The sequence below is a fragment of the Bradyrhizobium pachyrhizi genome (assembly GCF_001189245.1).
In the GTDB taxonomy this organism is placed as follows: Bacteria; Pseudomonadota; Alphaproteobacteria; order Rhizobiales; family Xanthobacteraceae; genus Bradyrhizobium; species Bradyrhizobium pachyrhizi.
Genome location: NZ_LFIQ01000088.1, coordinates 62286 through 119079, shown reverse-complemented (window position 1 = coordinate 119079; position 56794 = coordinate 62286). Strand labels below are relative to the sequence as shown.

Annotated in this window: 51 protein-coding genes, 1 other RNA gene and 1 pseudogene (1 of these 53 running past the window's edge); 17 read left to right on the top strand and 36 right to left on the bottom strand. The window is 65.3% G+C overall.

Annotation, left to right across the window (positions count from 1 at the left end):
• From AKL29_RS20875 to miaA, 6 genes are all read right to left on the bottom strand, one after another.
• Positions 1 to 733, bottom strand: partial view of an EamA family transporter gene (locus AKL29_RS20875; RefSeq protein ID WP_050385434.1) — the 5' portion only. Its footprint begins 143 nt before the window's first position; the window shows 733 of its 876 coding nt (coding positions 1-733); it begins with the start codon at positions 731 to 733; its stop codon lies beyond the left edge, outside the window.
• Between the two features lie 35 nt (positions 734 to 768).
• Positions 769 to 1464: a class I SAM-dependent methyltransferase gene (locus AKL29_RS20870; protein ID WP_028332477.1), complete on the bottom strand. Its 696-nt coding sequence runs from the start codon at positions 1462 to 1464 to the stop codon at positions 769 to 771.
• 3 nt (positions 1465 to 1467) lie between these two features.
• Complete coding sequence (ilvN, locus tag AKL29_RS20865; protein ID WP_016841057.1) at positions 1468 to 2010, bottom strand: acetolactate synthase small subunit; 543 nt, start codon at positions 2008 to 2010, stop codon at positions 1468 to 1470.
• Between the two features lie 21 nt (positions 2011 to 2031).
• Positions 2032 to 3018 (bottom strand): threonine dehydratase, encoded by a 987-nt coding sequence (locus AKL29_RS20860; RefSeq protein WP_050385498.1) that lies wholly within the window; start codon positions 3016 to 3018, stop codon positions 2032 to 2034.
• 16 nt (positions 3019 to 3034) lie between these two features.
• Positions 3035 to 4810: an acetolactate synthase 3 large subunit gene (locus AKL29_RS20855; RefSeq protein WP_050385433.1), complete on the bottom strand. Its 1776-nt coding sequence runs from the start codon at positions 4808 to 4810 to the stop codon at positions 3035 to 3037.
• 435 nt (positions 4811 to 5245) lie between these two features.
• Positions 5246 to 6175, bottom strand: coding sequence for a tRNA (adenosine(37)-N6)-dimethylallyltransferase MiaA (gene miaA / locus AKL29_RS20850; RefSeq protein WP_028332480.1), 930 nt, complete (start codon positions 6173 to 6175; stop codon positions 5246 to 5248).
• Between miaA and serB the strand changes: the two genes are divergently transcribed.
• On the top strand, positions 6174 to 7076 hold the full coding sequence (serB, locus tag AKL29_RS20845) for a phosphoserine phosphatase SerB (RefSeq protein WP_050385432.1): 903 nt from the start codon (positions 6174 to 6176) through the stop codon (positions 7074 to 7076). The genes miaA and serB overlap by 2 nt on opposite strands.
• A gap of 121 nt (positions 7077 to 7197) precedes the next feature.
• Here the strand turns inward: serB and AKL29_RS20840 are convergent, their stop codons facing one another.
• The 12 genes from AKL29_RS20840 to AKL29_RS20785 form a co-directional block, all read right to left on the bottom strand.
• Complete coding sequence (locus AKL29_RS20840) at positions 7198 to 8694, bottom strand: Do family serine endopeptidase (protein WP_028332482.1); 1497 nt, start codon at positions 8692 to 8694, stop codon at positions 7198 to 7200.
• Between the two features lie 268 nt (positions 8695 to 8962).
• Positions 8963 to 9163: a DUF2065 domain-containing protein gene (locus AKL29_RS20835; protein WP_028332483.1), complete on the bottom strand. Its 201-nt coding sequence runs from the start codon at positions 9161 to 9163 to the stop codon at positions 8963 to 8965.
• Between the two features lie 94 nt (positions 9164 to 9257).
• A complete protein-coding gene (gene hflC / locus AKL29_RS20830) occupies positions 9258 to 10157 on the bottom strand; it encodes a protease modulator HflC (protein ID WP_028332484.1) in 900 nt (299 codons plus the stop codon).
• Positions 10154 to 11293, bottom strand: a complete 1140-nt coding sequence (gene hflK, locus AKL29_RS20825; protein ID WP_028332485.1) for an FtsH protease activity modulator HflK — start codon at positions 11291 to 11293, stop codon at positions 10154 to 10156. Before hflK ends, hflC begins: the two co-directional genes overlap by 4 nt.
• A gap of 144 nt (positions 11294 to 11437) precedes the next feature.
• Complete coding sequence (locus tag AKL29_RS20820; RefSeq protein WP_050385431.1) at positions 11438 to 11950, bottom strand: dihydrofolate reductase; 513 nt, start codon at positions 11948 to 11950, stop codon at positions 11438 to 11440.
• The gene (locus tag AKL29_RS20815; protein WP_050385430.1) at positions 11950 to 12435 is read right to left on the bottom strand and encodes a GNAT family N-acetyltransferase; all 486 of its coding nucleotides are present in this window, start codon (positions 12433 to 12435) and stop codon (positions 11950 to 11952) included. Before AKL29_RS20815 ends, AKL29_RS20820 begins: the two co-directional genes overlap by 1 nt.
• 20 nt (positions 12436 to 12455) lie before the next feature.
• Complete coding sequence (locus AKL29_RS20810; protein WP_028332488.1) at positions 12456 to 13250, bottom strand: thymidylate synthase; 795 nt, start codon at positions 13248 to 13250, stop codon at positions 12456 to 12458.
• Positions 13251 to 13424: 174 nt separating this feature from the next.
• Positions 13425 to 14405: a tripartite tricarboxylate transporter substrate binding protein BugD gene (locus AKL29_RS20805; RefSeq protein ID WP_050385429.1), complete on the bottom strand. Its 981-nt coding sequence runs from the start codon at positions 14403 to 14405 to the stop codon at positions 13425 to 13427.
• Between the two features lie 134 nt (positions 14406 to 14539).
• The gene (locus AKL29_RS20800; RefSeq protein WP_028332490.1) at positions 14540 to 16054 is read right to left on the bottom strand and encodes a tripartite tricarboxylate transporter permease; all 1515 of its coding nucleotides are present in this window, start codon (positions 16052 to 16054) and stop codon (positions 14540 to 14542) included.
• A 7-nt stretch (positions 16055 to 16061) separates the two neighbouring features.
• On the bottom strand, positions 16062 to 16562 hold the full coding sequence (locus AKL29_RS20795; protein ID WP_028332491.1) for a tripartite tricarboxylate transporter TctB family protein: 501 nt from the start codon (positions 16560 to 16562) through the stop codon (positions 16062 to 16064).
• Between the two features lie 93 nt (positions 16563 to 16655).
• Entirely contained in the window at positions 16656 to 17189 is a 534-nt protein-coding gene (locus AKL29_RS20790) for a chromate transporter (RefSeq protein ID WP_050385428.1), read from the bottom strand.
• A complete protein-coding gene (locus AKL29_RS20785; protein WP_050385427.1) occupies positions 17186 to 17797 on the bottom strand; it encodes a chromate transporter in 612 nt (203 codons plus the stop codon). Before AKL29_RS20785 ends, AKL29_RS20790 begins: the two co-directional genes overlap by 4 nt.
• A gap of 88 nt (positions 17798 to 17885) precedes the next feature.
• Here AKL29_RS20785 and ssrA point away from each other — a divergent pair.
• The 6 genes from ssrA (at position 17886) to AKL29_RS20760 (ending at position 21641) form a co-directional block, all read left to right on the top strand.
• Positions 17886 to 18241: a transfer-messenger RNA gene (gene ssrA, locus AKL29_RS39875) on the top strand.
• A gap of 149 nt (positions 18242 to 18390) precedes the next feature.
• Positions 18391 to 18912: an SspB family protein gene (locus AKL29_RS20780; protein WP_050385426.1), complete on the top strand. Its 522-nt coding sequence runs from the start codon at positions 18391 to 18393 to the stop codon at positions 18910 to 18912.
• Between the two features lie 166 nt (positions 18913 to 19078).
• Positions 19079 to 20497, top strand: a complete 1419-nt coding sequence (fumC, locus tag AKL29_RS20775) for a class II fumarate hydratase (protein ID WP_167350411.1) — start codon at positions 19079 to 19081, stop codon at positions 20495 to 20497.
• 274 nt (positions 20498 to 20771) lie between these two features.
• A complete protein-coding gene (locus tag AKL29_RS20770) occupies positions 20772 to 20960 on the top strand; it encodes a DUF4169 family protein (protein ID WP_016841076.1) in 189 nt (62 codons plus the stop codon).
• A complete protein-coding gene (locus tag AKL29_RS20765) occupies positions 20957 to 21232 on the top strand; it encodes a ribbon-helix-helix domain-containing protein (protein WP_024580116.1) in 276 nt (91 codons plus the stop codon). Before AKL29_RS20770 ends, AKL29_RS20765 begins: the two co-directional genes overlap by 4 nt.
• A gap of 55 nt (positions 21233 to 21287) precedes the next feature.
• Complete coding sequence (locus AKL29_RS20760) at positions 21288 to 21641, top strand: VOC family protein (RefSeq protein WP_028332496.1); 354 nt, start codon at positions 21288 to 21290, stop codon at positions 21639 to 21641.
• 64 nt (positions 21642 to 21705) lie between these two features.
• Here AKL29_RS20760 and AKL29_RS20755 read toward each other — a convergent pair whose 3' ends face one another.
• Together AKL29_RS20755 and AKL29_RS20750 are read right to left on the bottom strand one after the other, a co-directional pair.
• Complete coding sequence (locus AKL29_RS20755; protein WP_050385425.1) at positions 21706 to 25428, bottom strand: AsmA family protein; 3723 nt, start codon at positions 25426 to 25428, stop codon at positions 21706 to 21708.
• A gap of 200 nt (positions 25429 to 25628) precedes the next feature.
• Positions 25629 to 26861: a cytochrome P450 gene (locus AKL29_RS20750; RefSeq protein WP_050385424.1), complete on the bottom strand. Its 1233-nt coding sequence runs from the start codon at positions 26859 to 26861 to the stop codon at positions 25629 to 25631.
• A gap of 157 nt (positions 26862 to 27018) precedes the next feature.
• On the opposite strand from AKL29_RS20750, the gene AKL29_RS20745 reads away from it, so the two are divergent.
• On the top strand, positions 27019 to 27630 hold the full coding sequence (locus AKL29_RS20745) for a TetR/AcrR family transcriptional regulator (RefSeq protein WP_050385423.1): 612 nt from the start codon (positions 27019 to 27021) through the stop codon (positions 27628 to 27630).
• Between the two features lie 4 nt (positions 27631 to 27634).
• Here the strand turns inward: AKL29_RS20745 and AKL29_RS20740 are convergent, their stop codons facing one another.
• The 12 genes and pseudogenes from AKL29_RS20740 to AKL29_RS20690 form a co-directional block, all read right to left on the bottom strand.
• On the bottom strand, positions 27635 to 28927 hold the full coding sequence (locus AKL29_RS20740) for an MFS transporter (RefSeq protein WP_050385422.1): 1293 nt from the start codon (positions 28925 to 28927) through the stop codon (positions 27635 to 27637).
• A 170-nt stretch (positions 28928 to 29097) separates the two neighbouring features.
• A complete protein-coding gene (locus AKL29_RS20735; protein WP_028332501.1) occupies positions 29098 to 29736 on the bottom strand; it encodes a hypothetical protein in 639 nt (212 codons plus the stop codon).
• Positions 29696 to 30337, bottom strand: coding sequence for a hypothetical protein (locus AKL29_RS20730; RefSeq protein ID WP_050385421.1), 642 nt, complete (start codon positions 30335 to 30337; stop codon positions 29696 to 29698). The genes AKL29_RS20735 and AKL29_RS20730 overlap by 41 nt, the downstream gene beginning before the upstream one ends.
• A 40-nt stretch (positions 30338 to 30377) precedes the next feature.
• The gene (locus tag AKL29_RS45190; RefSeq protein WP_244482241.1) at positions 30378 to 31559 is read right to left on the bottom strand and encodes a hypothetical protein; all 1182 of its coding nucleotides are present in this window, start codon (positions 31557 to 31559) and stop codon (positions 30378 to 30380) included.
• 774 nt (positions 31560 to 32333) lie between these two features.
• Positions 32334 to 33617 (bottom strand): annotated as a pseudogene (locus tag AKL29_RS45185) (adenylate/guanylate cyclase domain-containing protein); the annotation flags it as partial.
• A gap of 224 nt (positions 33618 to 33841) precedes the next feature.
• A complete protein-coding gene (locus AKL29_RS20720; RefSeq protein WP_152977691.1) occupies positions 33842 to 34588 on the bottom strand; it encodes an ABC transporter ATP-binding protein in 747 nt (248 codons plus the stop codon).
• Positions 34569 to 36368, bottom strand: a complete 1800-nt coding sequence (locus tag AKL29_RS20715) for a branched-chain amino acid ABC transporter ATP-binding protein/permease (protein WP_050385418.1) — start codon at positions 36366 to 36368, stop codon at positions 34569 to 34571. Before AKL29_RS20715 ends, AKL29_RS20720 begins: the two co-directional genes overlap by 20 nt.
• Positions 36368 to 37225, bottom strand: coding sequence for a branched-chain amino acid ABC transporter permease (locus AKL29_RS20710; protein ID WP_050385417.1), 858 nt, complete (start codon positions 37223 to 37225; stop codon positions 36368 to 36370). The genes AKL29_RS20715 and AKL29_RS20710 overlap by 1 nt, the downstream gene beginning before the upstream one ends.
• 19 nt (positions 37226 to 37244) lie before the next feature.
• Positions 37245 to 38441 (bottom strand): ABC transporter substrate-binding protein, encoded by a 1197-nt coding sequence (locus AKL29_RS20705; protein ID WP_225164325.1) that lies wholly within the window; start codon positions 38439 to 38441, stop codon positions 37245 to 37247.
• A gap of 161 nt (positions 38442 to 38602) precedes the next feature.
• Positions 38603 to 39586: an NAD(P)-dependent oxidoreductase gene (locus AKL29_RS20700; protein ID WP_050385416.1), complete on the bottom strand. Its 984-nt coding sequence runs from the start codon at positions 39584 to 39586 to the stop codon at positions 38603 to 38605.
• Between the two features lie 12 nt (positions 39587 to 39598).
• The gene (locus AKL29_RS20695; RefSeq protein WP_050385415.1) at positions 39599 to 41455 is read right to left on the bottom strand and encodes a TRAP transporter large permease; all 1857 of its coding nucleotides are present in this window, start codon (positions 41453 to 41455) and stop codon (positions 39599 to 39601) included.
• Positions 41456 to 41464: 9 nt separating this feature from the next.
• Positions 41465 to 42496, bottom strand: a complete 1032-nt coding sequence (locus AKL29_RS20690) for a TRAP transporter substrate-binding protein (RefSeq protein ID WP_050385414.1) — start codon at positions 42494 to 42496, stop codon at positions 41465 to 41467.
• A 161-nt stretch (positions 42497 to 42657) separates the two neighbouring features.
• Here AKL29_RS20690 and AKL29_RS20685 point away from each other — a divergent pair, with 161 nt between their 5' ends.
• The 3 genes from AKL29_RS20685 to AKL29_RS20675 all read left to right on the top strand — a co-directional run bounded on the left by AKL29_RS20685 (position 42658) and on the right by AKL29_RS20675 (position 46358).
• A complete protein-coding gene (locus AKL29_RS20685) occupies positions 42658 to 43398 on the top strand; it encodes a FadR/GntR family transcriptional regulator (RefSeq protein WP_063779921.1) in 741 nt (246 codons plus the stop codon).
• 448 nt (positions 43399 to 43846) lie between these two features.
• Positions 43847 to 44578: a cytochrome c biogenesis CcdA family protein gene (locus tag AKL29_RS20680; protein WP_152977690.1), complete on the top strand. Its 732-nt coding sequence runs from the start codon at positions 43847 to 43849 to the stop codon at positions 44576 to 44578.
• Between the two features lie 91 nt (positions 44579 to 44669).
• Positions 44670 to 46358, top strand: coding sequence for a SulP family inorganic anion transporter (locus tag AKL29_RS20675; RefSeq protein ID WP_050385412.1), 1689 nt, complete (start codon positions 44670 to 44672; stop codon positions 46356 to 46358).
• A 120-nt stretch (positions 46359 to 46478) separates the two neighbouring features.
• Here AKL29_RS20675 and AKL29_RS20670 read toward each other — a convergent pair whose 3' ends face one another.
• The 3 genes from AKL29_RS20670 to AKL29_RS20660 form a co-directional block, all read right to left on the bottom strand.
• On the bottom strand, positions 46479 to 46871 hold the full coding sequence (locus AKL29_RS20670; protein ID WP_028332513.1) for a hypothetical protein: 393 nt from the start codon (positions 46869 to 46871) through the stop codon (positions 46479 to 46481).
• A 236-nt stretch (positions 46872 to 47107) separates the two neighbouring features.
• Complete coding sequence (locus tag AKL29_RS20665) at positions 47108 to 48487, bottom strand: Spy/CpxP family protein refolding chaperone (RefSeq protein WP_050385411.1); 1380 nt, start codon at positions 48485 to 48487, stop codon at positions 47108 to 47110.
• Between the two features lie 136 nt (positions 48488 to 48623).
• On the bottom strand, positions 48624 to 50048 hold the full coding sequence (locus AKL29_RS20660) for an FAD-binding oxidoreductase (protein WP_050385410.1): 1425 nt from the start codon (positions 50046 to 50048) through the stop codon (positions 48624 to 48626).
• Positions 50049 to 50208: 160 nt separating this feature from the next.
• Between AKL29_RS20660 and AKL29_RS20655 the strand changes: the two genes are divergently transcribed.
• Positions 50209 to 50697 (top strand): thioesterase family protein, encoded by a 489-nt coding sequence (locus AKL29_RS20655; protein WP_152977696.1) that lies wholly within the window; start codon positions 50209 to 50211, stop codon positions 50695 to 50697.
• Between the two features lie 42 nt (positions 50698 to 50739).
• Here the strand turns inward: AKL29_RS20655 and AKL29_RS40860 are convergent, their stop codons facing one another.
• Positions 50740 to 50913 (bottom strand): DUF1328 domain-containing protein, encoded by a 174-nt coding sequence (locus AKL29_RS40860; RefSeq protein ID WP_016846258.1) that lies wholly within the window; start codon positions 50911 to 50913, stop codon positions 50740 to 50742.
• A gap of 293 nt (positions 50914 to 51206) precedes the next feature.
• Between AKL29_RS40860 and AKL29_RS20650 the strand changes: the two genes are divergently transcribed.
• From AKL29_RS20650 to AKL29_RS20630, 5 genes are all read left to right on the top strand, one after another.
• Entirely contained in the window at positions 51207 to 53768 is a 2562-nt protein-coding gene (locus AKL29_RS20650; RefSeq protein ID WP_050385408.1) for an ATP-dependent helicase, read from the top strand.
• Between the two features lie 89 nt (positions 53769 to 53857).
• Entirely contained in the window at positions 53858 to 54271 is a 414-nt protein-coding gene (locus tag AKL29_RS20645; RefSeq protein ID WP_050385407.1) for a hypothetical protein, read from the top strand.
• Positions 54268 to 54960, top strand: a complete 693-nt coding sequence (locus AKL29_RS20640; protein WP_050385406.1) for an OmpA family protein — start codon at positions 54268 to 54270, stop codon at positions 54958 to 54960. Before AKL29_RS20645 ends, AKL29_RS20640 begins: the two co-directional genes overlap by 4 nt.
• Positions 54961 to 55106: 146 nt before the next feature.
• On the top strand, positions 55107 to 56030 hold the full coding sequence (locus AKL29_RS20635) for an ABC transporter ATP-binding protein (RefSeq protein WP_050385405.1): 924 nt from the start codon (positions 55107 to 55109) through the stop codon (positions 56028 to 56030).
• Complete coding sequence (locus tag AKL29_RS20630) at positions 56027 to 56788, top strand: ABC transporter permease (RefSeq protein WP_050385404.1); 762 nt, start codon at positions 56027 to 56029, stop codon at positions 56786 to 56788. Before AKL29_RS20635 ends, AKL29_RS20630 begins: the two co-directional genes overlap by 4 nt.
• The last annotated feature ends 6 nt before the right edge of the window (positions 56789 to 56794 follow it).

The following is a 56794-nucleotide window of genomic DNA, read 5'->3' as shown; positions in this document are numbered from 1 at the left end:
GCACCAGCAGCGCGAACGGCACCACTTGCGCCGCCGGATAATCCCGCAGCAGCCGGCCCCACAGCCAGTAGGCGATGCTGGTCGAGATGCCGCCGAGGCAGAGCATGCAGACGAGCCCGGTCAGCGACATATGGGTCAGCGCATGCCAGGTCGGCTGAGGGCCGTTCGTGATCAAGGTCAGCACCGCAAGCGGCACCGCGGCGGATAGGCACAGCCAGGCGAACAGATCGAGCATCGGCGCGCCGTTCGCCTGCCGCAGCAGAAGATTGCCGATCGCGAAGCTGATCGGGCAGATCATGATGATCGCAAATGCGGCGACGCTGAAGTCGTAGCCGACCGTCCCGCAGATCATCAGCAGGCCGAGCGCGGCGATCGCGATGCCGATCGCCTGGGTCCGCGTCGGGATTTCCCCGAAGGCCACGGCGGCGAAGGCAATGGTGAACAGCGCCTGGCTCTGCACGATCACGCTGGAAAGCCCGACCGGAACGCCATGCGCGATCGCAAAGGCCTGTGCGAGGAACTGGCCGAGGAACAGCGTGGCGCTGATCGCGATCAGAAGCGGCCAGGAAACGCCGGGCTTGCGCAGGAACAGGCACGGCAGCGCGGCGATGGCGAAGCGCAGCGTCGTCATCAGCTCCGGCGAAAACTCATCGAGCGCGATCCGGCTTGCGACGAACGCAAGCCCCCAGATCACCGCGACCATGACGGCGATGCCAACATCGGCCGGCTTCATTGTTGTTCTTCTTTTGCTTCCGTTTCGGTCGGGATCTAGATCTGTTCGTCGGGCTTCGGTTTGCGCAGCAGATAGGTGCCGTGCAGCGGCGCGTGGTAATCAACGGAGACCAGCGTGAAACCGGTCTCGGTCAGCATGCGCTCCATCACCCAGCCGAAGGTCGAGTATTCGTCGCGCATATGGGTGATCACGCTTTCGCGCTCGAAACCGTGATTCTTGATCGAGAAGTCGGCCCAACCTTCGACATCGCGATCGACACCGTCGGGCATGCCGACGAACACCATGTCGCGCAGATAGAAGTTCGCGCCGGGCTTCAACGCGTTGAAGATTCGCGACAGCGCCACTGCCTTCCAGAAGTCCGGCAGATGGTGCAGCGTGAACTCGCTGACGATGAGGTCGTAGGAATTCGGCTGGTAGGCGAACGACAGCAGGCCGGCCGGCTGGGTCCGGATCTTCGCCTTGCGGTCGCGCGCATAGATTTCGGCAAGCCCGATCATCGCCGGCGAGATGTCGATGGCGTCGACCTCGGCCCCCATCAACGCCGCCTCGGTGGCCAGCACGCCGTTGCCACAGCCGATATCGGCGATCCGCCAGCCCGGCTTGACGCCGAGCATGGTCAGCGCCTGGCGGGCACGGACATCGCTGTCCTCGCTGACGTCATAGATCGAGGCCACCGCGGTATCGAGACCGACCTGCCGCCGTTGCGTGTAGTACCAGTCGCGCGCCAACATGACTCACATCCCTTCCGGCCCACGCGTGATCGCGGCCACCCCGGTTCGTGACACCTCGACCAGGCCCAGCGGACGCATCAGGTCGATGAACTGACTGATCTTGGACGAATTGCCCGTGATCTCGAACACGAAGCTCTCGGTCGTGGCGTCGATCACCCGGGCGCGGAACGCGTCCGCCAGCCGCAGCGCCTCGACGCGGTGATCGCCACCGCCCCGCACCTTGACCATCGCAAGCTCGCGCTCGATCGAGCTGCCGGTCAGCGTCATGTCGACGACGCGGTAGACCGGGATCATGCGGTCGAGCTGATGCTTGATCTGCTGGATCACCATCGGCGTTCCGGTGGTGACGATCGTGATCCGCGAGAGATGTTTCTGGCTCTCGGTCTCCGAGACGGTGAGACTCTCGATGTTGTAGCCGCGGCCGGAGAACAGGCCGATCACGCGCGCGAGCACGCCGGGCTCGTTCTGCACGAGCACGGACAAAGTGTGCGTCTCGTTGGGATCGTGACGCTCTTCGAGGAAGTAGGCGGATGCGGGCTGGTTCATGGTCGTCCCCTTACATTCTGTTCACGCCACCGCCCGCTCGGCGGCCGGCGCAGCATCCGTTCCGATCCAGGTCCGGAACAGATCGAAATCGATATTGCCGCCGCTCAGGATCAGGCCGACCCGCTTGCCGGCGAGCCTGTTCTTTTCCTGCAGCGCGGCCGCGAGCGCCGCAGCGCCCGCGCCCTCGGCGAGATTGTGGGTGTCGGTCCAGTAGGCGCGGATCGCCTGCCCGACCTCGTCGTCGCTGACCTGCACGATGCGGGAGGCGCCCTTCTGGATCAGTGCGAACGCATCCGCGTCCGGAATCCGCGTCGCCATGCCGTCGGCAAGGGTGTTGCTGGTCCCGGTGGTGACGATCTTTCCGGCCGCAAACGACAGCGCGTAGGACGGCGCCTCGGTCGACTGTACGCCGACGATCTCGGTCTTCAGCCCAAGCAGGTCGCGCGCCATGATGCAGCCGCAGATGCCGGAGCCCTGCCCGATCGGCACATAGAGAATGTCGAGTTCGGGCGCGGTACGGAACAGCTCGAGCGCGTAGGTCGCGACACCCAGCACGAGGTCCGGGTGGAACGACGGCACCATGTGCAGGCCGGCGAATTGGGCGCGGCGCTCGGCCTCTTCCCGCGCGGCCTGGAAGTCGTCGCCGTGCTCGACGAGCTCGGCCCCGAACGCGTGCATGGCGCGGTTCTTCTCGACCGAGTTGCCGCGCGGCACGTAGATTGTCGCCGGCACACCGTGACGCCCTGCCGCGAACGCCAGGCTCTGGCCGTGATTGCCGCGCGTCGCCGAAATGATGCCGGGCACATCGGCGCGCTCGCGCTTCAGCCGCGCGAGATAGACCAGGCCGCCGCGCACCTTGAAGGCGCCGGTCGGCGTGTGGTTCTCATGCTTGACCACGACCTCGGTGCCGAGCCGCTCGGCCAGCAGCGGCCAGGCGTGCGCCGGCGTCGCCGGCACTGCGGTGCCGACGATCCGGTGCGCGCGCTCGAGCTCGTTGAGGTCAAACATGGAAGCCGCCCTCACCTCACACCAGCGCCTTGCCACCGGAGAAGGCCTTCGCGGTGGCCTCATCGGTCGCCTCTTCCGGCAGCAGCATCTCGTTATGCGCCTTGCCCGACGGGATCATCGGGAAGCAATTCTCCAGCGCGGCGACGCGGCAATCGAACAGCACCGGGCGCTTGATCGAGATCATCTCCTTGATCGCGCCGTCGAGATCAGACGGCTTGGTCGCCTGCAGGCCGACGCAGCCATAGGCGTCGGCGAGCTTGACGAAGTCCGGCAGCGCCTCGGAGTAGGAATGCGACAGGCGGTTGCCGTGCAGCAGCTGCTGCCATTGCCGCACCATGCCCATGTACTGGTTGTTCAGGATGAAGATCTTGATCGGCAGCTCGAACTGGACCGCCGTCGACATCTCCTGGATCGTCATCTGCACCGAGGCGTCGCCGGCGATGTCGATCACCAGGCTGTCCGGATGCGCCACCTGCACGCCGACCGCGGCCGGCAGGCCGTAGCCCATGGTGCCGAGACCGCCCGAGGTCATCCAGCGGTGCGGCTCCTCGAAGCCGAAGAACTGCGCGGCCCACATCTGGTGCTGACCGACCTCGGTCGTGATGTAGGTGTCCTTGCCGCGGGTCAGCTCGAACAGGCGCTGGATCGCGTATTGCGGCAGGATGATATCGTTGTTCTTGCGGTAGGACAGCGAGTTTCGCGCGCGCCATTGCGCGATCTGCTGCCACCACGACTTGATGTCCGGCTTCTTGGCTTCCGCCTTGAACACCTGCAGCAAATCGCCAAGCACGTTGCCGGCGTCGCCGATGATCGGCACGTCGACGCGGATGTTCTTGTTGATCGAGGACGGATCGATGTCGATGTGGATCTTCTTCGAGCCCGGCGAGAACGCGTCGGTACGGCCGGTGATGCGGTCGTCGAAGCGCGCGCCGACGCACAGCATGACGTCGCAATCATGCATCGTCATGTTGGCCTCATAGGTGCCGTGCATGCCCAGCATGCCGAGCCAGTTCGGGCCCGAGGCGGGATAGGCGCCCAGCCCCATCAGGGTCGAGGTGATCGGAAAGCCGGTCGCCTCCACCAGCTGGCGCAGCAGTCTCGAGGCCTCGGGACCCGAATTGATCACGCCGCCGCCGGAATAGATCACTGGACGCTTTGCGTTGGCGAGCAGCGCCACCGCCTTGCGGATCTGGGTCGCGTCGCCCTTGACGCGCGGCGTGTAGAAGATGTGCACGTCCGACTTGCGCGGCGGATGGTAGGTGCCGGTCGCGAACTGCACGTCCTTCGGCACGTCGACCACGACCGGGCCGGGCCGCCCGGTGGTGGCGACATAGAAGGCCTCGTGCAGCACCCTGGCGAGGTCGTTGACGTCGCGGACCAGCCAATTGTGCTTGGTGGCGGGCCGCGTGATGCCGACCGTGTCGCACTCCTGGAAGGCGTCGTTGCCGATCAGGTGGGTCGGCACCTGGCCGGTGATGCAGACCAGCGGGATCGAATCCATCAGCGCGTCGGTCAGCGGCGTCACCATGTTGGTGGCGCCGGGGCCTGACGTCACCAGCACGACGCCGGGCTTGCCGGTCGAGCGCGCATAGCCTTCTGCGGCATGGCCGGCGCCCTGCTCGTGACGGACCAGAATGTGCTCGACCTCGCTCTGCTGGAAGATCTCATCGTAGATCGGAAGCACCGCACCGCCGGGATAGCCGAAGACATGCTGCACGCCGTGATCGATGAGCGCGCGCACGATCATCGCGGCGCCGGTCATCTGATTGGGATCGTGGCTCTTGTCGGTCATGGTTCGCTCCGGATGCGCTTGTTTTTGCGCGGCTTTTGTCAGTTCTCGTCAGTTCGGCTTCGGGCAATAAAAAGGGGCCCCAGAGGCCCCATGCACACCGCCCGAATTTGGATGGCCGCTAGCCATCCCCGGCGGTGTGCCTGGGTACGACGGCGATAAGCAGTTTGGTAATAATGTTGCGCACGAGACGACCCAGTCTTCCCAAAGGTTGCGCGAACATAGCGGCCAAAGCCTGAATGTCAAGGCAAGGCAAGCATTTTCGCGATTTCCGTACTCTACCGGGGTTCCGCTCGTTCGGCGAGCGTTTTTGCGTGACGAAACGCGCATGGCAGACGGGCGTGCGGCCGGTAAGCCGTAGCCCGGATGGAGCGAAGCGAAATCCGGGGCCGATGCCCCCCGGGGAAAGGCCCCGGATTTCGCTGCGCTCCATCCGGGCTACGGGATCCGCTCCTGTAGCCACGCCTTCGCCGCGTCCGGCGCCACCCATTCGAATTCCGGGAGCTGATGGCGAAACCAGGTGAACTGGCGCTTCGCATAATGGCGGGTGTCGGCCCGGCCGATCTCAGCCGCCTGCTCGCGGCGGATCTCTCCCCTCAGGTGCCGGATCAGCGCCGGCACCCCATGGGCCTTCATCGCCGGCAGCAGCGGATCGAGCCCACGCGCCGCCAGCGCCGCGACCTCGTCGAGCGCGCCGGTATCGAGCATGACACCGAACCGGGCGTCGATCCGTGCATAGAGCGTCTCGCGCGCCGGCGCGAGAAACAGCGCATGAAAATCGCCCGGCGGCAGCAGTGGCGGCAGGCCCTCGCGATGCCAGTCCGGCAGCGGGCGGCCGGTGGCCTCGACCACCTCGAGCGCGCGCGCGATGCGGGTGCGGTCGCGCGGCTTCAGCCGCTCGGCCGACACCGGGTCGCGCGCTGCAAGCTCGGCATGCAGTGCCTCGACGCCGTGCTGCTCGAGCCGTGCGCGCACACCATCGCGCACATCAGCCGGGATCGGCGGCACCGCCGACAAGCCGCGCGTCAACGCCTTGAAATAGAGGCCCGAGCCGCCGATGAAGATCGGCAGCCGTCCCTGCTCACGCGCCTCACTAAGTCCCTTCGCCGCATCGGCCACCCAAGCGCCAGCGGAGAAATTCACGCCGGCGTCGACATGGCCATAGAGCCGGTGCGGAACCAGCGCCTCTTCGCCTGCGGTCGGCCGCGCGGTGATGATCCGGAGGTCACGATAGACCTGCATGGAGTCGGTGTTGATCACGACCCCGCCGGTCCGCTGCGCGAGTTCGAGCGCCAGCGCCGACTTGCCGCTGGCGGTCGGCCCTGCGATAAGCACTGCCTTGTTCAACAATCCCGAATGCGCCTGCATGTCCCTCGTTGCCACGCTGATCTGCAATCCTGCAAGCCCCGCGCTCGACTCCACCATCGTCGACGGTGCGCGGGCCGTGCTGCCCTCACCCGGCCCGGCGCAGTGGCTATTCAACGAAGTCGCTGCCGACATTCCGTTCGAAAGCGAGGATAGCAGCAGGGACGGTATCAAGGCGATCGAGGAACGCCTTCGCCAGGCCCGCGGCGACCTGCCGATCGACATTGTCGTGCAGCCTCGGATCGCCCGGCGCAAGAAGCTTTTTCTGGCCGACATGGATTCCACCATGATCGGCCAGGAGTGCATCGACGAGTTCGCCGACTTCGCCGGGCTCAAGGCCCATGTCGCTGCTATCACCGAGCGCGCGATGCGCGGCGAGATCGAGTTCGAGTCCGCGCTGCGCGAACGGGTGGTGCTGCTCAAGGGCCTGCCGGTCAGCGTGGTCGACGAGGTGCTCGACAAGCGCATCACGCTGACGCCGGGCGGCCGCGAACTGGTCATGACCATGCGCGCGCACGGCGCCTATACCTGCCTGATCTCGGGCGGCTTCACCTTGTTCACCAAGGTGGTTGCGGCGAAGGTCGGCTTTCAGGAGAACCGCGCCAACCAGCTGCAGGTCGCGGACGGCAAGCTGACCGGTGAGGTGGTCGAGCCGATCCTCGGCCGCGCCACCAAGCTCGCCACCTTGATCGAGCTCACCGAGTCCTTCGATCTCGACGAGATCGACACCCTGGTGGTGGGCGACGGCGCCAACGATCTCGGCATGATCCAGGCTGCGGGCCTCGGCGTAGCCTATCACGCCAAGCCGGCGGTCGCGGCCGCGGCCGCGGTCCGGATCGACCACGGCGATCTCACCGCGCTGCTGTACGCGCAGGGCTACCGGCGGGATGAGTTCGTCGGATAGGTGACGGGAAGTCATTCCGGAGCGGTCCGGAGGACCGAACCCGGAATCTCGAGGTTCCCAGGGCGCAACTGCGCCCCCGAGGTTCGATGCTTGGCATCGCCCCGGAACGACGCCTTGATCGCTACTGCACGCCGAGCGCGACGAAGCGCAGTTCGCCGTCGCCGTTCGAGACCAGCAGCAGCACCGACTTCTTGCCGTCCTTCTTAAGCTGATCGACGCGCTTCTTGATGTCAGCGGCGCTCGACACCGCCTCCTGCGCCACCTCGACGATGACATCGCCCGCCGACAGCCGCTTCTCGGCGGCATCGGAGTTGCCGTCGACGCCGGTGACGACGACGCCCTTCACGCTGTCCTTGATCTTGTACTTGGTGCGCAGGTCCTTGCTCAGCGCCGCGAGGTCGAGACCGAGCGCCTTCTGGGTCACCGGCTTCTCGGCGGTGTCGTCCTTCGACCTGGCGTTGACCTGCTGAACCTTCTCGTTGTCCTCGAGCCGGCCGAGCGTGACCTTGCGGGTCTCCTCATTGCCCTTGCGGATGACGACGACGTCGACTTCCTTGCCGACCGCGGTGTCGGCGACGATGCGCGACAGATCCTTGGGGTCCTTGACGTCCTTGCCGTCGAACTTGACGACGACGTCGCCGGGTTCGATGCCCGCCGGCTTGGCCGGCCCCTTGTCGTCGACGCCGGCAACCAGCGCGCCGCGCGCCGGCTTGATGTTGAGGCTGTCGGCGATCTCGTCGGTGACCTGCTGGATGCGCACGCCGAGCCAGCCGCGGCGCAGCTCGCCGAATTTCTGCAACTGGTCGACGACGCCGGCCACGGTCTTCGACGGCACGGCGAAGCCGAGGCCGATCGAACCGCCGGTCGGCGAGATGATCAGCGTGTTGACGCCGATCACCTCACCATCGAGGTTGAACAGCGGACCGCCGGAATTGCCGCGGTTGATGGCGGCGTCGGTCTGGATGTAGCTGTCGTACGGGCCCTGGCTGATGTCGCGGTTCTTGGCCGAGACGATGCCCGCGGTCACCGTGCCGCCGAGGCTGAACGGGTTGCCGATCGCGACCACCCAGTCGCCGAGCCGGATCTTGTCGCTGTCGCCGAATTTGACCGCGGTGAGCGGCTTCGGCGGCTTGAATTTCAGGACCGCGAGGTCGGTCTTCTTGTCGACGCCGACCAGCTCGGCCTTGATCTTGGTGCCGTCGTTGAGGATGACGTTGATCTCGTCGGCATCGGCGATGACGTGGTTGTTGGTGACGACGATGCCCGCGGTGTCGACGATGAAACCCGAGCCGAGCGAGTTGGTCTTGCGCGGCTGGAACTCACCGCTCTTGTCGCCGCCCTTGCCAGGCGGCCCGCGGCGGTTCTTGAAGAAGTCGTCGAAGAATTCCTCGAACGGCGAGCCCGGCGGCAGCTGCGGCATCGTCCGGTCCTTGGCCTCGACGGTCTGCGACGTCGAGATGTTGACGACGGCATCGATCACCTTCTCGGCGATGTCGGCGATGCCTTCAGGACCGCGTGCGAATGCCGGCACGGAGCTCAGCATGCTTGCAGCACCGATCGAGATCGCGGCTCCCATCATGCGGAAGCGACGGCTCAGGGCTGGTCTGGCAGCGGTCATGTCGGAGTTTCTCCAGGCAAACGGGTCCAAATGAGCTAGTTACAGAGTGCGCCCGAACGGGCACACGGCGCAAGCATCTCAGCCGGGCATTTCGGCGAAAAACCGGCTGCGAGAGGCTCACGATTATGTTCAGTCTTGCTTGTCATTCCCGCGGCAGCCCGACGGGCTGAACCCCGGGGTCGCAATTGCGCGCCTTTGAGAAATCTCGAGGTTCCCCGATGCGCGATCGCGCATTGGCGGTCATGCTTCGCATGCTCCGGAACGGCGACTATCTCCGCACCACCCAGATCAGGACAAGCCCGGCGACCGCCGAGCCGATACCGACGATGCGCAGGATGTTGTCGGGTGTCGCCAGCGCGCTCTTCATCGCCCGGCGCATCCAGGCGGGGCTTGCCGCGAACAGGATGCCTTCGAGCACGAACAGGATTCCCAACCCGATGAGGAAGTCGCCGAACGCTATGGACTTCATCGGATGGCAGCCTCCCGCTCGATACTTGTTGTTTTTGGTCGGCGGCGAAGCGTCATCCGCATCGCCGCCAAGTCCTGGTGTTCAAGTCGTGACGCTACTGTTTCGGCGCGGCGGCCGCCTCGGGCAACTTGCCGTTTGCACCGCCGAAGAATCTGAAGAATTCCGAGTCCGGCCGCAACAGGAAACGCGTGTCGCTGGAACGCAGGCCGTTCTCATAGGCCGTCATCGAACGATAGAACGCGAAGAAGTCCTTGTCCTTGCCATAGGCTTCGGCGAACAGGCGGTTGCGCTCGGCGTCACCCGCACCGCGGGTCTGGTCCGCGGCCGAGTTGGCCTCGGCGACGATCACGGTCGCTTCGCGGTCGGCCTTCGAGCGGATCTCCTGCGCCTTCTGGTCGCCCTGGGCACGGAACTCGGCCGCCTCGCGCTCACGTTCGGTCTTCATGCGGTTGTAGACGGCCTGGCTGTTCTGCTCCGGCAGGTCGGCACGGCGGATGCGGACGTCGACAACCTCGATGCCGTATCCGTCCGCTTCCCTGTCGAGCTGCTCGCGAATCCGCTGCATCAGCTTCTCGCGATCGTCACGCACCACGGTGATGAAGTTGACCTCGCCGAGCACGCGGCGCAGCGCTGCGTTCAGCAGCGTGGTCAGCTGCAGATTGGCGGCCTGGATCGAGCCGACGCTGGTGTAGTAGCGCAACGCGTTCTTGATGCGATAGCGAGCGAAGGCGTCCACCACGAGCCGCTTCTGGTCGGAGGCGATCACCTCCTGCGACGGGTTTTCCAGATCGAGGATGCGTTTGTCGACGTTGATCACCGAATTCCACGGCGCCTTGAAGTGCAGACCGGGCTCGGTGACGATGTCGACCGGCTCGCCGAACCGCAAGACGATGGTCTGCTCGGTCTGCTGCACGGTGAACACCGAGCTGTAGCCGACGGCGAGCACAATGAAGAGGATGATCAGGGATACAATGCCGGTGACGGGAGACCTCATCGGGTGGCTCCCTGCTGCTGGCCGGTCGTGGCCGGTGCCGCCGGCCGCCGCGGCGTCAGTTCGCCGAGCGGAAGGTAGGGCACGATGTTCTGGCCCGGGCCGCCGTCGTAAACCAGCTTCTCGGAGCCGCCGAGCACTTTTTCCATGGTCTCCAGATAGATGCGCTCGCGCGTCACGTCGGGTGCCTTCTTGTACTCTTCATAGACTTTCAGGAAGCGTGCGCTCTGGCCCTTGGCGTCGGCGACCGCCTGCTCCTTGTAGCCTTCGGCGGCCTGCAGGATCTGCGCGGAACGACCGCGCGCCTCCGGCACGATCCGGTTGGCGTAGGTCTGTGCCTCGTTCTGCTTGCGCTCGAGGTCGGCGCGCGCCGCCTGCACGTCACGGAATGCGTCGATCACCTGCGCCGGCGGATCGACCTTCTGCATCTGCACCTGCGTGATCTGGATGCCCGCGTTGTAGGTATCGAGCGTCTTCTGCATCAGCTCCTGAACGCTCTGCTCGGTGACGTTGCGCGCCCCGGTCAGGATCGGCTGGATCTGCGAGCGGCCGATCACCTCACGCATCGCGCTTTCGGCAACCGCCTTCACGGTGCCTTCGGGATTCTGGATGTTGAACAGATAGGCGCCGGCCCCGCCCGGCTTGATGCGCCACAGCACCGTGAAGTCGACGTCGACGATGTTCTCGTCACCGGTCAGCATCAGGCTCTCTTCCGGCACGTCACGCATGGTGCGGCCGCGCCGTGCGGGATCGTCGATCAGGGTCATGCCGATCGAGATCGTGTTGACGCGCAGCGCCTTCGGCAGCAGCACTGTCTCAATCGGATATGGCAGGTGGTAGCGCAGGCCGGGCTGCGCATCGCGGACATACTTGCCGAAGCGCAGCACGACGCCGAGTTCTTCGGACTGCACGCGGAAGATGCCGGTCGCGAACCAGATCGCCAGCGCGGCGACCAGCACCAGCGCGACGCCCATGCCGCTGAAATGCCCGCCGGGCAGCCACTGCTGCAGGCGGTCCTGGCCGCGCCGCAGCAGATCCTCAAGATCCGGCGGCCTTGGCCCGGCTGACTGCGGACCGGTGCCCCATGGCCCTTTCGGACCCGAGCCCCAGGGCCCCCCGCCTTGATTTTTCCACGGCATCAAACATCTCCTCGGCAAGTCCGGACGGGACGCCCGGCCTCGAATGTCCGGCCCGGTTATAGGGGACCGCTAGGGCCCTTACAACGCAAGCTTCCTGGCCGGACGAGCTATGCGCCGGGGCATAATTGTCAATGCAAACATTGGTTAACCCCGGCCGCGCCGACGATATGTCACATAGGAGAAGTCGGCACTGTCGTCCGGACCTGCCGGATTTCGCACGCGCGCCACCTCGTCCCACTGCTGCGCATCGATTTTGTCGAACCGCGTGTCGCCGTCCGGCCGGGCATGGACCTCGGTGATCTCAAGGCGATCGGCGGTGCCCATCCATTGCGCGTAGATTTCCGCGCCACCGATGACGGCAATCTCAGTGGCGAAACGCCGCAGCGCGTCGCCAAGCGCAATGGCGCGGGCGTTTTCAAACGACGTCGTGACGATGGCGCCGCGCGCGCGGTAGTTCGCATCGCGCGTCACCACGATGTTGGTGCGGCCCGGCAGCGGCCTGCGCAGGGATTCGAAGGTCTTGCGCCCCATCACGACGGGCTTGTTCAGCGTAATCGCCTTGAAACGCTGCTGGTCGGATTTCAGCCGCCACGGAATGGCGTTGTCGCTCCCGATCACGCCGTTCTCGGCGACCGCAACGACGAGCACGATCTCCATCAGCGCGCCCCTTCCGCGAGAGCCGACAGCGCCTCGCCGGAGACGCGGCAAATCGTCCATTCGTCCATCAACTCGGCGCCGAGCGACTTGTAGAACGCGATCGACGGCGCGTTCCAGTCGAGCACCGCCCATTGCAGGCGCGACCAACCATTGGCGAGGCATTGCTTCGCCAGATGCATCAAAAGCGCCTTGCCGATGCCCTTGCCGCGCAGCGCCGGACGCACGAAGAGGTCTTCGAGATAGATGCCGTGACGGCCGGCAAAGGTCGAGAAGTTGACGAACCAGACCGCGAAGCCGGCAGGCTCGCCGTTCCATTCCGCGATGTCGCAATAAAGCCGCGGATTGGCGCCGAACAGCGCGTCAGCGATGTCGGCCTCGCTGGCGTGAACCTCATGCAGAAGCTTTTCGTATTCGGCGAGTTCGCGGACCAGCGAGAACACCAGTCCGGCCTCATCGGGCCGCGCGCGGCGAATCGTCAGCGACATTCAATCCCTCGGACCGCAACTCATACCGCGACCTCGGCCTTGATGTGCGGATGCGGGTCGTAACCTTCGAGTTTGAAGTCCTCGTAGCGGAACGCGAAGATATCCTTCACGTCCGGATTGATCGCCATCGTCGGCAGCGGTCGCGTCGGCCGCGTCAACTGCAGGCGCGCCTGCTCGAGATGGTTCGAGTAGAGGTGCGCGTCGCCGAGCGAGTGCACGAAATCGCCGGGCTTCAGCCCGGTCACCTGCGCGACCATCATGGTCAGCAGCGCATAGGAGGCGATATTGAAGGGCACGCCGAGGAAGACGTCACCCGAGCGCTGATAGAGCTGACAGGACAATTTGCCGTTCGCGACATAAAACTGGAACAGGCAATGGCACGGCGGCAGCGCCATCTTGTCGACCTCGGCCGGATTCCAGGCGCTGACGATCAGCCGCCGCGAATCCGGATTGCGCTTGATCATCTCGACCACGCCAGCGATCTGGTCGATGCTGCGGCCATCCGGCGCGGGCCACGACCGCCATTGCGAGCCGTACACCGGACCGAGGTCTCCGTTGGCGTCGGCCCATTCGTCCCAGATCGTGACGCCGTTGTCGTTGAGATATTTGATGTTGGTGTCGCCGGCGAGGAACCAGAGCAGCTCGTGCACGATCGCCTTCAGCGGCAGCCGCTTGGTGGTCAGCATCGGGAAGCCGGCCGCGAGGTTGAAGCGCATCTGATGACCGAAGATCGACAGCGTCCCGGTGCCGGTGCGGTCGTGCTTCTCGGCGCCGTCGGCGAGGATGCGTTCGAGCAGGTCGTGATACTGGTTCATGGCGTCTGTTTCGGGCTTTCGAGAGAACGACCAATGTAGCGGCCAAGGCCGCCGGTCGGCACGCTGATTCGGCTGAACGTACCGATTATACCCTGAAAAATGAGCACTCCGCGCCAAACGACAAGGGGCGGAACTCGCGTCCCGCCCCTATCCTATCCACTTGATTGTACTGGATTAAGTTGCCGGCTTGAGCACCGGCGTCCACTTCGCGATCTCGTTCTTGACGAGGGTCGCAAGTGCCTCCGGCGTACGGTTGACGGGTGCCGGGATCACGCTGCCGAGGTCGAGCAGGCGCTTGCGGACATTCTCATCGTCAAGCGCCTTGATGGCCGCGGCATTCAACGTGGCGATGATGGCGGGCGAAGTTCCCTTTGGCGCGAAAATCGCGTTCCAGGCCTGGGCCTGGAAGGCCGGCAAGCCGGCTTCCGTCGTGGTCGGCACATTGGGCAGCGACGGGTTGCGCTCGGGTGTGGCGACCGCATAGGCCTTGATGGTGCCGGCGTTGATCTGCGGCACCGCGTTGACGATCTGGTCGCACATGTAGTCGACCTGGCCTGCGACCAGCGCATTCATGGCCGGGCCGGTGCCGTTGAAGGGCACGCCGACCGGCTTGACGCCGAGGATCGAGTTCAGGAGCTCGCAGGAGGCGTGCGAGACCGAGCCGATGCCGGCATGCGCGGCGTTGACCTTCTCGGCATTGGCCTTCACGTAGACGACGAATTCCTTGAGATCCTTCGGCGGGAAGTCCTTGCGGGCAAGGATCAGGATCGGCGTGCCGGCGAGCAGCGCGACGGGCTCGAAATCCTTTTCCGGGTGATAGGCAAGCTTCGGATAGAGCGGCACAGAGGCGGCGTGCGTGCCCATATGCCCTGTGATCAACGTATAGCCGTCATTGGCGGCACGTGCGGCGCGCGTCGTCGCGGTGGTGCCGCCGGCGCCGACCACGTTCTCGATCACGATGCTCTGTCCCAGCGTCTGCGCCATGTGCGCGGTGACGATGCGCGAAACGACGTCGGTCGGGCCGCCGGCTGCGAACGGCACGATCATGGTGATGGTGCGGGTCGGATAATTTTGCGCAGACGCCGGTACGGCGAATGCGCCGAGCGCGACAAATGCCGAAAGGCATGCGCCCGCAAGCGAGCGAATGGACATCATCTCAATTTCCTCCCGGGAACGTTTGACCAATAAAAATGCCGGCCAAATCGGCCGGCATTTTCATTTCACGGGACGACATCGAGTGTCGATTCGACTTCCGCCTGCGGCGCGGCGACGCGGGGCCGGCAGCTCGCTCAGCCCTCGGACTCCACGAACACTTCGTCGCGCTTGGCACGCAAGGTCGGCAGCACGGCCAGCACCAGGAGACCCGCCGCGATCGCCAGCAGCACCGCCGACAGCGGCCGCGAGACGAACACGCTCCAGTCGCCGCGCGAGATCAACAGCGCGCGACGCAGGTTCTCCTCCATCAGCGGGCCCAGCACCATGCCGAGCAACAGCGGCGCCGGCTCGAAATCATGCTTGATCAGCCAATAGCCGACGAGGCCGAACACGCCTGCGAGCACGACGTCGACCGGCGCGTTGTTCACCGAATAGATGCCGATCGCGCAGAACACCACGATCGAGGGGAACATCAGCCGGTACGGCACGCGCAGCAGACGGACCCAGATGCCCACCAGCGGCAGGTTGATGATGATCAGCATCAGATTGCCGATCCACATCGAGGCGATCATGCCCCAGACCAGATCGGGCTGCTTCTGCATCACCTGCGGACCCGGCACGATGCCATGGATGGTCATCGCGCCGACCATCAGCGCCATCACCGCGTTCGGCGGGATGCCGAGCGTGAGCAGCGGGATGAACGAGGTCTGCGCCGCGGCGTTGTTGGCGCTTTCCGGCGCCGCCACGCCCTCGATCGCGCCGCGGCCGAACCGCGACGGATTTTTTGCCAACTTCTTCTCCAGCGTATAGGCCGCGAACGACGCGATCACGGCGCCGCCGCCCGGCAGGATGCCGAGGATCGAGCCGAGCACGGTGCCGCGCAGGATCGCCGGCGTTGAATCCGCGATGTCCTTCCTGGTCGGCATCAGGCCGGTGATCTTTTGCTGCACCAGGTTGCGGTTCATCTCGGCGCCGTGGTCGAGGTTGCGGATGATCTCCGCGAAGCCGAACACCCCCATCGCCACGGTGGCAAAGCCGAGACCGTCGGCGAGTTCGGGGATGTTGAAGGCCATGCGCGAGGCGCCGGTCTCGATGTCGGAGCCGACCATCGACAGCAACAGCCCGAACACGATCATCGCGATCGCCTTCAGCACCGAGCCCTTGGCGAGCACCACCGCGAAGATCAGGCCGAGCACCATCAGCGAGAAATATTCGGCCGGGCCGAACGCCAGCGCGAGCTTGGTCAGCGGCGCGCCGAGCACGGCGATCAGCACGGTCGCGACGCAGCCGGCGAAGAACGAGCCGATCGCGGCGATCGCCAGTGCCGGACCGGCGCGGCCCTGCTTGGCCATCTGGTGGCCGTCGAGCGCGGTGACCACCGAGGTCGCCTCGCCCGGAATATTGACCAGGATCGAGGTGGTCGAGCCGCCATATTGCGCACCGTAATAGATTCCGGCGAGCATGATCAGCGCACCGACCGGCGGCAGGCCGAAGGTGATCGGCAGCAGCATGGCTACTGTGGCGATGGTGCCGATGCCCGGCAGCACGCCGACCAACGTGCCGACCAGCGCGCCGACCAGGCACATCAGAAGGTTGATCGGCGAGAATGCGACCGCGAAACCGTGGGCGAGATTGGCGAACAGTTCCATCACGCCCTCACTGGATCAGGAAACGCGGGAACATCGGCATCGGAAGTCCCAGCACATAGGGGAAAAGCAGCGCGCAGCCGAGGGTCAGACAGGCGCCGACAATGACGGCCTCGACCAACTTCGTCTCCTGCGAGCCCATCGCCGCGATCATGAAGGCGGCAAAGGCGGAGACCACAAGCCCGAGCGGCCGGATCGCCAATGCGAAGAACACGATTGCGGCGGATACGAACAACGGGCCGCGCCAGGAATAGGCCGCGATATGCGGGCCGGCCTGCAGAACTCCCATCAGCGCGACACCACCGCCGAGCAACAGCAGCAGCACGGCGAACATGCGCGGCGCGGTTCCGGCGCCGAACGAAAATCCGTGCATACCCTGCAAATCGCTCGAGGCCCACAAGGCAAACAGCGCAACCGCCATCATGGCGAGCCCGCCGACAAAATCCTGCGGACCGCGCACCCATTTCGGCAAGATCGATTTGACCGGCGCCTCGCTCGGCGTATCGCTCATGACTTCGCTTCCCCCGTCAGGGCTGTCCCGCCCGTTTTGATTGAATGGCTTGGTTTGTGGTGCGTTGACCGAAAGCCTTGCTAGCGATTTTCGTCAGATAACGCCAGCGAAACCCAAGAGGCCTCCGGCCAGCAACATCCACAAAGGGTTGATCCGCGTCGCAAAAGCAAGCGCGGCCGCGACAATGGTGATCAGAACCGCGATCCAACTTTGGTCTGAGGTCTGCGCCACGATCAGGCCGGACGCCGCCATCAGACCGATCGACAGCGGAACCAGTGCCGCCTGGATCATCGCCGGCCAGCGCGCGTCGCGCGAGCGATCGAGGAAACGGCTCACATAATAGGCAAGCAGCGCGGTCGGTCCGCACATCGCCACCGTCGCGGCCAACGCCCCGGCGACGCCCGCGACAGAATAGCCTATCAAGGTCACGATCAGCACGTTCGGCCCCGGCGACAGCTGCGAGATCGCGAATACGTCGGCGAACTGCTTGTCGGTCAGCCAGTGGTGCACGTCGACGGCGGCACGGTGCATTTCGGGAATCGCCGAATTAGCGCCGCCGACCGCAAACAGCGACATCAGGCCGAAGGTCCAGACCAGCGTCGCGATCGGGTTGGACTCCGAGCTCATGCCCGCACCATGCGGCGCGCCAGGACCGTCGTCGCAATGCTGAGCGGGATCGCCACCAGCAGCACGATCTGGAGCGGCCAGCGGATCAGTCCGATCGCGACGAAAACCGCAGCCAGAATGACGAGGCCCGTGACGTCGCGCCGCTTCAGGAGCGGCATCATCATCTTGAAGACGACGGCGAACAGCAGCCCGACCGCGGCGCAGGCGACGCCGGCGAGCGTCCGGCGCAGCACGTCGATGTCGCCGTAACGGGCATAGAGCGCGGCAAGGATGGTCGCGATCACCATCGGCGGCCCGACCAGCCCGGCGAAGGCCGCGAGCCCGCCGGCTATGCCGCGAAAGCGCGAGCCGAATACGACCGACAGGTTGACGATGTTCGGGCCTGGCAGGAAATGGCACAGCGCGAAGGTCTCGTTGAACTCCTCCGCGGTCATCCAGCGGTGCTGCTCGACGATCGAGCGCCGGGCCCAGACCAGAACGCCGCCAAAGCCGGCCAGCGACATCTTGGCAAAGGCCAGGAACAGCTCGAGCAGGCCGGGCTGATGGGGCGGCGATGGTGCGGAGGCATCCGGCGCCGGGGCGGCAACCGGCGGAGATTCCGGGGGCATGGGCAAAACCTAGAACGGCGCCGGGACAGCGCCAAGACCCTGGCCAACCCGAAATCGGTGGGTTTCACAGCCGAAAGGGCCTGAATCGGCTCTGTTTTTCTAAGACTTTGCCGCTATATTGGGGGTGCCGGTTCGCCGGCTATGGAAATAAATGACCGTCGCAATAAACCATTCGGACCCGGGGGCGGTACCCGGCGCCTCCACCAAAACCCATCCGTCGCGGTGGCTTTCGGCGGGGGCGAAATAGGATCGACGAGGGCGTAAAGGGCGTGTTTTTTCTCGGTATGGTTCCGCCGACATCGGGCCAATGCAATAGTTGCCAACGACAACTTTGCTCCGGTTGCTCAGGCTGCGTAACGCAGTCTGAAAGACCATCTTAAAGTCCTAGCGGGTTAAGCTCCGCTAGGCGGGGTTCGGAGGCACCTGGCAACAGAAGCCTCCACTTTATCCCTTGTTTCCCAATCGGGCGTCCGCCCGCATTTCAGCTGCCAGCCCTGCTGATTTCCAGCTCCCGGCGGGGTAGCATGGCAAAAAGGGCGAGTCGGACGGTCCGGCGCCGCCCAGGCGGGCATTTTCGAAGCGACAGGATCACCATGGCGACCGATCACATCCGATATGACGTGCTGGCGCGCGATGCGCTGCGCGGGGTGCTGCGCCGGGTGTTGTCCGACGCCGCCGAACATGGCCTGCCGGGCGAGCATCATTTCTACATCACCTTCCTGTCGCACGGCGACGGCGTGAAGCTGTCGTCCCGGCTGCTCGCGCAGTATCCGGAGGAGATGACCATCATCCTGCAGCACCAGTTCTGGGATCTGGTGGTGACGGAGGATCGCTTCGAGGTCGGCCTGTCGTTCGGCGGGATTCCCGAGCGGCTGACCGTGCCGTTCGCCGCAGTGACGCGCTTCCTCGATCCGTCCGCGCCGTTCGATTTGCGCTTCGATGTCTCGGACGCACTGTCCGAAGAAGCCCCTCCCGCCACGGCGCCGGCCTCTCCCCTGCCCGCCCCCCCGGCCCACGCAACGGCCGAGACCGAGAATGCCGAGACCGAGCAGGAGCCCACGAAGCCCAGCGAAGGCGCCGAGGTCGTGCGGCTGGACCGCTTCCGCAAGAAATAATCTAAGCGCCGATCACGCCTCGACCTTGTAGGATGCTTGTCGGGATCGGGATGACAAATCGTCGTCCCAGCCTACTTCTGCATGAACGTGCCCTTCGCGTGGACGCTGTCGCGTTGCCGCGCCGGGCCACGTTTTGATGACCCAACGGCAAGCATCCACGGAAAGCATGATGGCTCGATCGACGATCCCCTCCAAGGCAAAGACCCGCGGCGAGACCGACAGCTTCGGTCCGATCGACGTTCCCGCGGACCGCTATTGGGGCGCGCAGACCGAACGCTCGCGGCAGAATTTCAAGATCGGCCACGACCGCATGCCGATCGCGATCGTCCATGCACTCGGCATCGTGAAGCTTGCGGCTGCGGAGACCAATCGCGAGCTCGGCCAGCTCGATGCGCGCCGCGCCGGCGCCATCATCCGCGCAGCGAAGGAAGTGATCGAAGGCAAGCTCGACGACAATTTCCCCTTGGTGGTCTGGCAGACCGGCTCGGGCACGCAGAGCAACATGAACGTGAACGAGGTGATCGCCAACCGCGCCAACCAGATGCTCGGCGGCGAGCTTGGCGCCAAGAAGCCGATTCATCCGAACGATCACGTCAACATGAGTCAGTCGTCGAACGACTCGTTTCCGACCGCGATGCATATCGCCGCAGCGAGCCGCATCGTCGCCGATCTGATTCCGGCACTCACCGAACTGCATCGCGCGTTGCGCAAGAAGGAGAAGGCGTTTGCCAAGATCGTCAAGATCGGGCGCACCCACACCCAGGATGCGACGCCGTTGACGCTCGGCCAGGAATTCTCCGGCTACGCCGCGCAGGTCGAGAGCGGCATCGCGCGGCTGCGCGTCGCGGTGAAGGATCTGTTTCCGCTCGCGCAGGGCGGTACCGCCGTCGGCACCGGCCTCAACTCGAAGCCGCGATTTGCGAAAACCTTCGCGCGGCACGTCGCCAAAATCACCAAGCTGCCGTTCACCAGTGCGGCCAACAAGTTCGAGGCGCTGGCTTCCAACGACGCCTATGTGCTGGTGCACGGCGCGATCAACTCGGTGGCGACCGGCCTGTTCAAGATCGCCAACGATATCCGCTTGCTCGGCTCGGGCCCGCGCTCGGGCCTCGGCGAGTTGATCCTGCCTGAGAACGAGCCGGGCTCGTCGATCATGCCGGGCAAGGTCAATCCGACCCAGTGCGAAGCCATGACCATGGTCTGCTGCCAGGTGTTCGGCAATCAGACCACGATCACGGTCGCCGGCAGCCAGGGCCATTTCGAGTTGAACGTGTACAAGCCTGTGTTGGCATACTGTATGATAAATTCCATTCAGCTGCTGTCTGACGTTGTCCGCTCATTTACTGAGCATTGCGTTGTCGGAATACACGCCGACGAAAAGCGCATCAACGAACTGATGCAGCGCTCCCTGATGCTGGTCACCGCACTCGCGCCGAAGATCGGTTACGACAACGCAGCCAAGGTCGCCAAGTCGGCGCATGCGCGCGGAACGACACTGAAGGAAGAGGCTTTGCGGCTCGGATTTGTTTCCGCGGATGAATTTGATCGCCTCGTGCAGCCGGACAAAATGACACACCCGGGCTAAAGCGCAGCGCGCATTGTCCGGATAATTACGGTCAGCGCGCGTGATATAATTATGGATCATAACGCCTAAAGACTAAGGTGCATTACCTATGAGCTCTGCGCTGGCGCATGGTACAGACGTCTAGTTTTCGCAGAGCGAAACGGATTCTTTGATGCTATCAGGGCATCAAACGGGGATTCGGGATGGATATCGAGCCGGGCGCGTAGCGCAGTTGCTCTTGCTTTCGTCACGATGCATCACCAATTCCGCTCTGGGGACGATGAGGACGACGAGCATGGGCGACGTGGTCAACTTGAAACGATTCAAGAAGCGCGGTGAGCGCGAACAAGCAGCGAAGCAGGCCGAAGCCAATCGTGCGCTATTCGGTCGCACTAAATCCGAACGAGCGCGTGACGAATTCCTCGGCGAGCGCAACGCGCGCGTGCTCGATCAGCACCGCATCGAAAATGGAGACGCATCATGAAGTCTCCCGTCGTCAAGCGCTCGATCGTCGTCGCCGGACACAAGACCAGCGTCAGCCTCGAAGAAGCCTTCTGGAATGGCATGAAGGAGATTTCCGGTCTGCGGAACATGACGCTGTCGGAGTTGGTCGGCGAGATCGACAACAATCGTCAGCAGGGCAATTTGTCCTCCGCGATCCGGCTGTTCGTGCTCGACTACTTCCGCTCGCGAGCCACGCCGGCGGTGCCCACGGATGTCAGGCCGCAACAGGTCGACACGCGTCAGCAGGCCTGACGGCCTCTCCGACCGTCGCCACCAGTAGACGGTCGTTCCGCTGCGCGGGCTCAGCATGAAGGTCAATCGGATCGTCGCGAACGTTGCGGCACCGGACACAGCGGCAGCGAAGTCGTTCTATCGCGACGTGCTTGGCCTCGAGCCACTGATGGATTTCGGTTGGGTTGCGACTTACGGCTCATCCGAAACAATGCAGGCTCAAATCAGCTTCGCTTCCGAAGGTGGTTCCGGCACGCCGGTGCCTGATCTCTCCATTGAGGTTGACGATCTCGACGAGGCCCTGCGCCGAATGAAGGCAGCCTGCATCACGATCGAATACGGACCGGCGGACGAGCCGTGGGGCGTGCGGCGCTTCTTCGTCCGCGATCCCTTCGGCAAGCTGATCAATATTCTCCAGCACCGATCCTGAACCAGCGCTTCGTTTGACGCGCTTTCTTGACGCGAACCGGTGCCCACTTCGCTTGAAAGCGCGTTTAGTTCTGCAGCGCCGGCCGCTGCGGTGGATTGGCGACCTGCGGCGTCAGCGATAGCGGCGGCCGCAGCGGCTTTGGTGGCCTGGCCACGCCGGGCGCCGGCTTGACCTCGATCAGCGGTGGCAGCGGCGCCAGCTGCGGCTGGCTCGCAACCGACGCGGGCGGCGCAATGGGGGGTGCCGTGGCGACCGGCGGGACAGTCGGCGGCCGCGGCGCCACGATCCTAGGCTTCGCCGGAACGCGGCGCGGATCAGGGCCAGGCCCCGGCAAGTTGGCGGAAGGCACTCCTGCCGAATTGGGATTGGATGCATCCGGAGCCGGCTCGGCCGGATGCGGAAGCGCCGTTTGGGTCGGCGGCGGCGCCGCTTCGCCGCGCTCGATGGCGTCAAGCCGCTTGGTCTCCCGATCGATCGCGCGCACCGCAAGCCACGACGACAGCGCCGCAATGTCGATACTGCGCGACAATCCGTCGGGCGTGCCCACGGCAAGCAGCTGGATTTCCGGTCGGCTGTTGGCCGTGCCGACCTGCGTCGATGCCAGGGCAGCGCGGATGTCGGCCTGGTCGGCCGGAATGTCGTAGCCGCCGGATACGATCGCATTGGCGCCGTTCGCCGCGAGCGTGGTGGCGCCGACCCGGAGGCGGCCGTCGCGGATGTTGAAGGGAATTTGCGCCGAAGCAATCGACAGCGCGCCGCTCGCGAGCACCGGTTCGACGATCTGCCGCAGCCGCGTGTCGTCGGTCGCCTGCCCGGAATCGCTGGCGCGGATCGCAACTTCGAAGGCGCGCGGATCGAGGCCCGGAAGGCTGAGCCCCTCCAGCGTCACGGTGCCGCTGCCGGACAGCGCGCCGGTCAACGCCGAGGCACTGCGGCCCTGCGTCAACAGCGTCATCTGCATCGAGGCGCGTCCCTTGGGCATCGCGAGACTGCGGTAGTGCAAGGCTGAACTGTCGATGCCGGACAGCTGCACATTGGCGCTGAGCGCAAGTCCGTTGGCGCCCTGTCGCGCATCGATGGTGGCAGTCGCCTCGCCGCCGCCGATCTTGCCCTTGATGCCGTCGAAGGTCAGCGACTGCCCGTCCGATCTGATGGTGCCTCTGACCGGCTGCAGCTCGGCGCCACCCGGCAGCAGGCCATGCAGCGCTTCGAACGTGACCTTGCCGCGCCAAGCGCTCGTGAGGCCCTGGCCGAGCGGCTCCGTCGCATCGTGACCTGCCGCGCCGATCGCGGCCGCGAAAATCGGCGCCAGCGTGATCTGATCGAGACCGACTTCGCCGTCGACGCTTTTCTGATCGGCGAGCGTCAGCGCCAGATGGCCGCGCAGCCGTGAACCGGCGATGATGCTGTCGAGATCGTCGAAGGTCAGCCTGTCGCCCGCGAGCGTCAGTTTCGACGACAGGCGGATGTTTGCGACCGGGTCGGCTGGTTTCAGATTGAGCAGCGGACTGATGTCGGCGCTGCGAACGCGGAGGCTAATGCTCGATTTACTCTCGCTGGCCCCGTCCTTGGTCCAAGGCTCCGCGGTCCCTTCGGCATCCGCGTCCAGCCCTGCGCCCCAGAGCCTTGCCTTTAGCCGCAACGGCGCGCGCCACGCGCCGATCGCCGTGCCCTCGAACTGCGTCGAACCGGCACCGGCTGCGACCGCATGGTCAAGCCCAAGCAGCGCCAGCAAAGCGTTGCCATCGCCTGCCGAGAATTTCGTCTCCGCTGCAACCTCGTTGCGGCGAAGTGCATCGAAATCCAGCGCACGGATTGCAGCCACCTGCGGCGTCGCCGAGATCACCGTGTTGCCTTTGAGCTGCGGCGTGTCGAGATCGAGCGTCGCGCGCGCGCTGACGCGATCGGCGGCCTTGCCCTTGCCGAGGTCGAGCGCGAGCCTGGCGCGAACCGGGCCGGCATCCACGCGGAGCACGCCAAGCCGCGCGGCCAGCGCTGGCGCGAACGGCTGAAACACAGCGGTCAGCCGGCCAAGCGACGCGGCGGTCGCGTCGACCGCGAGCTTGCCGGTCGAATTAGCGCGGTCGAAATTGCCGCTGCCGTCCAGCGTGACATTGTCGGGCTGACCGATCTTGACGCGCTCGAGCACGATATTCTTTGGGCTATAGGCGATCTTCGCCAGCAGCGGTCGCAACTCCTGCCCGGAAGAGACCGCGCGCCCGACGTCGAGCGACAGCTGCGCCTCGTCGGGCCATTCGCCTTGCGGACCGGCCAGCGAGCGGATCAATGCCGCGGTCGCGTCGAGATCGAGCCGCTCCGCCTTCAACTGCGCCTCGACCTTCGACCCGCTTGTCGCCTCGCGGTGCGTAACCGCGACGCGGCCCTCGAGGGTGCCGCCCTCGATCTCCGCCTTCATCGCGTCGATCGAAAAGCCTGATGGCGACACCATGACGTCGCCGCGCAACCGCAGCGGCTTCTGGCTGCGATAGGTGACGTCGCCGCGCCCCTGCAGCCAGGTCATCAGCGCGTCGGGATCGGACGATTCGATGTTGAGCGCGGTCTTGAAGCTGTTCGCCGCTCCAGCTTGCGCGCTGGCACCGCTCATCGAGACACGCGTGGATCCCGGCGCGCGAAATTCCAGCCGGCGCACCGTCCAGGATTTCGCGTCCGATCGCAGCTCCGCCGAGATGTCCTGCAACGGACGGCCGCCGAGCATGATCTGCTCGGACGCCAGCTCCAGCTGCGCCGGCATCGGGCTTTGCGGAAGACCCGACAACACCGCGCGCATGGCCGGCAGCACGCGGACCGGCTCGACATTGCCATTGCTGCCGTCCTTGGCGCTGTCCTTGGCGGCGAACTTGTCGCCGTCGAGCTGCCGCGCCGTAAGCGAGGCGCGCAGCAGCGGCGACGCACCGAAACGCAGATCGCCGTTGCCGGCGAGCTTCAGCGCACGGTCCTCTGCGCCATAGCTCAATTCGATCTGGTCGAGCCGTGCCGTCGAATAGTCCGATTTCACCTTGGCCGCGATCCGCCATGGGGGCGCATCGCCGCCGCGCTGACCGGGCGCCCCCGCCAGCGTCAGCATGCCCTCGAACCGCGGCGCGCGAGCCTCGAAGGTCAGGATGCCGTCGAGATCGGCCGACACCGGCCGCTGCCCGGGATCGATGCTGAAGTGCAGGCGGGTGCCGCTGCCATCGGCGCTTTGCCCCGAGGAGACCCGAAACGGGTAACGGTTGCCGTCGAACATGAAATTGCCGTCACCGCGGATCGCACCGGCAAGCGAGCGGACGTCGCCGCTGAAGGCAACGTCGTTCAGCTCGAGCGTGCTGCGGCTCGCGGCATCATGTAGCGCGATGCGGCCGGTCAGGTTGAGTCGGTCGATCGCCAGCGAAGCGAGGTTGAAGCTCCCGCTCGACGGCGACCAGTCGATCCGCCCTTTCGGGTCCAGCCCGAGATCGAGCGACACGCCGTTGATGGTGAGCTCGTTCGCGCGCCACTCGCCACGCATCAGCGAGCTCAGGCTGAACTCCACGTCGAGATTGGCAGCCCGAATCTTGCCGAGGTCGTTGGCGCCGCCGACGGTGACCGTCTTCAACCGCAGCGAGGGCGCCGGCAGCAGCCGCGCGTCGAGATTGCCGGCGACGCGAATCGGCACGCCGATGATCTTGGACGCCTCCGCCTCGAACTGCGGCCGGAACTGGTTCCAGTCAACGAAATATGGACCGACCAGCGCCGCGACCAGTGCAAGAATGAAGGCAATTGCCAGGCCGAGCAGCGTCGTCTGCACGGTGTCTCCCTTTGAGCCAGCTCCGGGGCAGCCTCCTCATGCTGAACCCTGTGCCAACCTCTGGCCGGAGCAACCCAAATATAGAGACAAGTACGGCGAAGTCACAGCCGGTTTACTGCTGGGACTCTGGACAGATGGTTGATTTCCCGTTCAAGCGTGCGTGTGCCGGCCCCGCCGCGGATCGCTGACCCGCGGGGACGTCACCAGCTCGCCGGCAGCCGCTTCAGCCCGCGCAGCACGAAGGTCGGCCGCCACTCCGGATTTTCCGCGTCATCGAGCCGCAGGTCGGGAATCCGGCGCAGCAGTGTCGAGATCGCGATCTCGGCCTCGATCCGCGCCAGCTGGGCGCCGAGGCAGAAATGGATGCCGCCACCGAACGACAGCGGCTTGACGTTCGGCCGCCGGATGTCGAGCCTTTCGGGCTGATCGGGGTAGACAGCCTCGTCGTGATTGGCCGAGCCCAGGAGGCACAGCACGCTCTCGCCCTTCGGGATGCGCTTGCCACCGAGGTCGTCGATGTCCTCCAGCGCGACACGGCCGGTCAATTGCACCGAGGAATCGTAACGCAGGAACTCCTCGATCGCATTGGTGATCAGACCGGGATTGGCCTTCAGCAGCGCGAGTTGGTCGGGGTTGCGGAACAGCGCCAGCAGGCCGTTGCCGATCAGGTTCACGGTCGTCTCGTGGCCGGCGCCGAACAGCAGGATGATGTTGCCGGTCAGTTCCTCGTTGGTGAGCTTCTGGCCGTCCTCTTCGGCCTGCACCAGCTGGGTGGTGAGGTCGTCGCCGGGCTGCTTGCGGCGCAGCTCGAACAGCTGATGGAAATACATTGCCGCCATCGCATTGGCGGCGTTGCCCTGCTTGATTTCTTCAGGCGTCAGCGGCACCGGCTCGAGGATGCGGCCGCCATCGCGCGAACCGTTGTAGAAGGCCTCGCGGTGTTCCTCGGGGATGCCAAGCATGTCGCAGATGATCGTGACCGGCAGGCGGAACGCGAAATCCTCGATCAGGTCCATCTTGCCTTGCGGAATGATGCGGTCCAGCGTCTCGTCGACGACGTGCTGGATGCGCGGCCGCATGTCCTCGACCCGCCGCGCGGTGAAGGCCTTGACGACAAGGCCGCGCAGGCGGGTGTGGTCGGGCGGATCCTGCTGCAGCATCCAGTGGCTCATGCTGCGGAAGACCGGCTCCTCCATGATCTTCGGACCGTAGCGGCGGATCGAGCGTTCGGCAAAATCCTTGCCGAACCGCTTGTCGCGCAGCACGAGGCTCGCCTCGGCGTGCCGGCTGGCGACGAAGGCGCCGTGCACATTGACATGCATCGGATCGAGGCGGCGCAGCCGCTCGTAATACGGATAGGGATTGCGAATGAATTCAGGCGCCAGTGGATTGAAAAGCGGCTCGCCGCTCGCCGGCTGAACTTGCTCGTTCATGGTGACCTCGTTCGCTCGCTACGCCGTTGCCCTAAAGCCTGGGGTGCCCTGGTGTCATCCTCAAGACCGCATCATCACGGATGCGGTTGTTCTGGTTCTGTCGAATGCAACTCGATACACTCTTGTATCGAGTTGCATTGTGCCCTAAAATGCGCCGATGTCAAGGGTTCGAACCAGACCGACACGGGACGACACCTGCGAGAAGCTGTTCGAGGCGGCGGCGCGGGTGTTCGAGGAACAGGGCATCGGCGGCGCCAGCATCGAGGCGATCGCGGCCGCGGCGGGCTTCACCCGCGGCGCCTTCTATTCCAACTTCAAGAGCAAGGACGAGCTGATCTTCGCGATGCTCGAGGATCACGTCGAGCAATCGATCCGGCGCAATCTCGATTTGCTCGCCCGGCACAGCAACCTGGCCGACTTCCTCGAGGCGCTGCGCACCATGGATCGCAGCCGGCAGGATCCGCTCGGCCGTTCCCCTCTCCTGCACATGGAGATGATCCTGTTCGTGGCGCGCGCCGAGAAGCGCCGGCCCGAGCTCGCCAAGCGCCTGCGCGCGCGGCGCAAGCTGATCGCCGACATCGTCACGACTGCGCAGAAGAATAGCGGCAGGAACGGCAGACTCGATCCGGATTGGACCGGAGCGATCGTGCTGGCGCTGGAAGATGGTTTCCGCCTGCACCGCCTGATCGATCCGGAAACCACCCCCGCCGACAGCTGCCTGCGCGCGATCACCGACCTGCAGCGCGCGATCGGCGTTTCGGCGGCCTGACGCGTCAGGCCGCGCTTGCGACCTTGTGCATCTGTCCGGCGACGGCGCGGACCTTGCGGGGCGAGGCCTGCCAGATCGCAAATGCCGACAGCAGGCTGACGGCGATCCCGAGCAGGAAGGCGCTGGTATAGCTGCCCGAGAGATCATAGAGCTGGCCGGTGATCCAGGGGCCCGCGGCGCCGCCGGCGAGCGCAGCCAGCATCACGGTGCCGAAGATGCTGCCGTAATGCTTGCCCTGGAAGATCTCGAGCACCACCGGCCCCATCACCGAAGTCAGGCCATAGCCGAGCGCGCCCTGGGTAAACACCATGAGATAGATCAACGCCATGCTCGGCCAGTATTTCAGCGCGGCGAGCGCGGCGAAGCAGATCACGAAGCCGAAGCAGGAGATCGCCCACACCCATTCCCGGCCGATGCGATCGGAAAGATGCCCGAGCCAGATCTGGCCGGGAATGCCGAGCAGGCTGACGACGCCAAGCGCCCAGACCCCGACATTGGAGCTGAAGCCGATGTCGAGCAGGAATTTGGTCTGATGCACCTGCACCGCGTACCAGATGTACAGGCCGCAGAAATAGCCGATCGCGATCCACCAGAACCGCGCGGTGCGCAGCGCACGCGACAGCGTCCAGTCTGTGCCAGCCCACACGGGGTCGACGATATTCGATGCCGGCCTGGCCGACGTCGCCGTCGGCGCGGCATCGCCGTCCGGCTGCAGACCGATGTCCTCCGGCCGCTTGTGCAGCAAGAGATTGATCGGCGCCAGCACGACCAGCACCACGATCCCCATTGCGGTGCAGGCGGTGCGCCAACCGGTGTGCTCGATCATGTGCTGCACCCACGGCAGCAGCGTCACCGAGCCGATGCCGACGCCGGCAAAGGCGAGCCCGATCGCAAGTCCGCGGCGGCGGAGGAACCAGTTCGGCACGAACAGCGATTGTCCGGAATAGCCGAGGCAGACGCTGCCAGCGCCGACCAGCACGCCGATCGTGAGATAGAGGTGCCAGGGCTGCGTCGTCAGCGGCGCCAGCAGTAGTCCCGAGCCCATCAAGAGGACGCCAAGCTCCATCACCGCGCGCGGACCGCCGCGGTCCATCAACCGGCCGATCAGCGGACTTGCGATCGCCGAGGCGACAAAGCCGAACGAGAAAGCGCCCGCCGTAATGCCGCGCTCCCAGCCGAATTCCGAGATGATCGGCGGATAGAACAGCGAGAACGCCGTACGCGCGTTGACGCCGATCGCCATGGTGACGAAGGTCACCGCGACGATGATCCAGCCGTAGAAAAAGGGAAGTCGCATCGGAGGCAGCAGTCCATCCGCAACGGAACAGGCTGGACCGGCGCCGTAGCGGACTTTGGGCAGCCGGCAGCAGGCGCTGCCACCAGCCAGATTTCAGGACGACCTGGAGACAGAAGCGCCGACGCATCCGTCGGCCCTTGCCGCCACAATCAACCGCCGTGACCGCCTCGTCAACGCTTGCGCGGACGCTTGGCCGCCTTTTTGGCTGCCTTCTTCTTGCTAACGGCCTTCTTCTTGCCGGCGCGCTTCCCGCCGCCTGATTTGGTGCGCCTGAACGTTGGCCTCCGGAGCGAAAGCTCGGGCCAGGCGATCGGCTGTTCACCGTTGTCCGGGTCGCTGTCGCCGGGCGGATCTTCGGCGCTGTCATCCATCGGCCCCTGCACGACCAGATGGACAAGATAGGCGGTGCCGGCCCCATTCAGGTAGTTCGCGAGCGGCTCGTTATTGCTCGGAAACAGATGCGGATGGGTCACCACGCTGTTTTCCTCGACCGAGAACTTCACCGCCTTGATCACGGTTCGGGTCATCGCGTCGCCCAGGATCTTCTTGATCGCGTCCTGCGTCTCCTGAGGCAGCACATGGTGGAGGAAGAAGAACCATTTCCGCTTGGCATCATCCTTCCCGTAATCCTTGCTCGGATAGGCACCGATGCGGAACGCCACGCGCCGTAACCTATGGCTCGGATCAAACAACTTTTCTTTCTTGTTGTGCTTGCGAAGAGTAGTCAGATCCTTGCCGCTGAAGAGTTCATTCAGCCGGTCCACGATTTCAGCGTCGGGACCGCTGCCGACGGGAAGTAGCGCACCCATTTGTCGTCTCCCTTTGTGCAATTTGATTCAGTCGTAAAAACTTGGACAGATAGCACCGCGGAATTGCCGGCGCGGCCTCCGGTCGAACCAGTACATGTTTGCGCCTTGGCCAATGATCGGCCCAGCACACGCTTGGACCGCGCTTGCGAGCTCCCAGGCCGCAGGCGGCAAGCGCCGTCAATTGCTCGATGCTCGATACCGCGCGCTCAATCGAGAGCGTGCGCCCGGTCTGCTTGCGCAGCCGGGCTGCGCCCTTGGCGAGAATCCAGCGGTCCGCCGCGCACTCGCAACCGAGCTCGGAATTGGCGGCGAGCCGACCGCCTTTCGACAGATGGTGTCCGACCTCGTGCAGCAGGGCGAAAACCAGGCCGTCCGCGTTCATCGCCGCGTGGTAAGCCAGTCCGCCATAGATCCGCACGACGCGATCGTCGCCACGAATGAAGGCCTGAGCATTGACGGTCGCGCTTCCTTCGTCGAGTTCGAAAAGCAGATCGGGAAACGCACGCCTGAAATCGGCCAGGATGTCGCAAAGGAGCGCGTCCCTGCACGCGCGGGCGCTTCCTTTGCCGACCGGTTCGCCCGTCACATTCGCGAACAACATGAGATCATCCGAATGGGATCAGAACAATTTCACTCGCAACTCAAATATTATTGGCTTCGTTCGAACTTCGATTCGCTTTGACCGTCTTTCCCGCGCCACCGACAAAGGGCGCGAAGATCATCGCGCCGGTCTCGTGAAGCAGCGCGGTCGCGCGGTCCAGTTCCTTCGTGCCCTCCTCGGCCTCACCGCTGCGCCCGGAGCGCAGCAGCAGATCGGCGCGAACCGACCGGGCAAGGCATTCCGGAATGCGCGCGTGCCGCTTGACCGCAACCGCAATCGCCTCGTCAACGGCGGACAACGCTGCGGCCGCATCTCCCTTCCGTCGATACGCGTTCGCCAGATCGGCGAGAATCCGCGCTTCGTTTTCGAGGCCGGCCTTGCGGGTTCGCGCGAAGTCGAGCGCGGCCGTCAGATCCTCGATCGATGATGTGATCCGGCCTGCCACCATATGGGACAGGCCGCGACTGGCCTGCGCGTAGACGCGCAAATATGGATTGCCGCTTTTGACCGCGAGCGAGAAGGCGCGATCGGCGTGGTGCTGGGCCAATCCGTCGTCGCCTTCGGACCAAGCGAGGTCGACATAGGCAAGGCTCGGGATGACGTAGTGAATGGCATCGACCTGGCTGCCATCCAGTTGCAGCACGCGATCGAGCAGCGGCCGGGCCTCGGACGCGCGCCCCAGCATCACGAGCGTCTGCCCGCGCATGGCAGTCAACCAGACCTCGATGTCGAATCCAAGCGTCTCCCGGTCCGACTTCACGATCTCCGACGCGCGCGCGGCCGCCTCCATGTTCATCTGCAGCGCCTCCGACATCCGCCCGGAGAGCCGGAGCGCATGGCAGAGAATGGCCTTCAGCGTGACCTGGACGCTGGTGTCGGTGCCGGTGTCGGCAAGCGCCTTGGCTTCCAGCACCCGCTCGACATATTCGTCGGCCGAGCCGCCATTCGCCAAAATCCGGCCGTAGGCAGCGTGAATCAGCGTGTTGGCGCGCAGGTCCCCCATCGCGAGCGCGAGGCCGCGGGCTTCCTCGAAATAGACCTGCGCATCGGCGGCGGAAATTCCCTCGCGCCAGCCGAAATTCACGATCTGGCCACAGGCCATCATCTTCAGGTAGTCGGTCATTTGCGACGGGGGCTGGTGCGTCAGGAGTTCACGCACCTTCTTCCAGCTTCGCAAGGCCTGACTGGGATCGTTCGCGCCGACCCAGACCGCCGCGCGCATGTGCTGCTGCGCCGCCTTCAAATGTTCGCCGGCATGCTCCCAGTGGTAGGCGAGAAGCGACGCCCGTTCCTCGGCGCGATCCTTGAACAACTTCTCGATCGCCTGCGCGACGGCGGCGTGAAGTTCGCGGCGCCGTTCGTGCAACAGCGACAGATAGGCGACTTCCTGGATCAACGGATGACGAAACGCGATCAGCCGCTGCTCAAAGGGAGGCACGTCGTAGAGCAATTCGGCGCGTCGCAAATGTCCCACGGCTTCCAGCAGCTCGGCCTTCGCCAGACCGGCAACGGCATCGAGAACCGACAACGAAATCTCGCGCCCGGCAACCGAGGCGACCTCGAGGGCCCTCTTTGCGTGTTCGTCGAGGCGATCGATGCGCGCCGCGACCACGGCCTGCACGGTCGTCGGAAGCGGAATTGTGTCGATGCCGCCCTTCAGCCGGTACGCGCCCTTCTCGCCCTCGAAGTCGCCACGCTCGACGAGGGCGCTCATGAGCTCTTCCAGGAAGAACGGATTGCCGTGCGCGCGCTCGACGATATTCCGGCTCAACAACGCCAGAGACGGGTCGGTACCAAAATGATCGCGCAAGATCGATTGCGCCTCCGCGGGCCCAAGCGGAGCCATATTGATCTGCCGGTAATGCGACCGCTGCATCAGCGGCGCGCTCAATCCGGCCCTGAAATTGACCAGCAGCATCGTCGTGGTTCCGACCACGGCGTCGGCAAGGGCCTCGACGAACTCCTCGCTCGCCGGATCGATCCAGTGCAGATCGTCGATCAGGACGACCGTCACATTGTCACGAGGTGCGGCGCGTACCAGTTCGCCGACGAAATCGAGCAATTGGGCCTTGCGGGCCTTGGGATCCAGTTTCGGCGCGGGCTGGTGCGGGTCCGCCAGTCCGAGGAATTCCAGCAGCACGGGTGCCAGATGATCGGAGACCGGCATTGCCGCCAACCGGTCGAAGACACGGCGGCGCGAAACGTCCGGCGCTTCCTCCTTGATGCGAAGCCCGAAAATATCCCGAAGCAGCGCCAGCACCGGCTGAAACGGCGTTGCGCGCCCGTGCGCGAGCACACGCGCCTCAAAGACGCGGATGCCCTTGCTGCGACAACTCTCGGCAAATTCAAAACAAAGGCGACTCTTTCCTATGCCGGCTTCGCCAACGACACCGATCGCCCGGCCATCTCCCTTGCGGGTGTTCTCGAGTTCAGCCGTCAGCGCCGCAAACTCGTCGGCGCGGCCGGTCAAGGGACTCAACCGTCGTCCGGTCCGGAACACACCGCTCGACGGCGCATGCTGAAGGCCCCTCAGCCTGAGCACCTCGACGGGCGCCGCGAGCCCCCGAATGGCCTGCTCGCCAAGCGACTCCACCTCCACGAACTGCTTCGCGACAGCGTGGGTCTCCCTCGAGACCAGAATGGTGCCCGGCTCGGCAAGGTGCTCCAGTCGACTGGCGAGGTGCACGTTCGCGCCCGCGGCATCATAGGTTTGATAGATGCCGTGCTCGATGGCCTGGAAGACGACCTCACCGGTGTGGACGCCGACGCGGATTTGCATATCGACGTCATGCAGCCGCTTGACGTCATCCTGCATCGCCAACGCCGCGAGACAGCCCCGAACGGCGTGATCCTCGTGAGGCTGCGGGGCGCCGAACATCGCCATGACGCCGTCGCCCTGGGCCTTGTTGACGACGCCGCCGTAGCGGTGAACCGCCTCGTTCATCAGGTCGAGCACCGGCTGCAAGCGCCGCATGCCCAGTTCGGGATCTCCGAGGCTATCGATGATTCCCGTCGAGTTGCTGATATCGGCGAAAAGGATCGTGAGGCGCTTCCGCTCCCCACCCTTGGCATGCAGGCTCCTCAGGGCATGCTCGTGCGACGGCTGAACCTGGGTCGCGTCAATCGCCGTCGTCAACGCAGCGCCGCACCTTCCGCAAAAGCGGCTGCTTGATCCGTTCAGGTGGCCGCAAGCTTCACACGTAATTCCGAGAGAGGCCCCGCACCCTTCGCAATACTCATTGGTCGCCCTGTTCTGACAACCGCAACGCAAACATTGCATCGTAGGCCTCTTGAAGAGAGCTGCAGACGCAGGCAACCGCAACAAGTCCTAAAAACAACGCGACAATGATCCACAATAGGGTATCGCTATGAAGCTTAGCAAAGCCGCCTGCACCTGTCGTGCCATTTTATGACGCACGTGCAGATTGCGCCACAACGGAAGCCGACGCTGCATCCGACCACAAGTTGCGGGACTGTTAGCATCAAGCACATAGGTTGCATTGGCTAGGTCTGCAACGCGTGGCTCTCATGGCCGAAATAGGCGCGCTCGAGCCGATGTGCGAGGTCGCTCTCTCCGGTCGGCGCCTCCAGCGCGATCGCACCCTGCACCAGCGCGTAGACGCGATCGGCACAGGCGAGCGCCTTCTCCAAGAGCTGCTCGACCAGCAGCACGGAGGTGCCCTGCTCGCGCAGCCGGCCGATGACGTTGAGGACGCGATCGACCAGCACCGGCGACAGTCCCGCGGACGGCTCGTCGAGCATCAACAGCCGCGGCCGGCGGACCAGGCCCTGCGCGACCGTGAGCATCTGCTGCTGCCCGCCCGACAGAGCGCCGCCGCGTTCATGCCGCTTCTCGGCGATTTCGGGAAAGAACGCCAACGCCTCCTCGATGCGCACGGCGCGCTCGGCGCGCGGCAGGTCATAGCCTGCGAGCAGCAAATTGTCGGTCACCGAAATCTGCGTGAACACGCGATGTCCCTCGATCACATGCACGAGCCCGGCCCGGGCGGCATCGCGCGGCGTGGCATTGGTCATGTCGCGGTCGCCGAACCGGACCTGTCCGGCCGTGACGGGCAACAGTCCGGATATCGCGCGCAGCAGCGTGGTCTTGCCGGCACCGTTGGGCCCGAGCAGCGCCACGACCTCGCCGACGGCAATCGTGATGTCGATGCCGTGCAGCACACGGATCTTGCCGTAGCCGGACTGCAGCCCATTGACCGCAAGCAACGGTTCACCCGCCGAGATAAGCACTGACGACCTCCTTGTGGACGCGAATCTCCGCCGGGGTTCCCGCCGCCAGCGTCCGGCCCAGATTGAGCACGGTGACCTGGTGGCAGATATCGAAGATCAGATCGGCATGGTGCTCGACCAGCAGCACACCGGTACCGCGGCCGCAGACCGCCTCGATCAGGCTGGCGAGCCGCTCGATCTCGTCATTGGAGAGACCCGCGGCGGGCTCGTCGAGCAGCAGGAAGTCCGGATCGAGCATCAGCGCCCGCGCGATCTCGATGAAGCGCAGTTCGCTGTGCTGCAGGCGATCGGCGCGTATGTCGGCGAGCGCCTCGAGGCCGACGACGCCGAGCAGCGCGTGCGCCTTGGCGGCTAGCAGACGCTCGTCGGCGCCGTTGCGCGGCAATGCCAACATCGCCTCGACGAAATTGGCCCGGCCCTCGATCGAGCCGCCGATCATGACGTTCTCCAGCACCGAGGCTTCGCCGATCACGCGCGGCGTCTGGAAGGTGCGTGCGATGCCGCACGCGGCGCGCTTGACCGGCTGGCCGGCGGCCAGGACTTCGCCGCCAAGCGTCATGGTGCCGGCTTTGGCGGCGTAATAGCCCGAGATCACGTTGAGCGTCGTGGTCTTGCCGCTGCCGTTCGGTCCGATCAGCCCGTGGATCGCGCCGGGCGCGATATCGAGATCGAGACCGTCGATCGCCTTCACATTGCCGAAGCTCAGCGCGATGCCGCGCAGCTGCAGCTTCTTGCCGCCGTCCCTGCGGCGCACGATGTCGGCGAGCGCGGCCGGACGCGGAACGATGGCGCGGTTGCTGGCGAGCGGCCGACGGTTGCGGAAATCGAGCAACGCCGCGATGCCACCGGGCATCACCAGCACGATCATGAGCAGCAGCACCGCGTAGAGGAAGGTCGACCACGCCGCGAGCGGCGCCGCGATCTCGGGCAGAATGGTCAGGATGATGGTGCCGAGCATGGGCCCGAGGATCGAGCCGCGGCCGCCGATCAGGATCGCGATGAAGAACAGCACCGAGAGATCGAAGGTGAACGCATCAGGCGTGATGTAGGTCTGCAGGGTCGCGAACAATCCGCCGGCGATCGCCGCCAGCGCGCCGGCGAACAGGAAGATCGCGATCAGCATTTTCGGCTTGGAGATGCCGCTGGCCTCGGCGGCGACCTCGGCGTCGCGCACCGCGATCAGCGCGCGGCCGAACCGGCTGCGCGCGACATTGGCGCTCATCCAGGTGGTCAGCGCGGCGAAGGCGATGCAGAGGGCGTAGAAGCCCCACGGCGTGTTGAACGGCGCCGGGAATTCCGGACCGGCAATGCCGATGCCGCCGCCGGTCACGCTCTGCCAGGCCAGCGCGATCTGGGTCACGATGGTCGCAAAGCCGAGCGTCGACATCGCGAAGTAGAAGGTGCGTAGGCGCAGGGCCGGCAGGCCGACGACCACGCCGAAGATCGCGCCGATGAGGCCGGCGATCGGCAAGGCTACGAATACCGGAATCGCCGGCATCACGTTGCCGGCAACCAGCACGCTCGTCGTATAGGCGCCGAGCGTCAGCAGCGCGACATAGCCGATCGCAAGGTGACCGGCGAAGCCGACCACCAGATTGAGGCCCGACACCAGCACCCAGTAGATCGCCATGCGGGTGCCGATCAGCACCCAGTAATCGTTGCTGACGAAGGGCAGCAGCACCGCCGCCACCAGAATGCCGAGGAACGGCAGGACGTGCGGCAGCGCGGCGCGCCACACGCCGCTGTCGGCTCGGGACGGAGTGGCCACGACCGACGTCATCACACCCTCCGCGCGGTCGAGGCGCCGAACAGCCCTTGCGGCGCGGCGAGCAGCACCACGATGAACAGCGTGAACACCGCGACCGAGGAGAAGATGCCGCCGACCAGGAAGTTCGCGGCCTGCTGGAACAGGCCGAGCGCCAGCCCGCCGATGATCGCGCCTCTGTTATTGCCGAGCCCGCCCAGCGCCACCGGCACGAAGCCGTAGAAATTGAGCAGCGCGCCGTTGGCGAAGAAGGCGAGCAGCAACTGCCCGCCGGAAAATCCGGCGATGCCGCCGACCACGCCGGCGAGCGCGTAGCTCGCGACCCGCAGATTGCGCTCCGGCAGGCCGAGCGCCCGTGCCGCAAAATTATCCTCAGCGATGGCCAGGAACGCGCGGCCGACCAGGGTGCGGCGGTAGAGATATTCAAGGCCGACAATGGTGACGGCGCAGGCGAGGACCGGCAGCCAGAATTTCTCATCGAGGACGCCCTCGCCGAATCCTGCGATGCGCGGGAACGGCTGCGGCTCGGTGCCCCATTTGATCGCGGTGATTTGCTGGATCATCAGCGCGACCGCGAGGGTCGAGAGCACGTAGAGATGCTGGTCGAGGCTCTTGAGCACCGGCCGCACCGCGACGAATTCGGTGATGATTCCGATCACCGCGCAGCAGAGCAGCGTCAGCACGAAGCCGACGGCAATGGGCAGGCCGAGCTTCAGCGTGAACATCGAGCCGAACACGCCGCCCAGCATCGCCAGCTGGCCGGCGGTGAAGCTCATCACCCGCGAGGTCGAGAACATCGTGTTGTAGGTGACGCCGACGAGCGCGTAGATCGCGCCCGCTGCGAGACCGGATGCAAGGATCGAGGCCAGCATCGGCTGCGCCCTCGCCCTTCTATGTGTACCCCGGCGCCAGCGCGAAGGTGCCGTCCTTGGCTGTAGAGGCTTCCGACATCACGATCTCTTCGGTCAGGTAGCCATTGTGCTCGGTCGGCGAGAAGCGGTAGTTGCCGAAATAGCCGGGATAGGTCGACAGCGTGTTCCAGTACTTGATGATGCCGGCGCTGTCGGTCGAGCCGCTTTCGGCGACCGCCTTGGCGATCAGCTCGATGCAATCGATGCCGCCCGCGACCCACCACAACAGCGTGTCGTTCAGCGCGATGTTGGCCTTGGTCAGGCGCGCGACCAGGTCCGCGCTCTTCGGCGGCAGCTTGCCGGCGCCGTCATAGCTGCAGCTCTTGTAGCCGATCGCGTAGACCTTCTTCCAGTTCTCCGGCTTGGCGACCAGGCTCGCAAGCTCGCCCGACGCCATCGAGGGATGCCCGACAAAGGGCACGTCCCAGTTCATCGCGGCGCGGGTGTTGAACATGCGCGCCTCCATGCCGGTCGAGACGCTCCACACCACGATCGCTTCCGCACCGGCATTCTTGGCGCGCAGCATGTCCGGCGTCATGTCGGGCTGCGTGGCGTCGATATTAGCCTGATATGCCACCTCGGCGCCGTCCTTCTTGAACGCCGCGACGGAGGCACCGACCGCGGTGACGCCATAGCCGGTGGTGTCGCCGATCACGGCGACCTTCTTGACCTTGAGGATCTTGAGACAGTAATTGCGCACGGCGTCGTCCCATTGGTTGTTCGACGGCGCGATGCGGAACGCGTTGGGGAACTTGACCGGGTCGATCAGGGTCTCGACGACGCAGGGATGCAGGTCCGGCATCTTGGCGCGCGCCATGATCGGCGTTGTCGCCAGCGCCTCGCCCGAGTTCAGCGGACCCCAGATCGCGTGCACCTTGGCCTGGCTGATCAGCTCCTGCGTGGCGTTCACCGCCTTGGTCGGATCGCCCTGGGTGTCGCGCATCACGAGCTCGATCTTGCGGCCCTTCACCCCGCCGGCGCCGTTGATGGCGTCGACCGCGAAGTTGACGCCGCGATTGAAGCCGACCGTCGGCGCTGAGCTCGGGCCGGTGATCGCCGCGAGACAGCCGATCTTGATCGGTTCCGACTGTGCGATGGCAGGCGCTGGGAAGGAAAATGATGCGGCGCCCAATGCACCGGCGCTGCCCAACAAAACGTCACGGCGTGAAATAGCCATGTGATGCCTCCCTGTTTCCCTCTCGGCGCCCGTCGTTTGTTGCGGGACGTCCGTTCATTGATTGTCCGCGCGCTCAGGGGCCGCGGTTATGCGGGCCAAGTCTGAGCCGGATGCGAAGCTCTTGTCCAGCCCCGCGGACGACATTGGGCTTCGCCAAACTTTCATGGCCGAGGCCGCCGCGTCCAGTAGCCGGCATTGACCACGCCGACGGGTATCTCGCCGGCAACGATCTTCGCGACCTGGCGTACCGTCTCCGATGACTGATGCTCGATCGCCTGCGGCGTCAGGCCGCCAACATGCGGCGTTGCGATCACATTGTGCAGCCTTGCAAGCTCGGGCGTCGGCATCTGGTCCGGCGCGCGGCCGACATCCATCGCGGCACCCGCAATGCGGCCATCGCGCAGCGCGGCCGACAGCGCCGCCTCGTCGACGAGGTTTCCGCGCGAAAGGTTGATGAAGAATGCGTGCTTCGGCATCCGCGCCAGCGCGGCCTGCCCGATCAGGTTCTCGGTCTGCACGTTGGCGATCGCGAGACAGACAATGTAGTCGGCGCGCGCCAGCAGATCGTCGAGCGGCAGATGCGCGATCGCCGCATCGTCTGGCGTCACGAAGGGATCGGCGACCAGCACATTCATGCCGAGCACCTTTGCGATCCCGGCAAAATAGCGCCCGATGCTGCCATAGCCGATGATGCCGATCGTGCTTCCCGCAAGCTGGCGGCCCATCACGACCTCGGGCGCCCTGCCCGCGTGATAATCCGCGGTGGCGCGCGAGACACCGCGCGACAGATCGACCATGAAGCCGAGCGCGAGCTCAGCGACCGACTGGACGAAGCCGGCGCTCGCGTGCGTCACCAGCACGCCGGCGGCGGAGGCTGCGGCGACGTCGATATTGCGAATGTCGACCGCGCAGCGCACGAACGCGCGCAGCTTCGGCAGAAGCGGAAAGATCTCCCCTCGCCCCTGCGTCATGCGGTCGGAGACGATGATGTCGACATCGGCCGCGGCCTTGACAAGCGCCGCCGCATCAAGCGCCTCCTCACCCTCGTGCAGTTCGACGTCGGCGACCGCACGCAGGCCGTTCAGGCTGCGCTCGCCGTAATAGTCGCGGCGCATCTGCGGGGTATGGGCGAGCAGCACCTTCACGATCCCACTCCCCTAGTAGCCGAGCGCATGCGGCAAGGCCGTGCTGATCGCCGGCACGAAGGCGATCACCAGCAGGCACAGCAACAGCAGGCCGAGATAGCCCGCGATCGGCTTGATGGTCTGCTCGATCGGCACGTTGCCGATCAGGCAAGCGCCGTAGAGCCCAAGGCCAAGTGGCGGAGCAAAGAGCCCAAGCCCCATAGCGATCACAAGCACGACGCCGAAATGCAGCGGATCGATGCCGAGCTTCACGGCAACCGGCAGCAGCAGCGGGCCGAAAATGATCAGAGCCGCGGCGCCTTCGAGCACCGAGCCCATCACCACCAGCACCAGGATCGACAGCAGCATGAACAGCAAGCCCCCGTGGCTGCCCGAGATCGCCAGCATGAGGTCGCCGACGGCATGCGGCACCTGCTGCAGCGTCAGGATGAAGGCCAGTGACTGCGCCGCGGCGACGATGAACAGCACCAGCCCCGAACGAACAGCCGACTGCACGAAGCAATGCGCCAGACTCCTCGCACCGAGCTCACGGAACAGCAGGCTGCCGACGGCGATGGCGTAGACCGCGGCGAAGGCGGAGATTTCGGTCGCGGTGGCAAAGCCGCTCTTGAAGCCGAAGAAGATGATGAAGATCAGCCCGAACGAGGCCATCGCACCGGTCCAGAGTCCCGATACCGCGGCGCGCGGCTCGGCTTCCACGTTCGCCGCGGGACGCTTGCCGAAAATGATCGACACCGCAATCAGCGCCAGCGCCATCAGCGCGGCCGGCAACATGCCGGCGACGAACAGTCCGCCGATCGAGAGGTTGGCGACGAAACCGAGGATGATGAGATTAATGCAGGGCGGAATGGTCTCAGCCATGACAGCGGAGGCGGCGAGCAGCGCCACGGCCCCGCCCGGGTTCTGCCGCGAGCGGCGCGCCGCCGGGATCAGCACCGAGCCGACCGCGGCAACGTCGGCCATCTTCGAGCCCGAGATGCCGGAGAACAGCACCATCGACATCACCATGACGACGTTGAGCCCGCCGCGCATCCGTCCGACCGCGCGCTGCAGCAGCTCGATCAGCCGGACCGACATGCCGTTGGCTTCCATCAGGTAGCCGACCAGAATGAAGAACGGGATCGCCAGCAGCACGAAATTGTCGATGCCGCGCGCCATCTGCTGGGCGAAGATCACGCCGGGCAGCGTGCCCTCGACCCAGATGAAGATCAGCGCCGCCAGCGCCAGCGCAAAGCCGATCGGCAGCCCGCCGAACAAAGTGAGGAAGAAGCCGATCAGCATCAATGTCTGCGACGACGGCACGGACATTGGTACCAGCGCATCCCAGGCCAGATAAAGGCCGACGATGACGGCGGTCGCGACGATGCCTGCCGCCATGTCGCGCAGCGGCCGGCCACAGAACGTCTCGAACGCGAAGATCGTCATGAACGCCGCGCCGACGCCCATCGGATAGAACGTCCATTCCAGCGGCAGGCCGGAGCCGGAGGTCTGGCCGGTGGTCAGCCAACCCATCTTGACGGCGTTGAACGCGACATAGCCGGCAATGATCATGACGAGCAGCGCACCGACCGCATCGACGGCCCGCCGCACGTTCGGCGGCAGCATGTTGACGAAGAAGGCGACGCCGAGATTTTCGCTGCGCGCGAGCGCGCTTGCCGCGCCGAAGAAGCTCGACCCGACCATCAGGCCGCGGGCGACGTCGTCGGACCATTCGACCGGCGCATTGAACAGGAAGCGGGCCAGCACCGAGACGCAGACCACCACGAGATCGGCGGCAAGCAGGAGCGCGGCGATCGCGTCGCTGACGGCGAGTAGCGGCGCCGTGATCCGATCAGCGCTGCTTCTCGCCTCGACTGCGGCGACTGACATGCGCCAACCTCAGGACTGGGTGGCGCGGATCAGGTCGACGACGGCCTTTGCCCCGGGCCGCGCCTTGATGAAATTGTCGGTCTGCGGCAGCACGCGATTGCGGAACGCCTCCTTGTCGCATTCGACGACGGTGACGCCCTTCTCGACCAGCGCCGCCAGCGCCTCCTTCTCCACCGCAAGGCCGTGCGCGCGGGTGTCGATCGCGGCCTTGTTCGCCGCGTCGAGAAAGCCTTCGCGCAGCTTGGGAGCCATGCGGTTGAAGCTGGTGTCGCTGAAATAGACCGCGAGCGGCGAGAAGATGTGCTGGGTCAGCGCATAGTGCTTCGCCGTCTCGTAGAACTTGCTCGCCAGGATGGTCGGCGGATCGTGCTCGAGGCCGTCGAGCACGCCGGCCTGCAGCGCCGTATAGATCTCGCCGAACGCCAGCGGCGTTGCGGCGGCCCCCATCAGCCGCAGGCACTCGGTGATGATCGGATTGGGCAAGGTGCGGATTTTCAGGCCGGCGAGATCTTCCGGCGTCTTCACCGGCTTCTTCGCCAGCACGCTGCGGGCGCCGAAATTGTAGGCCCAGGCGATGATGCGGATGCCGGCGCCCTTGAGCAGCGCAGCCTCGATCGGCTTCGCCGCGCCGGCGTCGAACGCCTTGGTCTGCTGCTGGAAGCTGGTGAAGAGGTAACCGAGGTCGAAGGTGCCGACCAGCGGCACGAGATTCGCCGAAATCGACGAGCCCGACACCATCAGGTCGATCACCCCGAGCTTTACCGAGTTGATAACGTCGATCTCCTGGCCGAGTTGGTTGTCGGGGAAGAAGGTGACCTCGATCTGCTCACTGAGCCCGTTCGCCTTCAGGCTCTTGGCCAGATTGTCGTAGTAGACGCGGCCATTGGCGTATTTGGGATCGTTCGGAAGCGACGACGAGCATCGCATTTTCATCACGGCAGCCTCAGCGCGGCCGATGATGGCGGGCGCGGCGGCAAGCCACGCGGTCGCGGCGACCGACGACTGCAGCACAATGCGGCGGCTCACGCGGTTCGACGTCATGATGGTGCTCCTCCCCGGGAACGGATCTTTTGTTGTGTTGGCCGCCCGCCTGACGGCGTGAGCTTGGCAGCCGATTTGTCATAATGTATGACAAAACAGATACGGTTGTGCAAGGGCGCGGCTCGGCGGCGGCGCAGGCTGCGACCGCAGCGAGGCCCTCGATGTTCCAGACATCCAACGCGTTGCGCCGAAGCGTGCACAGCCAGGTCACCGACCGCGTCGGCAGCAGCATCGTGCGCGGCGAGATCGGCGTCGGCGAAACGCTGCCGCCGGAAATCCGGATCTGCGAGATGATGGACGTCAGCCGCACCGTGGTGCGCGAGGCGATCCGCACCTTGACCGGCAAGGGCCTGATCGAGTCGCGGCCCAAGAGCGGCACGCGGGTTCGGCCGCCCGAGCAGTGGAATCAGCTCGATCCCGACGTGCTGCGCTGGCACCTCGAGACCGCGGAGATCGACCGTTACCTCGCCAAGCTGTTCCAGCTGCGCGCCGCGGTCGAGCCGGCCGCGGCAGCGCTCGCGGCGACCCATGCCGAGGAGGTCGACGTCGCCCGCATCCGCGCCGGATGCGACGGCATGGACGCGGCGAAGAGCAACGAGGAATTCGTCGCCGCCGACATCGCGTTCCACCAGGCGATCTATTTCGCCACCCGCAACGAGTTCTTCTGGCCGATCGCGCAGATGTTCGAGATCACGCTGCGCCAGAGTTTTACGATCGCAGCGCCGGGCTCGCACCGTCCGCGGGCGCTGCGCGAGCACCGCGCGGTGCTGGACGCGATCGCCGCCGGAGATGCGGAGACGGCACGCGCAGCCACGGTCGTGCTGCTGACGAATTCCGCCGACGACCTGGTGCGAATCCGTGGCCGGGAATTCGACACGCCACGTCCAGCCAAGCGCCGATGATGTTGGTGACTGCGGTCGTGATGCGCTCACTGCTTCCACATGGTCGTCCTGGCGAAAGCAGGGACCCATACGCCGCGGCCGATGTTGTCAGTCGGACTCGTCGTTCCAGCGTCGCGCAACCATGGGTAGCGGTGGTCATGGGTCCCGGCCCCCCGTGCGCAACTGCGCAACTAAGCCGGGACGACAGCGAATGTGCGGTGCCGCTTGCAGGTCAAAATCCGCATCAGCGATTGACGCGTGAGCGAGGCACCGCCGGAAGGGTTCCCTCCCACCTGCGGGAGCGGGAGCCGCGCAGCGTGCTCACCTCACCGTCATTCCGCGCCCGCCACGTCAGAGCTGCCCCGCACACGGGCCTGTGACCATAGTTGAAGGCTGCGACGACGAAACTTCTGGATTGTTGGCCGCGTAGACGCCAAGACAGGAGCGCTATTCTGCGAAGGTTTCATTGATGCACGACGTCTCGATCCCGGCGGCCCTGATCGCCGGCCTGGTCAGCTTCCTCTCGCCCTGCGTGCTGCCGCTGGTGCCGCCCTATCTGATCTATTTGACCGGCGCGACCATCGAGCAGGTCAACCAGGACGGCGCCACCGCGGCCTCCAAGCGCGCGGTGATGACGGCGGCGCTGATGTTCGTGCTCGGCTTCTCCACCGTGTTCGTCGCGCTCGGCGCCAGCGCGTCCTTCGTCGGCGGGCTGGTGCGCGCCTGGTCGGCCGAGCTCTCGATCCTGGCGGGCATCGTCATCATCATCATGGGCCTGCACTTCCTCGGCGTGACCCGGATCGGCCTGCTGATGCGCGAGGGCCGGCTGACCGCGCCGAAGCCGATCGGGCTGTGGGGCGCCTACGTCATGGGCCTGGCCTTCGCCTTCGGCTGGACGCCATGCATCGGGCCGATCCTCGCCGCGATCCTCTCGATCGCGGCCGCGGAGGCCACGGTGACAAAGGGCGCCGGCCTGCTCGCGGTCTATTCCGCCGGGCTCGGCATCCCGTTCCTGCTCGCGGCCTTCATGGTCAAGCAGTTCTCCTCGCTGTTCGCGCGGATGAAGCGCCATCTCGACACCGTCGAGCGGGTGATGGGCGTGCTGATGGTGGTCACCGGCATCGGCTTCCTGACCGGCGCAGTCTCGAGCGTCAGCGTCTGGCTGCTGGAAACCTTCCCGGCGCTGCAAAATATCGGCTAGGCCTGCGCGCCAGCCCAGGCTGCCGTCGGCTGGCTTTTGGCCGCGCGATGTCGGACTATCGGGGAATCGCCGCAATCCTCACGGGGCACCGATGGGCCAGGATCGTCAGACGCGCGCCAGCTGGCCGATCTTCCGTTCGCTCAGGGCGTTCCGGCCAAGCGACCTGCCGGGTGACCTGATCGCCGGGCTGACGCTCGCCGCGATTGCGATCCCGGAGCAGATGGCGACCGCGCGGCTCGGCGGCTTCTCGCCGCAGATCGGCTTCTTCGCCTTCATGGCCGGCTCGCTCGGCTTTGCGATGTTCGGCGCAAACCGCTTCCTGTCCTGCGGCGCCGACTCCACGATCACGCCGATCTTCGCCGGCGGCCTCGCGCTGATGGCGACCCCCGGCTCGCCGGACTATCAGGCACTGGCGATGGCGCTGGCGCTGATGGTCGGCGCGATCATGATCGCCGGCAGCCTGTTCAAGCTCGGCTGGATCGCCAATTTGCTGTCGACGCCGGTGACGGTCGGCTTCCTCGCCGGCATCTCGGTCCACATCCTGGTCTCGCAATTGCCCGGCGTGCTCGGCCTGACCACGCCGGACGGGCCGACGCTCTACAAGCTCGGAGTGCTCACCGAGAAGATCGGTCAAACCAATTTCTACACGCTGGCGATCGGCCTCGGCGTGCTGGCGCTGGTCGCCGGATCGGAGAAGATCAGCGCACGCATTCCGGGCGCGCTGATCGGCCTTGTCGTGGCCACCGTCGCCGTGATCGCCGGCCATCTCGAAAGCAAGGGCGTCAGGGTGGTCGGCACCGTGCCCGGGACGCTGCCGACGCCATCGTTTCCGGACATCGCGCCGGAGCGATGGATCAAACTGTTGTCGCTGGCGATCCTGATCGCGGTTGTCGTCATGGTGCAGACCGCGGCGACGACGCGCTCGTTCCTGTCCGATCCGGACAAGCCGGCCGACGTCGATCGCGACTTCCTCGGCGCCGGTGCCGGCAGCCTGCTGTCCGGGCTGCTCGGCGCCTTTCCGGTCAACGCCAGCCCACCGCGGACCGGCATCGTGTCGGAGACCGGCGGACGCACGCAGCTCTCGGGGCTGTTTGCCGCGGCTATCGTGCTTGCGCTGCTCGCCTTCGGCGCGACGCTGCTGCGGCACGTGCCCGACACGGCGCTCGGCGGCGTCCTGCTGTTCGTCGCGCTGCGCATCATCCGCGTGAAGCAGATCGTCGCGATCTTCCGCCAGTCGTTCTATGAATTCCTGCTGGTGGTGGCGACCGCGGCCGCGATCATCGTGCTGCCGATCGAGCAAGGCGTCGCCGTCGGCATCGCCTTGTCGCTGCTGCACGGGATCTGGACCACCACGCGCGGCCAGCTTGCCGAATTCGTCCATGTGCCCGGTACCACGATCTGGTGGCCGACGGGCCCGCACGTCACCGGCGAGCGCACGCCCGGCATTGCCGTCGTCGGCCTGCAGGCGCCGTTGTCGTTCCTCAACGCGGAGAGCTTCCACAGCGGCGTGCTCAAGACCATCGGCGGGGCGACACCCAAGCCGCGGCTGCTGGTGATCGAGGCCAGCGGCATGATCGAGATTGATTTCACAGCGGCGCAGGCGCTGCGCGATCTGTTCCGCGAATGCCGCGGCAACGGCGTGACGGTGGCGATAGCGCGGCTCGAATCCGAGCGCGCGCAGGACGCCTTCGAGCGCTTCGATCTCTACGAGGTGTTGCCGCGGGACCATGTCTTCCACAGCGTCGACGAAGCGGTCCGCACGCTCGGCGGGCAGGCGTAGAGGTTGATGAGATCACTGGCTGCGTAGCCCGGATGGAGCGAAGCGCAATCCGGGATTCTCTCGCGCGTTGATGAACCGTCCCGGATTTCGCTTACGCTCCATCCGGGCTACCGGACGGCCTCAGGCCTGCTCGCCCTCGAGCGTCGGATGCTCCCTCAAAACTTCCGCCTTGATCGAGCCGGCGTGGATGGCGCGCAGCAGCGCTCGCCCCGTCTTGATGTTATTGGCCTTCATGCAGAGACCGACGATCTCGCGCACCGCGGAATCCCGCACCAGCTCGTCGGAGATCTTCATCGCGGTCTCCATCGCGACCTTGGCTGCACGCTCGTAGCGATCACGCTCGATCTGCTGCTTCTTCGCTGAACGCTTGTCCGGCGAGCCGACCGCCTCGGCACAGCCGGCGGCATCGCGGCAGATCGCACGGATCCGCTGCGCAGCTTCGATGTCGCCGAGCGGGTGCGCGACGGGATCGTCCCAGATATCCTTGTGCTCGTCCTTGCTGAACCACCACATCGCCGCACCTTGAAAGCACGGCAAACATAGCTGGCCTTGGCGCAACCTGTGAACCGCAGAGTCGACTCGGTGCCGAGCAAGAGGTGCACACTATGGCCCGGCAGCCACACCCGCGGCGGATCCGCGCGCGAATTGATGTCGAACTCATGGAATAAAGCCCGTTTCGGTTCTGATTGCGTCAGAGCCGAGGCTGCGGGGCTTTTGCTTGCCGCGTTTTCACGCGAACCGACGAGGCTCTAAGCCGATCGTTTCGGCCCGATCGCCTCGAACTGTGCTTTTTGCTCATCGCTGAGCGTGGCGTAGAAATTCTCAAGCGCGGCGCGGACATCCTTGACCGCCTGCAGCATGACGTCGAGCCGCCTGGCAACGAAGGCAAGACGTGCGGGCGGGGTCATCGCCTCGTTGGTCTGGCACGCAGCCTTCAGCTTCCGCGCGGCGTCGGCGCTGGCATCCTGCAGTGCCTGAAGCGCACCGCGCTGGGCGTCGCTGAGCTGCAGCCGCGTCTCGATCTCGCCGGTCGGCCACTCCTGCATGGCCGGCTGTGCGGCGCCGCAGCTCTGGGCGACCGTCGCGTTCGGATCGCGCGCCGCGGCTTCCTTGCGCTGGTTCTCGGCGAGCGCGTTGAGCCGCGCTTTCTGCTCGTCATCGAGCAGGCCGTAGAACTTCTCCATCGGAGGCTTCACGATTCCGACCGCGGTGACCATCGCTTCGATCCGCTGCTGCATGGCGGCGAGCCGGTTCGGCGCCGTCAACACCACCTGCGCGGGACATGCCGCGCGAATGACCTGGGCAGCCGCAAGCGACGCGTTGCCGAGCTCGCCGAGCGCCGCCGATTGCGCTTCGGTCGGCTGCACCGTATCCGCGATCTGATCTACCGGCAGGCCGGCGACCGAACGGCTGTCATTGCCGCACATCTGCTCGATGCGCCCGCCGCCGCGGTAACGGCGGCCCGTCCGGCGTTCCGGCAGATAGCCCCTGAGATCGTCATACCCATAAGGCCCGAAGATGCCGGCATAGATGTCCGGATAGCCGTAGCCCCAGAATCCGATGTCGTCGCCCCAGATCGCGTAGTCGTAGATGTCGTTGTACGCGAACGGCCAGAACAGCGGGCCGACCCAGCCATAGCCGCCGCCGGGATGCTGCCACCAGCCGTTGGCGACAGTCCCGCCGTGCCAGCCGGCGAGCGCCGCGGCGGCGGCGATCTGCGCACGCGCCGCCGGGTTGCTCAACAGCCGGCCGTTGCGCAATGCGCCGTTGCGCGACAGCGAGCTGAACGCATTGCGCATATGGCCTGGCGCGATTGCGGCATTGCGCATCCGGCCGAAATTGCCGCCCCCGCGCGATGCGAAGGCGCCGTGGCCGGCGAAGCCTGATCGCGAGATCGCATGCGAGCGGCCGAACCCGCCATGATGGCCGCCGCCGAAATGCATGTGGCCGAAGCCATGCCCGCCACGTCCATGGCCACCACCGTGCCCATGGCCACCGCCATGTCCATGGCCGCCGCCATGCCCTCCGCCATGGCCGCCACCATGCCCACCGCCGCCTCGGGCGATCGCGTCGCCCGACAGCGCCATCGCAAGCACCACGACCGCAATTCCGATTGCCCGTCCGATCACGACGTCCTCCCTCCGCGCACCACACACGTCGCGGCAACACAGTGCAGCACAAGAGAGACGCCGGGCGGGCGGAAAAGTTCCGCGCGTGAAACGCGCCGCCCGCGGGCTCGCGAACGCTGCGCGGCGTGACGACGCCTCAGGCGGCCGGGACGATCTTTCCGGGATTGAAGATGTTTTGCGGGTCGAGTGCCTGCTTCAGCGCCCGCATCGCGTCGAGCGCCTCCGGGCCGAGCTCGGCCTGCAAGTATTTCTGCTTGCCCTGCCCGATGCCATGCTCGCCGGTGCAGGTGCCGCCCATGGCCTGGGCGCGCTCGACCAGGCGGTGCATGAACTCCTCGCCGCGCGCCATCTCGCCCTTGTCGTTGACGTCGCAGAGCAGCGAGCAGTGGAAATTGCCGTCGCCGACATGGCCGACGATCGGCGACAGCAGGTTGAGCCGCTGCAGATCCTCCTCGGTCTCCGTGACGCAGTCGGCGAGCCGCGAGATCGGCACGCAGACGTCGGTCGCGACCACGCCGATACTGTCGCCGGGTCGCAGCGCCTTCACCGACCAGTAGGCGTCGTGCCGGGCCTGCCACAGCTTGGACCGGTCTTCAGGCTTGGTGGTCCAGGTGAAGTCGCCGCCGCCGCATTCGGCGGCGATGTCGCGGAAATTCTTCGACTGCTCGGCGACCTCGACCTCGCTGCCGTGGAATTCCAGCAGCAGCAGCGGCGTCTCCGGCAGCGACAGCTTCGAATAGCTGTTGCAGGCTTTCACCTGCGCGGCATTGAGCAGCTCGATCCGGGCGACCGGAATGCCGGTCTGGATCGCGAGGATCGTGGCCTGGCAGGCGCCACGCACCGTGTCGAACGAACAGGCCGCCGCCGCGATCGTGTCGGGAATGCCGCGCAGACGGATGGTCAGTTCGGAGATGATGCCGAGCGTGCCTTCGGCGCCGACGAACAGATGCGTCAGGTCGTAACCGGCCGACGACTTCTTGGCGCGCGTGCCGGTCGTGATGATCTCGCCGTCGCCGCGCACCACCTTCAGCGCCAGCACGTTCTCGCGCATGGTGCCGTAGCGCACCGCGTTGGTGCCGGAGGCACGGGTCGAGGTCATGCCGCCGAGCGAGGCGTCGGCGCCGGGATCGATCGGAAAGAACAGGCCCTGGTCGCGCAGATGCTCGTTGAGCGCCTTCCGCGTCACGCCGGGCTGGATCACGCAGTCGAGGTCCTCGGCATGGACCTCAAGCACCTTGTTCATGTCGCGCAGATCGATGCAGATGCCGCCCGCGGGCGCGTTGACCTGACCCTCGAGCGAGGTTCCGGTACCGAAGGCGATGACCGGCACGCGATTGGCGGCGCAGATTCGTACCACGTCCTGGATGTCGGCGGTTTCCTGCGCCATCACGACAGCGTCCGGCGGCTGGGTCGGCAGCCATGTGGTGGTATGGGCGTGCTGTTCGCGCACCGCCTGCGACGTGACGAGCCGGTTGCCAAACCGCGCCGCCAGCGCGTCGATCGCGCGCTTCAGGGCCTGCGGATCAGGTCGCGTCACATTGCCCGAAATCGTTGTCGCCACGTCAAATTTCCTCCCACCTTTAGCCGACCGTGGCAAAGCTTGTATAAGGGGTCAAGAGAGCCTGACTTGAAAAAGTGGACGCCGGAGTCACAGAAAAGCTCATGCTCGAACGCCAACGAACCGGGGACGGATCATGACTTCAGCGACTGCCACCAGCGAGATGCCGCTTCCATCTGCCCCGTTCAGATCCTCGGTGATGCAGATCGAGCCGCAATGGATCGACTACAACGGCCATCTCAACATGGCGTACTACAATGTGATGTTCGACCGCGCCATCGACGAGATGTGGCTGCAACTCGGCATCGGGCCGGACTACATGAAGGCGCGGCACTGCTCGACCTTCACCGCCGAGTGCCACGTCCGCTATCTCAGGGAGATTCATCTCGGCGATCCCGTGCAAGTCCAGGTCTACCTGCTCGGCGCCGACGAGAAGCGGCTGCACACATTTGAGGAGCTGCGCCATGCCACCGAAGGCTGGCTCTCCGCGACCTCGGAAAACCTCACGCTGCACATCGACATGGAGGCGCGCAAGGTGGCGCCGTTTCCGCCCGATATCCGCGCCCGCGCACAAGCGATCGTGGACAGCTATGCGGGCGTATCGCGTCCCGAGGGCATCGGCCGCAACGTGGCGATGCCCTCGGCGAAGTAGCATGGCGTTGCAAGCGAAGCGGCCGCCGGTTGGCGGCCTCCGCTAGACCCTGGTGCGACCGCGCACCAATCCGACCACCGCCGACACCAGAAACAGGATGACGGCGATGAAGAAGATCGCCTTGGCGATTTCGACGGAGGCGCCGGCGATGCCGCCAAAGCCCAAAATGCCCGCGATCAGGGCGATGACCAGGAACGTGACGACCCAGCTCAGCATGATCAAAACTCCGCTTCGTTTTCCCTGTTGTTGCTTGGCGCGGACCTCTGCCCGGCGCCGCACCCGTTGAAACAATCCGGCGGGGAAATGCTGGTTCCTGAGCATGAAACCGCGAAATTTTCGCCGATTTCCGGAACCGGGATCGAGTGCGGGCTGCTGCCAAAAGCGTTCCCGTCAGCCGCGATAAAACCTGTCAAAACGGCCGATCAGGCCCTATATGGCCTTCAATCCCTGTTAAGAAGGCTCCCCTTCACCATCCTGCGGTGCCATCGTGGGGCCGAGACGATTCGCCAATGACCGAGCCGAACAAATTGCCCCATCACGACGTTCCCGAGCACCAGCCGGCGGCTGGCGGCATCGCCGCGCGTGCGCGGGCGGCGGCCGGTCCGCAATATCTGAACGGCCTCAATCCGGAGCAGCGCGAGGCGGTCGAGACGCTCGACGGTCCGGTGCTGGTGCTTGCCGGCGCCGGCACCGGCAAGACACGCGTCCTGACGACGCGCATCGCGCATATCCTGAGCCAGGGCCGCGCGCGGCCGCACGAGATCCTGTCGGTGACCTTCACCAACAAGGCAGCGCGCGAGATGAAGCTGCGGCTCGGGCAGATGCTCGGCCAGGCGGTCGAGGGCATGCCGTGGCTCGGCACCTTCCACTCGATCGGCGGCCGCATCCTGCGCATCCATGCCGAGCTGGTGCAGCTGAAATCCAACTTCACGGTGCTCGACGTCGACGACCAGGTGCGGCTGTTGAAGCAATTGCTGCAGGCCGAGAACATCGACGACAAGCGCTGGCCCGCGCGGATGCTGGCCGGCCTGATCGACGGCTGGAAGAACCGCGGATTGTCGCCGTCGCAGGTGCCGGCGGGCGAAGCCGCCTCGTTCGGCAACGGCAAGGGCGGCAAGATCTACGCGACCTATCAGGAGCGATTGAAGATCCTCAACGCGGCCGATTTCGGCGACCTGCTGCTCGAGAACATCCGGCTGTTCCGCGAAAATCCCGATGTGCTGCGGCAGTACCAGAACCGCTTCAGGTTCATCCTGGTCGACGAATATCAGGACACCAACGTCGCGCAGTATCTGTGGCTGCGCCTGCTGTCGCAGGCGCCGTCGCGGCCGGAGCGTCGCCTTGCCGACGTCATTCCGGGGCGCATCGAAGATGCGAACCCGGAATCCAGAGGTCATGAGGACTCAGCTCGAGATTCCGGGTCTGCCCCTACGGCGCATCCCGGAATGACGGAGAACGCGGCTGCAGCCTCCGCCTCGCCACCGAAGAACATCTGCTGCGTCGGCGACGACGACCAGTCGATCTATGGCTGGCGCGGCGCCGAGGTCGACAACATCCTGCGCTTCGAGCACGATTTCCCCGGCGCCAAGGTCATCCGCCTCGAGCGCAATTACCGCTCCACCGGCCACATCCTGGCCGCGGCCTCGCATCTGATCGCGCATAATGAAGGCCGGCTCGGCAAGACGCTGCGCACCGAGGATGTCGACGGCGAGAAGGTCACCGTCACCGGCTCCTGGGATTCGGAAGAGGAAGCGCGCGCGATCGGCGAGGAGCTCGAGGAGCTGCAGCGCACAGGTGAAAACCTCAACGACGTCGCCATCCTGGTGCGCGCCTCGTTCCAGATGCGCGAGTTCGAAGACCGCTTCGTCACGCTCGGCCTGCCCTACCGCGTGATCGGCGGCCCCCGATTCTACGAGCGCGCCGAAATCCGCGATGCGCTGGCCTATTTGCGCACCATCAATTCGCCGGCCGACGATCTCGCCTTCGAGCGCATCGTCAACGTGCCCAAACGGGGACTCGGCGACGCCACCGTGCAGCTGCTGCACGACCATGCCCGCAAGCGCCGCATTCCGCTGTTCGAGGCGGCGCGCGCCGTGGTCGAGACCGACGAGCTGAAGCCGAAGGCGCGCGGCTCCTTGCGCGATCTCGTCATGCAGTTCGACCGCTGGCGCGCCCAGCGCGAGGTCACCTCGCATACCGAGCTCGCCGAGATCGTGCTCGACGAGAGCGGCTACACCGAGATGTGGCAGAAGGACCGCTCGGCTGATGCCGCCGGCCGGCTGGAGAACCTCAAGGAGCTGGTGCGCTCTATGGAGGAATTCGAGAACCTGCAAGGGTTTCTCGAACACATCTCGCTGGTGATGGACCGCGACGGCGATGGCGGCGACGAGGCGGTGTCGCTGATGACGCTGCATTCGGCGAAGGGGCTGGAATTCGACAACGTGTTCCTGCCGGGCTGGGAGGAAGGCCTGTTTCCGAGCCAGCGCACGCTGGACGAACAGGGCCGCGCCGGGCTCGAGGAGGAGCGCCGCCTCGCCCATGTCGGGCTGACCCGCGCGCGCCGCCGCGCCAAGATCTATTTCGCCACCAACCGCCGCATCCATGGCACCTGGTCGACCACGATCCCCTCGCGCTTCCTCGACGAGCTGCCGGCGCACAATGTCGAGATCACCGAATCCAAGGGCGGATCGGGCTGGGGCAGCGGCGGCTACGGCGCCTCGCGCTTCGACAACCTCGAATCATTCGGCTCGAGCTATTCGACCCCGGGCTGGCAGCGCGCCCAGGCCAACCGCAACCGCGGCGGGGGCCGTAGCGGCAGCGGCTTCGAGGAGCGGCAATCCTCCTTTTCCTCCGAAAGCTTCAATCGCACCAAGCGCGGCCCTGTCGTGATCGAGGGCGAGCTGGTGGCGAAGTCCACCGGCACAACGTCGGATTTTTCGCTGGACGACCGGGTATTTCACCAGAAATTCGGCTACGGCCATGTGGTGAAGATCGACGGCAACAAGCTGACCATCGCCTTCGAAAAGGCCGGCGAGAAGAAGGTGGTCGACAGCTTTGTGGAACGGGTGTGACATAGCGACCTTCTTTGGCGGCCTTCTTTGGCGGCCTTCTCTGTTGGTAGCCCTTGACCCCAGTTGATTTCATGGGTTGAGATGGCCCCATGGTCCGGGGGAGGTTTTTCCTTTTTATCATTGCGCTCACTGCGCCGTCGCTGGCGGTCGCGGAGACGATGAGCTTTGGCGATTCTGCAGCGCAACTGGCCAAGGCCTGCGGCGCCGACATCACCGCCAACTGCCGCGGCGTCAATCTCGACTCCAACCGCCTCAAGGAATGCCTGTCGCGCAACCGCGACGTGATATCGCCACAGTGCAAGGAGAGCTACTTCTCCACCCTCGATGCGATCCAGAAGCGGATCGCAGCGCGCGTCACCGTTGCGAATGCCTGCACCCGCGAGATCGTCAAGGTTTGCGGCGGCTCGACCAAGGAGACCAGCAAGTCGGTGCCCTGCCTCGTCAGCGCCAAAGGCCTCAGCCGCAACTGCACCCAGGCGATCAATGACGCGGGGTATCAATGATGCGGCTGTCGAGGCGAGGCTTGCGCGATCCTGGCCTTTTGGCCCTGCTGGGCACGCTGGCTTTGCTGGTGATGCCGATTGCACTGGGGCGTGCACAGACCGCCATCACGCGCGACGACGTCATCGCCAAGCTCAATCGTTACGAGACAGATGCCGAGATCGATGTCCCCGCGCTGCGCCAGCAGGTGGCCGAACGATCGAAGTCGCGATCGAAGAACGAGCCGCCGCCCTCGAAGCGGCCGCCGATCGCTCCCGATCTGACCAAGCTGCCGACGTTCAACGTCGACATCGCGTTCGACGTCGACACGCCGATCGTGCTGCCGGAATCGTATCAGACGGTCGGGCGGATCGCCGATGCACTGACGCACTCCTCGCTGCTGCCCTACACCTTCCTGATCGTCGGCCACATCGAATCGACCGGACGACGCGAGAACAATGTGCTGCTGAGCCAGCGGCGCGCCGACGCGATCCGCGACATCCTGGTCAACACCTTCAAGATCACCGCGAAGCGCCTGCAATCGGTCGGGCTTGGCGAAGAGCAGTTGCTCGACCCGACCAAACCCAACGCGCCGGTCAACAACCAGGTGCAGATCATGCTGGTCGCGAAGGTCGCCGACAGCGCGCCGCCCGCGCACCCTGCCCCGGCGGCCGCCGCCAAGAAGCCGGCGAAGTCAGCCAAGAAGCACTGAAGCAGCATTTCCGCCACGCCGCGGAATAAATTTCTGCCCCGGCGGGTGATTGCAGAACGGATCATACGTCCCTATCTGCGCTTGACCCGCATCCCGCCCGGGCCCCAATCCGCGCGCGCCCCCTCCCTCACGCTCACCGACTCTCCATGTCGCCGATCATCTCCGTATCCAATCTTTCGAAAACCTATGGCTCCGGCTTCAAGGCGCTGAAGGGCATCAATCTCGATATCGTCAAAGGCGAGATCTTCGCGCTGCTCGGGCCGAACGGCGCCGGCAAGACCACGCTGATCAGCATCATCTGCGGCATCGCCAATCCGAGCGAGGGCCGCATCACGATCGGCGGGCACGACATCATCGCCGACTATCGCGCGGCGCGGTCGATGATCGGGCTGGTTCCGCAGGAGCTGCACACCGACGCGTTCGAGTCGGTGTGGGCGACCGTCAGCTTCAGCCGCGGCCTGTTCGGCAAGCCGAAGAACGCCGCCCATATCGAGAAGGTGCTGCGCGACCTGTCGCTGTGGGACAAGAAGGACGACAAGATCATCACGCTGTCCGGCGGCATGAAGCGCCGCGTGATGATCGCCAAGGCGCTGTCGCACGAACCGCAGATCCTGTTCCTCGACGAGCCGACCGCCGGCGTCGACGTCGAATTGCGCAAGGGCATGTGGGAAGTGGTCCGCACGCTGCAGGCTTCCGGCGTCACCATCATCCTCACCACGCACTACATCGAGGAAGCCGAGGAGATGGCCGACCGCATCGGCGTCATCAACAAGGGCGAGATCATCCTGATCGAGGACAAGGCGACCTTGATGCAGAAGCTCGGCAGGAAGGAGCTGACGCTGCAATTGCAGAACAAGCTCGAGGCGATTCCCGATGTTCTGTCTGCCTACAATCTCGAATTGTCCGACGACGGCCGCACCGTGACCTACGACTACGATACCAAGGGCGATCGCACCGGCATCACCAGCCTGCTCAACGATCTCCGCAATGCCGGCATCCGCATCTCCGATCTCGATACCAAACAAAGCTCCCTCGAAGACATCTTCGTCAGCCTCGTGAGGGCGCCATGAACTACCGCGCAATCCGGGCCATCTATCTGTTCGAAATGGCGCGCACCTGGCGCACGCTGCTGCAGAGCATCGTCTCGCCGGTGGTGTCGACCTCGCTGTATTTCGTGGTGTTCGGCGCCGCGATCGGCTCGCGCATCACCGAGGTCGAGGGCGTCAGCTACGGCACCTTCATCGTGCCGGGGCTCGTGATGCTGTCGGTGCTGACTCAGAGCATCTCCAACGCCTCGTTCGGCATCTACTTCCCGAAATTCGTCGGCACGATCTACGAGATCCTGTCGGCGCCGATCTCCTATTTCGAGATCGTCATCGGCTATGTCGGCGCCGCCGCCACCAAGTCGATCATCCTCGGCCTCATCATCCTGGCGACCGCCGGACTTTTCGTACCCTTGCATATCCAGCATCCGGCGTGGATGCTGACGTTCCTGGTGCTGACGGCGGTCACCTTCAGCCTGTTCGGCTTCATCATCGGCATCTGGGCCGACGGCTTCGAGAAGCTGCAGATGATCCCGATGCTGGTGGTGACGCCGCTGACCTTCCTCGGCGGCAGCTTCTATTCGGTGAACATGCTGCCGTCGGGCTGGCGCACCATCACGCTGCTCAATCCCGTGGTCTATCTGATCTCCGGCTTCCGCTGGAGCTTCTACGAGATCGCCGATGTCAGCGTGCCGCTGAGTCTCGGCATGACCGTGGGCTTCCTGGTCGCCTGCATGGCCATCGTGGGGTGGATCTTCAGAACCGGCTACCGGCTGAAGAACTGAAAAGCT

What these genes read in the sequence shown, in the direction of transcription:
- AKL29_RS20840 (WP_028332482.1), bottom strand. Translation starts at nt 8,694, where the DNA reads ATGACCGCTGCCAGACCAGCCCTGAGCCGTCGCTTCCGCATGATGGGA.
- AKL29_RS20820 (WP_050385431.1), bottom strand. Translation starts at nt 11,950, where the DNA reads ATGGAGATCGTGCTCGTCGTTGCGGTCGCCGAGAACGGCGTGATCGGG.
- AKL29_RS20750 (WP_050385424.1), bottom strand. Translation starts at nt 26,861, where the DNA reads ATGAACGAGCAAGTTCAGCCGGCGAGCGGCGAGCCGCTTTTCAATCCA.
- AKL29_RS20760 (WP_028332496.1), top strand. Translation starts at nt 21,288, where the DNA reads ATGAAGGTCAATCGGATCGTCGCGAACGTTGCGGCACCGGACACAGCG.
- AKL29_RS20765 (WP_024580116.1), top strand. Translation starts at nt 20,957, where the DNA reads ATGAAGTCTCCCGTCGTCAAGCGCTCGATCGTCGTCGCCGGACACAAG.
- AKL29_RS20780 (WP_050385426.1), top strand. Translation starts at nt 18,391, where the DNA reads ATGGCGACCGATCACATCCGATATGACGTGCTGGCGCGCGATGCGCTG.
- AKL29_RS20650 (WP_050385408.1), top strand. Translation starts at nt 51,207, where the DNA reads ATGACCGAGCCGAACAAATTGCCCCATCACGACGTTCCCGAGCACCAG.
- AKL29_RS20835 (WP_028332483.1), bottom strand. Translation starts at nt 9,163, where the DNA reads ATGAAGTCCATAGCGTTCGGCGACTTCCTCATCGGGTTGGGAATCCTG.
- AKL29_RS20735 (WP_028332501.1), bottom strand. Translation starts at nt 29,736, where the DNA reads ATGGGTGCGCTACTTCCCGTCGGCAGCGGTCCCGACGCTGAAATCGTG.
- AKL29_RS20805 (WP_050385429.1), bottom strand. Translation starts at nt 14,405, where the DNA reads ATGATGTCCATTCGCTCGCTTGCGGGCGCATGCCTTTCGGCATTTGTC.
- AKL29_RS20670 (WP_028332513.1), bottom strand. Translation starts at nt 46,871, where the DNA reads ATGTGGTGGTTCAGCAAGGACGAGCACAAGGATATCTGGGACGATCCC.
- AKL29_RS20680 (WP_152977690.1), top strand. Translation starts at nt 43,847, where the DNA reads ATGCACGACGTCTCGATCCCGGCGGCCCTGATCGCCGGCCTGGTCAGC.
- AKL29_RS20795 (WP_028332491.1), bottom strand. Translation starts at nt 16,562, where the DNA reads ATGAGCGATACGCCGAGCGAGGCGCCGGTCAAATCGATCTTGCCGAAA.
- AKL29_RS40860 (WP_016846258.1), bottom strand. Translation starts at nt 50,913, where the DNA reads ATGCTGAGCTGGGTCGTCACGTTCCTGGTCATCGCCCTGATCGCGGGC.
- AKL29_RS20715 (WP_050385418.1), bottom strand. Translation starts at nt 36,368, where the DNA reads ATGACGTCGGTCGTGGCCACTCCGTCCCGAGCCGACAGCGGCGTGTGG.
- AKL29_RS20860 (WP_050385498.1), bottom strand. Translation starts at nt 3,018, where the DNA reads ATGTTTGACCTCAACGAGCTCGAGCGCGCGCACCGGATCGTCGGCACC.
- fumC (WP_167350411.1), top strand. Translation starts at nt 19,079, where the DNA reads ATGATGGCTCGATCGACGATCCCCTCCAAGGCAAAGACCCGCGGCGAG.
- AKL29_RS20745 (WP_050385423.1), top strand. Translation starts at nt 27,019, where the DNA reads ATGTCAAGGGTTCGAACCAGACCGACACGGGACGACACCTGCGAGAAG.
- AKL29_RS20640 (WP_050385406.1), top strand. Translation starts at nt 54,268, where the DNA reads ATGATGCGGCTGTCGAGGCGAGGCTTGCGCGATCCTGGCCTTTTGGCC.
- AKL29_RS20790 (WP_050385428.1), bottom strand. Translation starts at nt 17,189, where the DNA reads ATGAGCTCGGAGTCCAACCCGATCGCGACGCTGGTCTGGACCTTCGGC.
- AKL29_RS20740 (WP_050385422.1), bottom strand. Translation starts at nt 28,927, where the DNA reads ATGCGACTTCCCTTTTTCTACGGCTGGATCATCGTCGCGGTGACCTTC.
- AKL29_RS20710 (WP_050385417.1), bottom strand. Translation starts at nt 37,225, where the DNA reads ATGCTGGCCTCGATCCTTGCATCCGGTCTCGCAGCGGGCGCGATCTAC.
- serB (WP_050385432.1), top strand. Translation starts at nt 6,174, where the DNA reads ATGTCCCTCGTTGCCACGCTGATCTGCAATCCTGCAAGCCCCGCGCTC.
- AKL29_RS45190 (WP_244482241.1), bottom strand. Translation starts at nt 31,559, where the DNA reads ATGCGCGCGGCGGTCTGGGTCGGCGCGAACGATCCCAGTCAGGCCTTG.
- AKL29_RS20685 (WP_063779921.1), top strand. Translation starts at nt 42,658, where the DNA reads ATGTTCCAGACATCCAACGCGTTGCGCCGAAGCGTGCACAGCCAGGTC.
- hflC (WP_028332484.1), bottom strand. Translation starts at nt 10,157, where the DNA reads ATGAGGTCTCCCGTCACCGGCATTGTATCCCTGATCATCCTCTTCATT.
- AKL29_RS20870 (WP_028332477.1), bottom strand. Translation starts at nt 1,464, where the DNA reads ATGTTGGCGCGCGACTGGTACTACACGCAACGGCGGCAGGTCGGTCTC.
- AKL29_RS20690 (WP_050385414.1), bottom strand. Translation starts at nt 42,496, where the DNA reads ATGACGTCGAACCGCGTGAGCCGCCGCATTGTGCTGCAGTCGTCGGTC.
- AKL29_RS20800 (WP_028332490.1), bottom strand. Translation starts at nt 16,054, where the DNA reads ATGGAACTGTTCGCCAATCTCGCCCACGGTTTCGCGGTCGCATTCTCG.
- AKL29_RS20645 (WP_050385407.1), top strand. Translation starts at nt 53,858, where the DNA reads ATGGTCCGGGGGAGGTTTTTCCTTTTTATCATTGCGCTCACTGCGCCG.
- ilvN (WP_016841057.1), bottom strand. Translation starts at nt 2,010, where the DNA reads ATGAACCAGCCCGCATCCGCCTACTTCCTCGAAGAGCGTCACGATCCC.
- AKL29_RS20630 (WP_050385404.1), top strand. Translation starts at nt 56,027, where the DNA reads ATGAACTACCGCGCAATCCGGGCCATCTATCTGTTCGAAATGGCGCGC.
- AKL29_RS20785 (WP_050385427.1), bottom strand. Translation starts at nt 17,797, where the DNA reads ATGCCCCCGGAATCTCCGCCGGTTGCCGCCCCGGCGCCGGATGCCTCC.
- AKL29_RS20815 (WP_050385430.1), bottom strand. Translation starts at nt 12,435, where the DNA reads ATGTCGCTGACGATTCGCCGCGCGCGGCCCGATGAGGCCGGACTGGTG.
- AKL29_RS20675 (WP_050385412.1), top strand. Translation starts at nt 44,670, where the DNA reads ATGGGCCAGGATCGTCAGACGCGCGCCAGCTGGCCGATCTTCCGTTCG.
- AKL29_RS20635 (WP_050385405.1), top strand. Translation starts at nt 55,107, where the DNA reads ATGTCGCCGATCATCTCCGTATCCAATCTTTCGAAAACCTATGGCTCC.
- AKL29_RS20810 (WP_028332488.1), bottom strand. Translation starts at nt 13,250, where the DNA reads ATGAACCAGTATCACGACCTGCTCGAACGCATCCTCGCCGACGGCGCC.
- AKL29_RS20730 (WP_050385421.1), bottom strand. Translation starts at nt 30,337, where the DNA reads ATGTTGTTCGCGAATGTGACGGGCGAACCGGTCGGCAAAGGAAGCGCC.
- AKL29_RS20655 (WP_152977696.1), top strand. Translation starts at nt 50,209, where the DNA reads ATGCCGCTTCCATCTGCCCCGTTCAGATCCTCGGTGATGCAGATCGAG.
- AKL29_RS20695 (WP_050385415.1), bottom strand. Translation starts at nt 41,455, where the DNA reads ATGTCAGTCGCCGCAGTCGAGGCGAGAAGCAGCGCTGATCGGATCACG.
- AKL29_RS20705 (WP_225164325.1), bottom strand. Translation starts at nt 38,441, where the DNA reads ATGGCTATTTCACGCCGTGACGTTTTGTTGGGCAGCGCCGGTGCATTG.
- AKL29_RS20770 (WP_016841076.1), top strand. Translation starts at nt 20,772, where the DNA reads ATGGGCGACGTGGTCAACTTGAAACGATTCAAGAAGCGCGGTGAGCGC.
- miaA (WP_028332480.1), bottom strand. Translation starts at nt 6,175, where the DNA reads ATGCAGGCGCATTCGGGATTGTTGAACAAGGCAGTGCTTATCGCAGGG.
- AKL29_RS20855 (WP_050385433.1), bottom strand. Translation starts at nt 4,810, where the DNA reads ATGACCGACAAGAGCCACGATCCCAATCAGATGACCGGCGCCGCGATG.
- hflK (WP_028332485.1), bottom strand. Translation starts at nt 11,293, where the DNA reads ATGCCGTGGAAAAATCAAGGCGGGGGGCCCTGGGGCTCGGGTCCGAAA.